Here is a 57341-nt window from a genome sequence, read left to right as displayed (position 1 = left end):
GATCTCGGCGGGTCCGGTGAGGTCGCCGGGCGGCCCGGTGTCCACCAGGTAGGTGGTGATGCCACTGCCGCGCAGCAGCCTGCGGTCCGCCTCCAGCACACCCAGTTCGCGACGCCGGGCGAGGTAGCGGGCCGGCGGGCAGTGCGGCTCCAGGCCGAGCAGGGGCGGACACCAGCGGCGTACCGCGAACCCGGTCTGGGTGTCGAACAGGGTGGTGCCCGGCGCGGGCGGCCCCTCGGTACGGCCGAGCTGGGCCTCGAAGGTGCCGAGACCCAGCTCGGTGCGGAGGACGCCGTGGCAGTACTGGTCCACCAGGGACGGCGTGTCGATCATCCGGGCTCCCCGTGTGGACGCCGTGCTGCTGCTCACGAGTCCTAACGGGTGAACCGGGTCCCAGGTGATGCCCCGGGCGGGTTCAGGTGTTGCGGGGCCCGCCGAGCTGGAGGCCGGCCATCCGGGACCACTCGTACGGTCCCGTGCGCACCTTGCCCGCGAACTCGCCGTCGAAGGACTCGTGGACGGTGATCCCGGCCTTCTCGACCGCCTTCTCCGCGATCTCGTACGAGGGCGCGACCACGTCGCCCCAGTCCCCGTCCGCCCCGACGAGCACGATCCGCGCCCCGCGCTGCCCGAGATAGGCCACCTGCCCCTCGGCCCCGCCGTGCGCCTTGGAGAAGGCACCGATCCGCCCGGCCAGCCTGGTCACGGTCCGCTCGGCCTTCGCGTCACCCTGCCGCGTGTCTTCCTGCTGCGTGTCTGCCATGGCCAGATGCTACCGACGGGTAGCGGAAACGGCGACGGGCGGGGCACGTGGTCCGGGCCACGTGCCCCGCCCGTCGAAGCCGGGTCAGCGCAGGAACGGGTCCACCGCCACGGCGAGGAACAGCACCGACACATAGGTGATCGACCAGTGGAACAGCCGCATCTCCTTCAGCTTCGTCCCCGTCGCCTCCGCCTTCGCCCGGTTCTGCAGCCCGTGCGCCTCCCACAGCCACATGCCGCCCGCGAGCAGCGCCACGGCCGTGTAGAACCAGCCGGTGTAGCCGAGCGGGGTCAGCAGCAGGGAGACGACGACCATCACCCAGCTGTAGATGACGATCTGCTTGGCGACGACCTTGTTGGAGGCGATGACCGGCAGCATCGGCACGCCGACGCGCGCGTAGTCGTCCTTGACCTTCATGGACAGCGGCCAGTAGTGCGGCGGCGTCCAGAAGAACATGACCAGGAAGAGGATGACCGGCGCCCAGGAGATCGAGTTCGTCACCGCGGACCAGCCGATCAGCACCGGCAGACAGCCGGCGATCCCGCCCCAGACGATGTTCTGGGAGGTGCGGCGCTTGAGGATCATCGTGTAGACGACGACGTAGAAGAGGAGCGCGCCGAGGGAGAGCCAGGCCGAGAACCAGTTGACGGTGAGGCCGAACAGCAGCGTGGAGACCACCGCGAGGGTGATGCCGAAGACCAGGCACTCGACCGGGCTGACCATGCCGGTGACCAGCGGACGCTGCGACGTGCGGTCCATCAGCGCGTCGATGTCCCGGTCGATGTACATGTTCAGCGCGTTGGCGCCGCCCGCGGAGAGGTAGCCGCCGACACAGGTCAGCAGCACCAGCTTCAGATCGGGCACGCCCTGCTCGGCGAGGAACATCACCGGAACGGTGGTGATCAGCAGAAGCTCGATGATCCGCGGCTTGGTCAGTGCCACGAACGCCTTGACACGGGCCCCGAACGGCCGGTGACTCGGGCTCTGGCTCGTCCCGATAACCCCCGCAGGACGGGATTCAACGGCCGTCACGCACACCCCTGACAGAGACATCCCAGCGAGCTTCCCGTGCATCCCCGTGTGAAGTGCGGGTAAAGGCTCGCGCGTACCACGCCACTTTAGACCGCGCCCGTACCCCGGCCTTCGCGGGGGTGGGGTCGTGTTGGCGGCCGTGCTCCGACGTGCGTACACGGAGTCGATCGAGCAGTCAGATGAGCGCCTCCGTATTCATGTGCCGAATGCCGTTTCACCCGGTCGACAGGCGGATCATCCGGACTCCCGGCAGTCTGGAATAGCGGGGAAAAGCGCACGTACTCACGGGGGTAGGCTCGACAGCGGCCGGCCGATGCCGAAAGAACGCCGGCAGCCGGTGAGCACCCTCGTGCGCACCGGCATCCGACTTGTGGAGAGGAGCCCTGACCCAGGGTGAGCACCAAGCCGACCACCACAGACCTTGAGTGGACCGAGCTGGACCAGCGGGCGGTCGACACCGCACGCGTCCTGGCCGCCGACGCCGTACAGAAGGTCGGTAACGGCCATCCGGGTACGGCGATGAGCCTGGCTCCCGCCGCCTACACCCTCTTCCAGAAGGTGATGCGGCACGACCCCGCCGACGCGAACTGGGTCGGACGGGACCGTTTCGTGCTGTCCGCGGGCCACTCGTCCCTGACCCTCTACACCCAGCTGTACCTGGCCGGCTTCGGCCTGGAGCTGGACGACCTGAAGTCCTTCCGGACGTGGGGTTCGAAGACCCCCGGTCACCCGGAGTACGGCCACACCACGGGCGTGGAGACCACGACCGGCCCGCTGGGCCAGGGTGTCGCCAACGCGGTGGGCATGGCGATGGCCGCCCGCTACGAGCGCGGCCTGTTCGACCCGGAGGCACCGGCCGGCGAGTCGCCGTTCGACCACTTCGTCTACTGCATCGCCGGTGACGGCTGCCTCCAGGAGGGCATCTCCGCCGAGGCGTCCTCCCTCGCGGGCCACCAGAAGCTCGGCAACCTGATCCTGCTGTGGGACGACAACCACATCTCGATCGAGGGCGACACCGAGACCGCCGTCTCCGAGGACACCGTCAAGCGGTACGAGGCGTACGGCTGGCACGTCCAGCGGGTCGCCCCGAAGCCGGACGGCGACCTGGACCCGAACGCCATCTACGACGCGATCGAGGCGGCGAAGAAGGTCACCGACCGCCCCTCCTTCATCGCGATGCGCTCGATCATCGCCTGGCCCGCCCCGAACGCGCAGAACACCGAGGCCGCGCACGGCTCGGCGCTCGGCGACGACGAGGTCGCGGCCACCAAGCGCGTCCTCGGCTTCGACCCGGAGCAGTCCTTCGAGGTCGCCCCCGAGGTGATCGAGCACACCCGCAAGGCCCTGGAGAAGGGCCAGGCGGCCCGCGCCGTCTGGGAGAAGTCGTACCAGCAGTGGCGGGACAACAACCCCGAGCGCGCCGCCGAGTACGACCGGATCGCGCGCGGTGAGCTGCCCGAGGGCTGGGAGGAGAAGATCCCGGTCTTCGAGACCGGCAAGGGTGTCGCCACCCGCGCCGCCTCCGGCAAGGTCCTCCAGGCGCTCGGCGGGGTCATCCCCGAGCTGTGGGGCGGCTCCGCCGACCTGGCCGGGTCGAACAACACCACGATCGACAAGACGTCGTCCTTCCTCCCCGAGGGCAACCCGCTGCCGGAGGCGAGCCCGTACGGCCGCACCATCCACTTCGGCATCCGCGAGCACTCCATGGGCGCGGAGATGAACGGCATCGCGCTGCACGGCAACACCCGCATCTACGGCGGCACCTTCCTGGTGTTCTCCGACTACATGCGCAACGCCGTCCGCCTCTCCGCGCTGATGCACCTGCCGGTGACGTACGTCTGGACGCACGACTCCATCGGCCTCGGCGAGGACGGCCCGACCCACCAGCCGGTCGAGCACCTGGCCTCGCTGCGCGCCATCCCGGGCCTGAACGTGGTCCGGCCGGCCGACGCCAACGAGACCGCCATCGCCTGGCGCGAGATCCTGCGCCGCTGGACGAAGGAGTACGGCAAGGGCCAGCCGCACGGTCTGGCGCTGACCCGCCAGGGCGTGCCGACGTACGAGCCCAACGAGGACGCGGCCAAGGGCGGCTACGTGCTGTTCGAGGCCGAGGGCGGCGAGCCCGAGGTGATCCTGATCGCCACCGGCTCCGAGGTGCACGTCGCCGTCGAGGCGCGCGAGCGGCTCCAGGCCGACGGGACGCCGACCCGGGTCGTCTCGATGCCGTCCGTCGAGTGGTTCGAGCAGCAGGACCAGGGGTACCGGGACAGCGTCCTGCCCCCGGCCGTCAGGGCCCGCGTCGCGGTCGAGGCCGGGATCGGTCTCACCTGGCACAAGTACGTGGGGGACGCCGGCCGCATCGTTTCCCTGGAGCACTTCGGTGCGTCCGCGGACGGCAAGCTGCTCTTCCAGGAGTTCGGTTTCACTGCGGAGAACGTCGTCGAAAAGGCGAGGGAATCCCTCACCGCGGCTCAGCGCTGACGCTCGTATAACGACACGTAGGAGATGCAATTTCCATGACAGACGCACTCAAGCGCCTCTCCGATGAAGGCGTCGCGATCTGGCTGGACGACCTGTCGCGGAAGCGGATCACGTCCGGCAACCTCGCCGAGCTGATCGACCAGCAGCACGTCGTCGGCGTCACCACCAACCCGTCGATCTTCCAGAAGGCGATCTCGCAGGGCGACGGTTACGACCAGCAGCTCTCCGACCTGGCCGCCCGCAAGGTGACCGTCGAAGAGGCCATTCGCATGATCACGACGGCGGACGTCCGCGACGCCGCCGACATCCTGCGCTCCACCTACGAGGCGACCGGCGGCCAGGACGGCCGGGTCTCCATCGAGGTCGACCCGCGCCTGGCGCACGACACCAAGGCGACGGTCGCCGAGGCCAAGCAGCTCGCCTGGCTGGTGGACCGCCCCAACACCCTCATCAAGATCCCGGCGACCGAGGCCGGCATCCCGGCGATCGCGGAGGTCATCGGCCTGGGCATCAGCGTCAACGTCACGCTGATCTTCTCGCTGGAGCGCTACCGCAAGGTCATGGACGCCTTCCTCACCGGCCTGGAGAAGGCCAAGGAGCGCGGCCTGGACCTGTCGGACATCCACTCCGTCGCGTCCTTCTTCGTGTCCCGCGTGGACACCGAGATCGACAAGCGGATCGACGCGCTCGGCACCGACGAGGCCAAGGCGCTGCGCGGCAAGGCCGCTCTCGCCAACGCCCGTCTCGCCTACCAGGCGTACGAGGAGATCTTCTCCGGCGAGCGCTGGGCGGCCCTGGAGAAGGCCGGCGCCCACAGGCAGCGTCCGCTGTGGGCCTCCACCGGCGTCAAGGACAAGGCGTACCAGGACACCATGTACGTCACCGAGCTGGTCGCGCCCAACACGGTGAACACCATGCCGGAGGCGACCCTGTTCGCCACCGAGGACCACGGCGAGATCAAGGGTGACGCCGTCTCCGGCACGTACGAGCAGGCCCGCGCCGACCTCGACGCGGTCGAGGCGCTCGGCATCTCCTACGACGAGGTCGTCCGGCTCCTGGAGGACGAGGGCGTGGCGAAGTTCGAGGACGCCTGGACCGACCTGCTGAAGTCGACCGAGGCCGAGCTCAAGCGCCTCGCCCCGTCGGAGGGCTGAGATCCTTGTCGAGCAGCAACCCGCTGCGTGACCCCGCAGACCGACGGCTCCCGCGTATCGCGGGGCCGTCGGGTCTGGTCATCTTCGGCGTCACCGGCGATCTGTCCCGCAAGAAGCTCATGCCCGCCGTCTACGACCTCGCCAACCGGGGTCTGCTGCCGCCGGGCTTCTCACTCGTCGGCTTCGCCCGCCGCGACTGGGAGCACGAGGACTTCGCCCAGGTCGTGCACGACGCCGTCAAGGAGCACGCCCGTACGCCGTTCCGCGAGGAGGTCTGGCAGCAGCTCATCCAGGGGATGCGCTTCGTCCAGGGCACCTTCGACGACGACGACGCGTTCGAACGGCTGCGCGACACCATCGGGGAACTGGACCAGGCCCAGGGCACCGGCGGCAACTTCGCCTTCTACCTGTCCGTCCCGCCGAAGTCCTTCCCCGTGGTCATCCAGCAGCTCAGGAAGCACGGGCTGGCCGACCAGTCGGGCGGTTCCTGGCGGCGCGCGGTCATCGAGAAGCCCTTCGGCCACGACCTGAGGTCGGCCGAGGAGCTCAACGCCATCGTCCACGAGGTCTTCGCCCCGGACCAGGTCTTCCGCATCGACCACTACCTGGGCAAGGAGACCGTCCAGAACATCCTGGCGCTGCGCTTCGCCAACACGATGTTCGAGCCGATCTGGAACCGGTCCTACGTCGACCACGTGCAGATCACCATGGCCGAGGACATCGGCATCGGCGGCCGGGCCGGCTACTACGACGGTATCGGCGCCGCCCGTGACGTCATCCAGAACCACCTCCTGCAGCTGCTCGCGCTGACCGCGATGGAGGAGCCCGCCTCCTTCGACGCCGACGCGCTGGCCGCGGAGAAGACCAAGGTCCTCGGCGCGGTCCGGCTCCCCGCCGACCTGGGCCGGGACACCGTCCGCGCCCAGTACGCGGCGGGCTGGCAGGGCGGCGCGGCGGCGGTCGGCTACCTCGAGGAGGACGGCATCGACCCGAAGTCGAAGACCGACACCTACGCCGCGATCAAGGTCGGGATCGACAACCGCCGCTGGGCGGGCGTCCCCTTCTACCTGCGCACCGGCAAGCGCCTGGGCCGGCGGGTCACCGAGATCGCGGTCGTCTTCCAGCGCGCCCCGCACTCCCCCTTCGACTCCACGGCCACCGAGGAACTCGGGTCGAACGCGATCGTCATCCGCGTCCAGCCCGACGAGGGCGTCACCGTCCGCTTCGGCTCCAAGGTGCCGGGCACCTCGATGGAGATCCGGGACGTGTCGATGGACTTCGCCTACGGCGAGTCCTTCACCGAGTCCAGCCCCGAGGCGTACGAGCGGCTGATCCTGGACGTCCTCCTCGGCGACGCCAACCTCTTCCCGCGCACGGAGGAGGTCGAGCTGTCCTGGAAGATCCTCGACCCGATCGAGGAGTACTGGGACACCCACGGCACCCCGGCCCAGTACCCGGCGGGTACCTGGGGCCCGGTCGAGGCGGACGAGATGCTGGAGCGAGACGGACGGAGCTGGCGCCGGCCATGAAGATCGACCTCACGGACACCACGGCCAGCAAGATCAACAAGGCGCTGGTGCAGGGCCGCCGCGCCATCGGCACCCCGGCCGTCGGCATGGTGCTCACCCTCGTCATCGTCACCGACGAGGAGAACGCCTACGACGCCCTGAAGGCCGCCGGCGACGCCGCGCACGAGCACCCCTCGCGCACGCTCCTGGTCATCAAGCGCGTCTCGCGCTCCCCCCGGGACCGCACCAGGTCCCGGCTGGACGCCGAGGTCCGCCTCGGCGCCGACGCCGGCACCGGCGAGACGGTCGTCCTGCGGCTGTACGGCGATGTCGTCGACCACGCCCAGTCGGTGGTGCTGCCGCTGCTGCTCCCCGACGCGCCCGTCGTGGCGTGGTGGCCGGTGAACGCCCCGCTGGAACCGGCCAAGGACCCGCTCGGTGCCCTGGCCCAGCGCCGGGTCACCGACACCTACGCCTCCGAGGAGCCGGTACGGGATCTGGCGGCCCGCGCCAAGGCGTACGCCCCCGGCGACACCGACCTCTCCTGGACCCGCATCACGCCGTGGCGCTCGATGCTGGCGGCGGCCCTTGACCAGGTCGACTGCGAGGTGCAGAGCGTCGAGGTGGAGGGCGAGGAGTTCAACCCGAGCTGCGAGCTGCTCGGGATGTGGCTCGCGGACCGCCTCGGCGTGCCGGTGCGGCGGTCCCGCTCCGCCGGGCCCGGCCTCACCGCGGTGCGGATGGAGACGGACTGCGGGCCGATCGCCCTGGACCGGGCGGACGGCACGCTGGCCCACCTCTCCATCGAGGGCCAGCCCAACCGCGCGGTGGCACTCAAGCGCCGGGACACCGCCGAGCTGATCGCCGAGGAACTGCGCCGGCTCGACCCGGACGACACCTACGCGTCGGCGCTGCGGTACGGCGTCGGGCGGCTGGCGGACTCGGGCGGCTCGGCCGGTGGGGGCGGCTCGGCCAAAGGGGAGGGGGCCGTCGCGGTCGCCACTCCCGTCGAGGACGCCGCCAAGGCACCTGCTCAAGCGGCGGCGAAGAAGGCGCCGGTGAAGAGGAGGGCGGCGAAGTGAGCGCGCACACCCCTCAGCTGGTCGTGCACCGCGACAAGGAGCTGATGGCCCAGGCCGCCGCGGCCCGGCTCATCACCAAGATCGTGGACGCGCAGGCCTCCCGGGGCCACGCCTCCGTGGTCCTGACCGGTGGCCGCAACGGCAACGGCCTGCTGGCCGCCCTCGCGGCCTCCCCCGCCCGGGACGCCATCGACTGGAGCCGCCTCGACCTGTGGTGGGGCGACGAGCGGTTCCTGCCCGAGGGCGACCCGGACCGCAATGTCACGCAGGCCCGCGAGGCCCTGCTGGACGCGGTCGGTCTCGACCCGAAGCGGGTGCACGCGATGCCCGCCTCGGACGGCCCGTACGGCTCCGACGTCGACGCCGCCGCGGCGGCCTACGCGGAGGAACTCGCACAGGCCGCCGAGCCCGAGGACCACGCCGCCGTGCCCGCCTTCGACGTCCTGCTCCTCGGCGTCGGCCCGGACACGCACGTCGCCTCGCTCTTCCCGGAGCTGCCGGCGGTGCGCGAGACCGAGCGCACGGTGGTCGGCGTCCACGGCGCCCCCAAGCCGCCGCCGACCCGGGTGACCCTCACCCTTCCGGCGATCCGGGCCGCCCGCGAGGTGTGGCTGCTGGCGGCCGGTGAGGACAAGGCGGAGGCCGCGGCGATCGCCCTGTCCGGCGCGGGCGAGATCCAGGCCCCGGCGGCGGGCGCGGTGGGCCGGGCCCGCACGCTGTGGCTGCTGGACTCGGCGGCGGCCTCCCAGCTGCCGCGCTCGATGTACCCGCCGGCCTCGGCGTGACCGGCTGACGTCGGCTGTTCCGGACGGACCCCCGTCGCCCCCCTGGGTGACGGGGGTCCGTCGTTTCCTCCTGGGGTGACGGGGTCCGTCGCTCACCCGCGCCTACTGCCGGCCGCGCAGCTCCCGGTAGGCGCCGACGAGGGCCTCGGTGGAGGCGTCCAGCCCCGGCACCTCCGCGCCCTCGGTGAGGGCGGGTTCGACGCGCTTGGCGAGGACCTTGCCGAGTTCGACGCCCCACTGGTCGAAGGAGTCGATGTTCCAGATGGCGCCCTGGACGAAGACCTTGTGTTCGTAGAGGGCGATGAGCTGGCCGAGGACGGAGGGGGTCAGCTCGCGCGCGAGGATGGTCGTCGTGGGGTGGTTGCCCTGGAACGTCTTGTGCGCGACCAGGTCCTCGGGGACGCCTTCGGCGCGGACCTCGTCGGGGGTCTTGCCGAAGGCGAGGGCCTGGGTCTGGGCGAAGAAGTTGGCCATCAGCAGGTCGTGCTGGGCGGCCAGGCGGTCGTCCAGCCCGGCGACGGGGCGGGCGAAGCCGATGAAGTCCGCCGGGATCAGCTTCGTGCCCTGGTGGATGAGCTGGTAGTAGGCGTGCTGGCCGTTGGTGCCGGGGGTGCCCCACACGACCGGTCCGGTCTGCCACCGCACGGGCTGTCCGTCGCGGGTGACGGACTTGCCGTTGGACTCCATGTCGAGCTGCTGGAGATAGGCGGTGAACTTCGACAGGTAGTGGCTGTAGGGCAGGACGGCGTGGGACTGGGCGTCGTGGAAGTTGCCGTACCAGACGCCGAGCAGGCCCAGGATCAGCGGGGCGTTGGCCTCGGCGGGGGCGGTGCGGAAGTGGTCGTCGACGATGCGGAACCCGTCGAGCAGTTCGCGGAAGCGGTCCGGGCCGATGGCGATCATCAGGGACAGGCCGATCGCGGAGTCGAAGGAGTACCGGCCGCCGACCCAGTCCCAGAACCCGAACATGTTGGCCGTGTCGATGCCGAAGTCCGCGACCTTCTCCGCGTTGGTCGACAGGGCCACGAAATGCCTGGCGACGGCCGCCTCGTCCTTCAGCGCGTCCAGCAGCCAGGCCCGCGCCGAGGTGGCGTTGGTGATCGTCTCGATCGTGGTGAACGTCTTGGAGGCGACGATGAACAGCGTCTCGGCCGGGTCCAGGTCCCGGACGGCCTCGTGCAGGTCGGCGCCGTCCACGTTCGACACGAAGCGGACGGTCAGCTCGCGGTCGGTGAACGCGCGCAGCGCCTCGTAGGCCATCGCGGGACCGAGGTCGGAACCGCCGATACCGATGTTGACGACGTTGCGGATGCGCCGGCCGGTGTGGCCGGTCCACTCCCCGGACCGCACCCGCCCGGCGAAGCCGGCCATCTTGTCCAGGACGGCGTGCACACCGGGCACGACGTTCTCACCGTCGACCTCGACGGCCGCGTCCGCCGGAGCGCGCAGCGCGGTGTGCAGCACCGCCCGGCCCTCGGTGACGTTGATCTTCTCCCCGCGGAACATCGCGTCCCGCAACTCGAAGACGTCCGTGGCGGCGGCCAACTCCCGCAGCAGCGCCAGCGTCTCGTCGGTGATCAGGTGCTTGGAGTAGTCGAGGTGGAGGTCGCCCACCCTGAGGGTGTAACCGGTGCCGCGGCCCGGGTCCGCGGCGAACAGCTCGCGCAGGTGTGTCGCGCCCAGCTCCTCGCGGTGCTTGGCCAGGGCGGTCCATTCGGGCGTCTGGTCGAGCCTGGTACGGCCGTCTGCGTTCATGTCGGACTTCCGCCTTCTTTCCTGCCGGTCCGTGCTGCGTGCTGTGCCCCGCTGCCGTCCCAACCTAATGGACGGGAGGTGGGCTGACCTGTCGTCGGACGGTCGTCTTCCGGTGGCGGGTGCGTCCGGCCGGAGCCCGGGTATCAGCGCGGCGACGGCCAGGACGAAGACGGCCGCGGCGAGCAGCGCCGGGGTGTGGGCGCCCCAGGCCGCCGCGGCGGCCCCGCCCAGCAAGGCGCCCAGCGGCGCGCCGGCCACTCCGAGCGTCCGGTAGGCGGAACTGATCCGGCCCAGCATCCCGGCCGGGGCGCGCCGCTGCGTCAGCGTGGCCGTACTGGCGTTCCACACCATGCCCAGGAAGCCGAACACGGCCAGGGCCGCGGCCAGGACGGGCAGGCTGCGCACCGCCCCCATCACGACGAGCGCCCCGGTCTGGACGGTCCCGGCGAGGAGCACCGCGCGCCCGTACCCGGTGCGGGCGACGAGACGGCGGTGCGCCACTCCCCCGGCCAGCGACCCGACGGTGTACGCGGTGATCACCGCCGCGTATCCGGCCGTGCCCGCGTCGAGCCGGTCGGTGACCAGGACCACCAGGGTGGCGATGAGGGCACCCATGCCGATGTTGCACAGGGCGGTCGCGGCGCACAGGCCGCGCAGCAGCCGGTCCCGGGCGAGGGCGCGCAGCCCCTCGGCGATCTCCCGGCGCAGGGTGCCGCCGGTGGCCTTGTGAGCCCGCTCGGGGCCGACGCCGCGCAGCGAGGCGACCAGCGCGGCGGCCAGCAGGAAGGTGACGGCGTCCACCGCGAAGGGGGCGGCGGCGCTCGCCGTGAGCAGCACCGCGACGACCGGCCCGCCCAGCAGCCCGCCGGCCAGCCGCTGCCCGGTCAGCAGCCGGGCGTTGGCACTGCCCAGCGCGTCGGCGGGGACCAGGGAGGGCAGCAGGGCCGTGGCCGCGTTGTCGAAGAGGGTCTGGAGGGTGGTGAGGGCGAAGGCCAGGGCGAGCAGCAGTGCGATGGAGCCGTGGCCGCTGCCGACGGCCACCGCGAAGCACGCGACCAGCAGCCCCCGTACCACGTCGACGGCCCACATCGCGCGCCGCTGGTCCACCCGGTCGGCGACCGCGCCGCCGAGCAGTCCGAAGACCAGCCAGGGCAGATAGCCGCAGGCGGTCACCGAGGCGATGAGCAGGGGGTCGTCGGTCAGCGACACGGCCAGCAGGGGCAGCGCGGCCGTGCGCAGCGCGTCTCCGAAGGACGAGAGCACGGCGGCGCTCCACAGCCGCCCGAATCCCCCGCGCCACGCGGGCGCGCACTCGCCCACCGTCGTCCCCGCCGTCGCCATGACCGTCCCCCACGATTCGTCCGATGCGCAAACCGTAGAGGGCACCACTGACAACGGGTCGGCCAGACGGCTCCGGCCGGGCACCTCGTGGGTCCCCGGCCGGTGTCAACTGCTAGATCTCGCCCCGCAGTTTGGCGAGCGCCTCGGCGAGGATCGCCTCGCCGTCGGCGTCACTGCGGCGTTCGCGCACATACGCCAGGTGGGTCTTGTAGGGCTCGGTGCGCGGTGGGTCCGGCGGATTGTCCCGGTCCTGCCCGGCGGGGAAGCCACAGCGAGGGCAGTCCCACGTGTCGGGCACCTGCGCGTCGCTGGCGAAGCTCGGCTGTGTCTCGTGCCCGTTGGAGCACCAGAAGGAGATGCGCAGACGCGGCGCTGACTCGCCGCGCTCGGCCTCGCCCATCGGCCCCGCTCCGACCCGGCTTCCCCGGATCGCGTTGCCACTTGCCACGGTCGTAACTCCCTGCGTGATGGTGCCGCAAAGCGAGTCGGCGTTTCGCTTCGCTGCGAGCGCCTCAGTCTACGTAAGGCCCAACGCGCGTCCAGTGACGGGAGTTACCGGCCCCCCACCGAGACACAGGCCCCTCAAGACGCACGCCCCATGATAGGCCGCGCTCATCAGCGCGTACCGAACATGGGGCGTTGTGTGGAGAACTGCGGCGGGCGAGCCGCGGGCGCGTCCGCGTCAGCTGTTCGTCTTCATCAGCAGAGCCAGCACGATGATGCACACGAACCACAGCAGACCGACCACCACGGTGATCCGGTCGAGGTTGCGCTCGGCGACCGAGGAGCCGCCGACGGACGACTGCATGCCGCCGCCGAACATGTCGGAGAGGCCGCCGCCCTTCCCCTTGTGCATCAGCACCAGCAGCATCAGCAGCAGGCTGAAGACGATCAGGGCGATCGAGAACCCCAAAACCACGGCTGGACCAACTTCCTCGGATTCGGATGGGCGACAGGGGCACAGCCACCGGGCTGTGCCCCCGCAAGGGTACGACGGATCGCGCCTACCAGGAACTCACTGGTCGCGGAAGCGGACGATCTTGACGAACTCGTCGGCGTCCAGGGACGCCCCGCCGACCAGCGCACCGTCGATGTCGGCCTGCGCCATGATCTCGGCGACGTTGCCCGACTTGACCGAGCCGCCGTACTGGATGCGGACCTTGTCGGCCAGCTCCTGGGTGTACAGCTCGGCGAGCTTGCCGCGGATCGCCGCGCAGACCTCCTGCGCGTCCTCGGCGCCGCAGACCTTGCCGGTGCCGATGGCCCAGACGGGCTCGTAGGCGATCACGACGGACTCGGCCTGCTCGGCCGGGAGGTCCTTCAGACCGCCCTCGACCTGGGCGAGGGTGTGGGAGACGTGGTTGCCCGCGTCGCGGACCTCCAGCTCCTCGCCGACGCACAGGATCGGGGTGAGGCCGTGCTTGTAGGCGGCCTTGACCTTGGCGTTGACCTGCTCGTCGGTCTCGTTGTGGTACTGCCGGCGCTCGGAGTGCCCGATCGCGACGTAGGTGCACTTCAGCTTGGCGAGCATCGGGCCGGAGATCTCGCCGGTGTAGGCGCCGCCGTCGTGCGCCGAGATGTCCTGGGCGCCGTACTTGATCTTCAGCTTGTCGCCGTCGACCAGGGTCTGCACCGAGCGCAGGTCGGTGAAGGGGGGCAGGACGGCGACCTCGACGGCCTCGTAGTCCTTGTCGGCCAGGGCGAAGGCGAGCTTCTGGACGTGGGCGATGGCCTCCAGGTGGTTGAGGTTCATCTTCCAGTTGCCCGCCATCAGCGGCGTGCGGCCCGTTTCGGGAGCGGTCATCGAGGGTCAGTCCTCCAGTGCGGCGAGGCCGGGGAGCGTCTTGCCCTCGAGGTATTCGAGGGAGGCGCCGCCACCGGTCGAGATGTGGCCGAATGCCTTTTCGTCGAAGCCCAGGGTGCGGACGGCCGCGGCGGAGTCGCCGCCGCCGACCACGGAGAAGCCCGAGGCGTCGACGAGGGCCTGGGCGACCGCCTTGGTGCCCTCGGCGTAATCGGGGTGCTCGAAGACGCCCATGGGGCCGTTCCAGAAGACGGTGGCCGCGTCGGCGAGCTTCGAGGCGTACAGCTTGCGGGTCTCCGGACCGATGTCCAGGCCCTCCTGGTCGGCGGGGATGGCGTCCGCGGCGACGGTGGTGGGGTGGGCCGGGGCCTTGGTCTTCAGGTCCGGGAACTCGGTCGAGACCAGCACGTCGACGGGGAGCACCAGCTCCACGCCGTTCTTCTCCGCGCGCTCGATGTACTCCTTGACGGCCGGGATCTGGTCCTCCTGGAGGAGGGAGATGCCGACCTCGTACCCCTTGGCCTTGAGGAAGGTGTACGCCATGCCGCCGCCGATGAGCAGCCGGTCGGCCTTGCCGAGGAGCTGGTCGATGACGGCGAGCTTGTCGGAGACCTTGGCGCCGCCGAGCGCGACCACGTACGGCCGCTGGACGTCGTCGGTGAGCTTCTTCAGGACGCCGACCTCGGTGGCGATGAGGTGGCCGGCGTAGTGCGGGAGCTTCTTCGGCAGGTCGAAGACGGAGGCGTGCTTGCGGTGCACGGCGCCGAAGCCGTCACCGACGTACACGTCGGCCAGGCCGGCGAGCTTGTCGGCGAAGGCGGCGCGCTCGGCGTCGTCCTTGCTGGTCTCCCCGGCGTTGAAGCGCAGGTTCTCGAGGACGGCGACCTGACCGTCGGCGAGGCCGGTGACGACCGACTCGGCGGCGGTGCCGACGGTGTCCTCGGCGAAGGCGACGTCGGCGCCGAGCAGCTCACCGAGCCGGGCGGCGGCCGGGGCGAGGGAGAAGGCGGGGTCCGGGGCGCCCTTGGGGCGGCCCAGGTGCGAGGCGACGATCACGCGCGCGCCCGCCTCGGCCAGGGCCTTGACGGTGGGCAGCACGGCGCGGATGCGGCCGTCGTCGGTGATGGTGGTGCCGTCCAGCGGGACGTTGAGGTCGGCGCGGACGAAGACGCGCTTGCCCGCGACGCCTTCGGAGAGCAGTTCGTCGATCGTCTTCATGCAGCAACTCCTGGGGCTGGTGATCGCTCGTGATCCTACGAGGGCCGGTCGTACCGGACGCGCGGCAGGGCTCGGACGGCGTGTGTGCCGTCCGAGCCCTGCCGGCGCATCGAGAGTGCCTGCTCGGTCGGTCAGAGCTGGCTGCCGACGAAGACCGTGAGGTCGACGAGGCGGTTGGAGTAGCCCCACTCGTTGTCGTACCAGCCGATGACCTTCACGTTCTTGCCGTCCTGGACCATGGTCAGGGACGAGTCGAAGGTGCAGGACGCCGGGGCGTTGACGATGTCGGAGGAGACGATCGGGTCCTCGGTGTAGTCGAGGATGCCTTCCAGCTCGCCCTCGGCGGCCTTCTGGAAGGCGGCGTTGATCTCGTCCTTGGTGACCTCGCGGGAGAGCTCCAGGACGAGGTCGGTGACCGAGCCGGTGGGGACCGGGACGCGCATCGCGATGCCGTCCAGCTTGCCCTTGAGCTGCGGGAGGACCAGGGCGGTGGCCTTGGCGGCGCCCGTCGTGGTCGGGATGATGTTCTCGGCGGCGGCGCGGGCGCGGCGGAGGTCCTTGTGCGGGAAGTCCAGGATGCGCTGGTCGTTGGTGTACGCGTGGACCGTCGTCATCAGGCCCTTGACGATGCCGAAGTTCTCGTCGAGCACCTTGGCCATCGGCGCCACGCAGTTGGTGGTGCAGGAGGCGTTGGAGATGACGTGGTGGTTCGCCGGGTCGTACGTGTCCTGGTTGACGCCCATCACGATGGTGACGTCCTCGTCCTTGGCCGGAGCCGAGATGAGGACCTTCTTGGCGCCGCCGGCGATGTGCTTCTCGGCGTCGGCCTTGTTGGTGAAGATGCCGGTCGACTCGATGACGATGTCGACGCCCAGCTCGCCCCACGGGATGTCGGCGGGGTTGCGCTCGGCGAGCACCTTGATGGTCCTGCCGCCGACGGTGATGGTGTCCTCGGTGTGGCTGACCTCCTGCTTGAGGCGCCCGAGGATGGTGTCGTACTTCAGCAGGTGAGCGGTGGTCGCGGTGTCACCCAGGTCGTTGACAGCCACGATCTCGATGTCTGCACCCTGCTCCAGCAACGCGCGGAAGTAGTTACGACCGATGCGGCCAAAGCCGTTGATGCCTACGCGGATCGTCACGAACCGATCTCCTCGTTGGTACGTCGGCGGCTCGACGCCGACAAGCTGTATGGGATGTCCCCGACCACCTACGACCCTACCTCTGCTGGGCCATAAGGGTGACATCGAGATCGGGCGTACGCGGCATGGCGTCCCGTACCCGGCGGTAGCGGTACGGAACGCCATGTGAGCGGGGGATCGATCACCTGATTTGGTTACAGATCGTCGACCCGCATTGACCCGTGCGTCACTCGTTCAGGGCACGCAGGGCCGCGCCCAGCAGCGCCGCCCGGTCGGCCGCCGCCGTCAGGTGCTCCAGGCCGAAGCCCAGCAGCACGGTGTCGTCCGTGGTGACCGCGCCGTAGGTCCGGAACAGGGTTCCGGTGCGGGTCCAGTCCCGCAGGACGGCGGGGCTGCCCGCGGGCGGCCCGGCGGCCTCCCAGGCCCCGAGCGAGGTCTCGAAGCCCTCGGTGCCGGTGGCCGTGCCGCCGACGACGAGGGAGGTCTCGTCGGCCAGGACTCCCCGGCCGCCGGTGCCGGGGTCGGTGACGTAGGCGATCGACACCTCGACGTTCTTCCCGGCGTACGCGCTCAGGTCGAAGGAGACCTGGCGCCAGCCGCCGGAGGAGCCGGTGAGGCTGTGCCAGGCCCCGGTGGTCCCGGTCGCGGCGCAGCCGTCGTCGCCGAGGGTCAGGTAGTGCTCCAGCCAGGGGTGCTCACCGAGGTAGTAACCGGCCCCGCACTCCGCCGGTACGGCGGCGCGGGTGGCGCCGCCCCGCTCGGGGAGGGTCGTCCAGTCGTCGGCGCCGGCGGTGCGGGCCTCGACGATCACATGGTCGTAGCCCTCCTCGGTGTCCCACAGCAGCCGCGCGCTCAGCGTGGGTGCCTGGGCGGCGGCGGTGCCGGTGAGGTCGACGGTGCGGGTGAGGCGCTTGTAGGCGTCGTCGGTGTGGACGGCGGCGGCCATCCACTCCCCCGCGTACGGCCCGTACGGGCTGACCGTGCCGGCGAACTGCCCCGCGCCCGCGCTCGCGAACTGCGGGTAGGTCTCCACGGGCAGCTGGTCCGAGGTCACGCTGTACGTCCCGGCCCGGTCCAGCGGGTTGCCGGGCGCGGCGCCGAGCGGGCCACCGGTGCCGTCGAGCGCGCCGGAGCCGGTGAAGGCGGTGGCGCCGGAGGTGGCGGTGCGGGTGTAGGCGCCCAGGTAGTACTGGCTGAAGTCGTCCGACAGGTTGCCGCCGCCGAGGTCGACGCTGCCGCCGGCCTGCTCGCCCGCCTCGACCAGCTTGCCGCCCTCGTTGAGGAAGGCGCGCAGCTGGAGCTGGGTGGCGTTGCCGGGGGCGGCGGCGCCGCTGTAGTGGACGACGGTGCGGAAGTGGGAGAGGACGCCGAGCGCGTCGGGCGCGCCCCGGTCGGCGACGTCCCATACGGCGGCCCGGTGCCCGTTGGCCGTCAGGGCGTCCGCGTACGTCCGTGCCTGGGTGGCCGGCGTGCCCTCCTCGGCGACGACGAGGACGTCCGCGCGGGGCCGTTCGGCGACCGTGTACGTGAAGCGCGTGCCGGAGACCGGCTTGCCCTGTCCGCTCCGCCCGGTGAACCAGACCTCGACCCGGTCGCCCGGCCGGCCGTCCTCCACCTCGGCGCGGTACTCGTCGAAGTACAGGTCGTCCTCGCCGCCGTAGGTCTCGCCGCCCTTCCAGGGGCGCAGCGGCTCGTCGTGGACGCGACCGCCGTTGACGCGGTACTTCAGCTCCTTGTCGCGCACCGACTTGCGGGCGACGACGGCCACTTCCTGGTCGGCGCCGCGGGAGTAGGAGGTGCCGAAGGTCTTGGGGGTGAAGTCGGCGGCTTCCAGGCCGACGGACGAGGACGGCCGGTCGGGGTGGGATGCGGTCTCGGCGACGGAGAGCGCGAAGGGGACGTTCTTCTCGAACTCCTGCCGGATCAGCCTCTCGTCGTCCGGGAAGTTGAAGACCGACTGGCAGTCGGACGCGTTCCACTCGTCGTCGGGGTCGACGGCCGAGGCGGTCTGGCAGGTCGACATCTCGGGGGTGAACATCGCCATGCCGTTGACGTTGGCGGCGTGGCCGTCCGCTTCGCCGTTGGTGGTGTACAGCTCCGAGGAGACCTGGGGGTGGTAGCCGGGGATCGCGGAGTTGTCCGGGGTGCCGGCCAGGGCCCGGTAGAGGACGTCGTCCGGGGTGTCGGTGGCGACCTGCCAGCCGACGCCGTAGAGGAGGAGTTCGGCGGCGGAGTGGTAGTTGATGCCGTACTCGAAGCCGATGCGCTTCTCGAAGGCGTCCAGCGCCTTGGTCTCGGGCTCCGAGCCCGGACCGGCGCCGCGGTAGGTCTGGCTGGTGGGGTTGGGGGACGAGCCCTCGTCGTCGTAGCCCCACTTGTAGGCGAAGTTGCGGTTGAGGTCGACGCCGTCGCCGGTGCCGATGGCGCCGTCGCCGTTGACGTCGCGCAGGTTCTTGCGCCACAGGCGGTTGTCGGCGGACTCGAAGGTGTGGTCGTAGCCGTCGCGGTTGGCGGACAGCAGGAACCACAGTTCGGTGGAGTCGACGATCTTCTTGACGCGCCGGTCGGTCCGGTAGTGGTCCAGGTAGTGGTGCATCAGCCGCCGCGTCATCTCGGGGGTGATCCACTCGCGGGCGTGCTGGTTGGAGGCGTACAGGACGGAGGGTCTGGAGCCGTCCTTCGACGTCTTCGCGCCCTTGGTGAGCTTCAGGGCGAGGATGTCCTGCCCATTGACGGTCCTGCCGATGGAGACGACCTTGGTGAGGCCGGGGTTCTCCTGGGCGGTGCGGAGGATCTCCTCCTTCAGTCCGCCCCTGCCGCTGTACGGGCGGTAGACCCCCTCGGCGGCGGCTTCGACGCGCTGTTCGGCGCGGGCGGAGAGGGTGTGCTCGGTGAGGTCGACGCCCTGCTTCTCCAGCTTCCGGGCCTGCCGGTCGGTGAGGTAGACCTCGACGGAGGCCGTGCCCTTGTCGGGCACCCGCTCGCCGAGTTCGTGGGCGTCCTGCCCGGCGGCGAGCAGCAGCGGCACCTGGCGCTGGGTGACGTCGGCGCGGAAGACCTTCACTTCCTGCGCGTCCGGGGCGGCGGCAGCGGGCCGCGCCTGGGCGGCGGGCGCGAAGCTCGCGCCACCGATCAGGAGGGCGCCGACGGCGAGGATCGCTCTCGCTCCGCGTCGTCCGTGTCGTCCTTGTCTCATGACCCCCCCTTGCGGTGGTTCGCCACAGTGGCGAACAGGTTGCCAGGCTCATGACACTCGAAGATCGAGTCAAGAGCGCGGCCACGACACGCGGAAGCCGGTGCCGGCCACCCGTGTGGGGGCGGCCGGCACCGGCTGCGCGCGGTGCGCGGGGCGGGTCAGCCCGCGAGGTTGTCCGCCAGGTCGTCGGAGAGATTGGCCTCCGTGCCCGGGATGCCGAGGTCGGCGGCGCGCTTGTCGGCCATCGCCAGCAGCCGGCGGATACGCCCGGCGACCGCGTCCTTGGTCAGCGGCGGGTCGGCGAGCGCGCCCAGCTCCTCCAGGGACGCCTGCTTGTGCTCCATGCGCAGCCGGCCCGCGGCGGCGAGGTGCTCGGGGACGTCGTCGGCGAGGATCTCCAGCGCGCGCTGCACACGGGCGCCGGCGGCGACCGCCGCGCGGGCGGAACGGCGCAGGTTGGCGTCGTCGAAGTTGGCCAGCCGGTTGGCGGTGGCGCGGACCTCGCGGCGCAGCCGGCGCTCCTCCCAGGCCAGTACCGAGTCGTGGGCGCCGAGCCGGGTGAGCAGCGCGCCGATCGCGTCGCCGTCGCGGACGACGACCCGGTCCACGCCGCGCACCTCGCGGGCCTTGGCTGCGATCGACAGCCGGCGGGCGGCGCCGACCAGGGCGAGCGCGGCCTCGGGACCCGGGCAGGTCACCTCCAGGGAGGAGGACCGGCCCGGCTCGGTGAGCGAACCGTGCGCCAGGAACGCCCCGCGCCAGGCGGCCTCCGCGTCGCAGGTGGCCCCCGAGACCACCTGCGGGGGAAGTCCGCGGATCGGGCGGCCCCGGCCGTCGACCAGGCCGGTCTGCCGGGCCAGCTGGTCACCGCCGGCGACGACCCGGACGACGTAACGGGAGCCGCGGCGCAGTCCGCCCGGGGCCATCACGATCAGCTCCGAGCTGTGGCCGAAGATCTCCAGGATGTCCCGCTTCAGCCGACGGGCCGCGTTCGAGGTGTCCAGCTCCGCCTCGATCACGATGCGCCCGCTCACCAGGTGGAGGCCGCCGGCGAACCGCAGGATGGCCGAGACCTCCGCCTTTCTGCAGCAGGTCCGGGTGACGGGAAGCCGGGAGACTTCATCCTTCACCGCTGCCGTCATCGCCATGGGCCGATCCTTCCATGCATCCGAAAAATACGGTCGTACGCGGCGGCCAGCAGCTCCGGGTCGTGCCTCGGGGTCCCGTCGGTCCGGGCGACCGGAGCCAGCTCGACCGCGGCGCCGAACCGTTTCGCGGCTTCGGTGAGCGAGTCACGGTCGGGCACGGCGGCCTCGTCGGCCAGCACCACGTCCAGGGCGAGTTTAGGGGCGTGTCGTCCCAAAACCTCCAAATGACGCTGCGGGGAGAAGCCCTCGGTTTCTCCGGGCTGCGGCGCGAGGTTCAGGGAGAGCACCCGGCGGGCCTTGGTCTCGGTGAGCGCGTCCAGCAGATCGGGCACCAGGAGGTGCGGGATGACCGAGGAGAACCAGGAGCCGGGGCCGAGCACCACCCAGTCGGCGTCGAGGACCGCGTCCACCGCCTCCGGGACGGCGGGCGGGTCGGCCGGCACCAGGTGCACCGACTGCACCTCGCCCGGGGTGAGCGCGACGGTCGCCTGGCCGCGGACGGTGTCCACGTCCTCGGGCCGGTCCGGGTCGTGTCCCTTGACCAGGGCCTGCAACTCCAGCGGAACGGCGGACATGGGCAGCACCCGGCCGTGCGCGCCGAGCAGCTTGCCGACCAGGTCCAGGGCCATGACGTGGTCGCCGAGCTGTTCCCACAGGGCGACGATCAGCAGATTGCCGACCGCGTGTTCGTGCAGGTCGCCCTTGGACTGGAAGCGGTGCTGGATGACACGGGCCCAGGTCTGGCCCCAGTCGTCGTCGCCGCACAGCGCGGCCAGCGCCTTGCGCAGGTCGCCGGGGGGCAGCACGCCCAGCTCGTCCCGGAGGCGTCCGCTGGAGCCGCCGTCGTCGGCGACCGTGACGACGGCGGTGAGGGCGCCGGTGATCCGGCGCAGCGCGGCGAGCGAGGCGGACAGGCCCATGCCGCCGCCGAGGGCGACGACCTTGGGCTGGGCGCCCCGGCGGCGCGGCTTGCCGCCCCGGGCCTCGGCGGGGCGCCGGGCCTCGGCGGGGCGGCCGGCCCGGCCCTCGGGCAGCGCGCGGCCCAGCCTGCCCAGCCTGCTCAGCCGCGGAGTACGTGCTGTCATTCGCGTCCCATGTCCCGGTGCACGACCACCGTCTCCACGCCCTCGGCGGCGAGCCGGGCGGCGAGCTTCTCCGACATGGCGACGGAACGGTGCTTGCCGCCGGTGCAGCCGACGGCGATCGTCACATAGCGCTTGCCCTCCCGACGGTAGCCCGCGGCGATCAGCTGGAGCAGCTCGGCGTAGCGGTCCAGGAACTCCTTGGCCCCCGGCTGGTTGAGGACGTACGACGCCACCTCCTCGTTCAGGCCGGTGAAGGGGCGCAGCTCCGGGACCCAGTGCGGGTTGGGCAGGAAGCGCATGTCCGCCACCAGGTCGGCGTCGACCGGCAGGCCGTACTTGAAGCCGAACGACATGACGGTGGCCCGCAGCTCGGGCTCCTCCTCGCCGGCGAACTGGGCGTCCATCTTGGCGCGCAGCTCGTGCACGTTGAGGCTGGAGGTGTCGATCACCAGGTCGGCGTCGCCGCGCAGCTCGCGCAGCAGCTCGCGTTCGGCGGCGATGCCGTCCACGATGCGGCCGTCGCCCTGGAGGGGGTGCGGGCGGCGCACCGACTCGAAGCGGCGCACCAGGGCCTCGTCGGAGGACTCCAGGAAGACGATGCGCCGGGTGACGCCGCGGGCGTCGAGGTCGGCCAGGGATTCGCGGAGGTTGTCGAAGAACCGGCGGCCGCGCACGTCGACGACGACCGCGATCCGGGCCACGTTGCCCTGGGAGCGGGCGCCCAGCTCGACCATGGTGGGGATCAGCGCGGGCGGCAGGTTGTCCACGACGAACCAGCCGAGGTCCTCCAGGCACTTGGCGGCCGTCGACCGGCCGGCTCCGGACATGCCGGAGATGATCACCAGCTCGGGGATGGCCGTGTCGGGTACCCCGGCCGGCTCGCTGCCCGTACTCACCTGTGCTCCGTTATCGTCGCCCGCGCCGCGCTCGTGGTCCGCGGCGGGTCCGTCGTGGCTGTCGTGGCCCTGGGGGTCGTGGGGTTCGTGCTCCAGGTGATCTTCGCGCGTCTTGTTGTGCGCCGCCTGGCCGTCCGCTGGGTCTTCCGCCTGGCGTGGATTGCGCTCGCTCATGTCTCCTGCCCCCGTCGTTCGTCCGGGAGGCCCGCGGTCACGGGCTCCCCCGGGGTGTCCGCGGTCGTCCCGGACGCCCCGGACGTCGTGTCCTCGTCATCCATGATCTCTCCGGTCGCCGTGTTCACGGCGGGCGCGGCCGGGGCCGCGGCGGCGAGTGCCGCCGCGACGGTCTCGGCCGTCTTGCGGCCTATGCCGGGTACTTCGCAGATCTGGTCGATGGTCGCGGACCGCAGTTTCTTCAGCGATCCGAAATGCTTGACCAACGCCTGCTTACGGGTCTCGCCCAGCCCCGGTACGTCGTCCAGGGGGCTCGCGCGGAAGCGCTTGGCGCGCTTGGCGCGCTGGTAGGTGATGGCGAAGCGGTGCGCCTCGTCCCGGACCCGCTGGAGCAGGTAGAGGCCCTCGCTGGTGCGGGGCAGGACCACCGGGTCGTCCTCGCCCGGCAGCCAGACCTCCTCCAGCCGCTTGGCCAGGCCGCACACGGCGATGTCGTCGATGCCCAGCTCGTCCAGGGCCCGCTGGGCCGCGGCGACCTGGGGCTGCCCGCCGTCGACGACGACGAGCTGCGGCGGGTAGGCGAAGCGCTTGGGGCGTCCGTCGTCGTCCTTCAGGCCCTGACCGGGCTGGACCGGCTGCCCGTCGGCAAGGATCTCGCCGTCCGGCACGGCCGAGGGCGCGGGCCGGGGCGCACCGTCCGGCGCGGCCTCCGGAGCCGGCCGGGAGACACCGTCCGCGGGCTCTCCGGCCGCGGACTCCTCGGACCACTCGCCGGTCCGCTCCTTCTCCGCGAGATAGCGCCGGAAACGCCGGGTGATCACCTCGTGCATGGAGCGGACGTCGTCCTGCCCCCGGAAACCCTTGATCTGGAACCGGCGGTACTCGCCCTTGCGGGCGAGCCCGTCCTCGAAGACGACCATGGACGCCACCACGTCGTCGCCCTGGAGGTGGGAGATGTCGTAGCACTCGATCCGCAGGGGGGCGCTGTCCAGGCCGAGGGCCTCGGCGATCTCCTCCAGGGCGCGCGACCGCGTGGTCAGGTCGGAGGCGCGCCTGGTCTTGTGCAGGACCAGGGACTGCTGGGCGTTGCGCTGCACCGTCTCCATCAGGGCCCGCTTGTCACCGCGCTGCGGGATGCGCAGGGAGACGGCGGAGCCGCGCCGCCCGGTGAGCCACTCCTGGACCGGCTCCAGCGGCTCGGGCAGGGCCGGGACCAGCACCTCCTTGGGGACCGCGTCGCCGGTCTCCTCGCCGTACAGCTGCTGCAGCGCGTGCTCGACGAGGGCGCCGGTGGTGATCTCCTCGACCTTGTCCGTCACCCAGCCGCGCTGGCCGCGCACGCGTCCGCCGCGCACGTGGAAGATCTGGACGGCCGCCTCCAGCTCGTCCTCGGCGACCGCGATCAGGTCGGCGTCGGTCGCGTCGGCGAGCACGACCGCGTTCTTCTCCATGGCCTTCTTCAGGGCTCCGATGTCGTCGCGCAGGCGGGCCGCCCGCTCGTACTCCATCTCCTCGGCCGCCTCGGCCATCCGCTTCTCCAGGCGGCGCAGATAGGTGCCGGTGCGCCCGGCCATGAAGTCGCAGAACTCCTCCGCCAGCTCCCGGTGGTCCTCGGCCGAGATCCGCTCGACGCAGGGCGCCGAGCACTTGCCGATGTAGCCGAGGAGGCAGGGACGGCCGGTGCGGGCGGCGTTCTTGAAGACACCGGCCGAGCAGGTGCGCACCGGGAAGACGCGCAGCAGGAGGTCGACCGTGTCACGGATCGCCCACGCGTGCGCGTACGGCCCGAAGTAGCGCACGCCCTTCTTCTTGTGGCCGCGCATCACCTGGACGCGGGGGAACTCCTCGTTCATGGTCACCGCGAGGTACGGGTAGCTCTTGTCGTCGCGGTACTTGACGTTGAACCGGGGGTCGTACTCCTTGATCCAGGAGTACTCCAGCTGAAGCGCCTCGACCTCCGTGGACACCACCGTCCACTCCACGGACGCCGCCGTGGTGACCATGGAGCGGGTGCGGGGGTGCAGGTTCGCCAGGTCCTGGAAGTAGTTGGCCAGGCGCTGGCGCAGGCTTTTCGCCTTTCCGACGTAGATCACCCTGCGGTGCTCGTCACGGAACCTGTACACCCCGGGCGAGTCCGGGATCTGCCCCGGGCTGGGGCGGTAGCTGGAGGGGTCGGCCATGACTCACACCCTACTGGCGAGCACCGACAGACCGACGGGCCTGTGGACGACGTGCCGGAGGCCCGCCCGCGGGTCGGCCCGCGGGTCCGTGAGGCCGCGTCGGCCGGGCGCCGTCCCCCCGCCCGCCCGCACCGGGCGGCGTTCGGTCGCCGTACGGGCACGGACGGGCGGCTTCCGGCCGCTGTTCGGTCCCGGGTGTTGTCGGGACTTGGCCAACGCGCTTCAATGCGGGGAACTCCGGGCCCTGCCGCACGCTCGGGCGGGCGCGCCGCCGCACCGGAGCGGCCCGTGCCGATGCCGCGCCGGACGGCCGACCAGTCGTGGGGAACCGTCACAGAGAGGCTTCTGCATGCCGCACGCCACCCAGCACGCGGACGCCACCGGGTACGCCTGTGCCGCCGAGGGCGTGGCCCCCTCCCGGCGCGCCGATGCCCGCGAGGCCGATGTCTCCGGGCGCGTGGATGTCTCCCGGCGCGCGGACGCCTCCCGGCGTGCGGACGCCTCCGAGAACGGGGACGCGGCCGGGCACGGCGACGACGCCTGCCCCGTGGAGCTGGACTCCGCGCTGCGCGGTGGCCCCTTCCATGTCGCGCTGCGGGCCGCGATCGCCGCCCGGGGGCTGCCGCTGCAACGGGTGCAGCACCATCTGACGCGCCACGGCGTCAAGGTCGGCGTCACCAGCCTGAGCTACTGGCAGCAGGGGGCGCGGCGCCCCCAGCGCCCGGAGTCGCTGCGGGCCGTGCGCGCCCTGGAGGAGATCCTCCGGCTGCCGGCCGAGTCGCTGCTCAGGCTCCTCGCCGAGAGCGCGGAGTCGGCGTCGGCGCGGTACGCGCGCGTGAAGGACTCCGGCGTACTGGGCCGGCTGCTGGCCGAGCTGGACCAGTCGCCGGACGGCGGACTGGAGGCCCTCGGGCACCAGGAGCGCGTGCGGATCGGGGCCCGCCGCGAACTGTCGGGCCGCGAGGAGCAGCACATCGTCCGCGCCCGCCGGGACGGCGTCGACCGCTTCGTGGCCGTCCACCACGGAGACCCCGGCTGCGTCCCGGAGCGGATGACCGTGCACGCGCTGGAGAATTGCCGCACCGGACGCGTCCGGCGGCACCACGACACGGGCGTCCTGGTGGCAGAGCTGCTCTTCGACACCCGGCTGCGGGCCGGTGACACCTGCCTCTTCCGGTACGCCGTCGAGGACGGCACGGCGGACCTCACGCGCGAGTACGCGCGGCTCTTCGACACTGTGGGCGGCCAGTACGCGCTCCAGGTCAGGTTCGACCCGTCCGCCCTCCCGGCGCGCTGCCACCGCTTCGCCCAGCCCTCACCGGCCGGCCCGCGCGCCGGACGCCGTGACCTGCCCCTCAGCCAGCGGCACCACGCGGTCCACCTGGTGGAGCCCCGGGTACGGCCCGGCGTCGTGGGCATCGGCTGGGACTGGCCGTGACGGGCACGGAGGGAGCAGCCGGACCGGGCCCCGGCCGGAGCACGTTCCCCCCGCCCTCGCGGAGCCTGCCGTGACCGGCCGGGCGGCCAGCTGAGCCGGACGGGCCGGGCGGTCGAGGCCGCGCGTCAGGCGCCCGGCCCCGCCACGATGCGGCCGTCGCGGGCCCCGACCGACAACTGCTCCAGGGGCTGAGTGGCCGGGGCGTGCAGCACCTCGCCGGTGCGGGCATCGAACGCGCTGCCGTGGCAGGGGCAGACCAGCCGGTTCTTCTCCTCCAGGCGGTCGATCGCGCATCCCGCGTGGGTGCAGACCGTGCTGAACGCCTTCAGGGAGCCGTCCTCGGCCCTCCCGACCACCACGTTGTGCTCCCGGTACAGCTTGATACTCCCCCGGGCCACGTCGCTCTCGGCTCCGAGGTCGACGGGCGCGGTCGGCGCCGCCGCGACGCCGCTCTCGCCGCCCGGCCCGCAGGCGGCCGCGCCCAGTGCGGTGACGGACACGGCGGCAGCCGAGCACAGGAGGGTACGACGGCTCGGAACGGGGCGGCCGGACATGATGTCTCCACTGGTCAGGTGCGGGGTACGGGCACGGGCATGGGCACGGGCACGGGCACGGGCACGGGCACGGGCACGGGCACGATACCGATCGCGCCGGGGAGGAAGACGGCCGGGCGGTGGCCCCGTCTCCGGGCTCACGTGCGTAATCGCTTGCGTAAACGCTTACGCAAGCGTTTACGCGTGCCCCGCGATGGGATACCCTCCCTCCCGCCGCCGAGCGCCGACGACTACCGACGACCGCCGGCGCCGGTCGGCAGGGCGAGGGTCCGGGAGGGAGTACGCCGATGGCGACGATGGCCGATGTCGCGCGGAGCGCCGGGGTCTCCGTCGCGACCGTCTCGCACGTCCTGAACGGCACCCGGCCGGTGCTGCCGCACACCCGGCAGGCGGTCCTGGACGCCGTCGAGGAACTGGCGTACGCCCCCAACGCCCTCGCGCGGTCGCTGGTGACCGCGCGGACCCGGTCCCTCGGGCTCGCGGTCTCCGCGATCAGCAACCCCTACTTCACCGAGATCCTCCAGGGCGTGGAGGCCGCCGCCGTCCGCCAGGGTTTCGGCGTGCTCATCGCCGACCCTCGTGACGACCCCGACCACGAACTCCAGGTGGTCCGGCTCCTGCACGAACGCCGCGTGGACGGGGTGATCGTCGCCCCCTCGGCCGATCCGCGCGCCCTCGTCGCCCATCTCCGCAGGCACCGGGTGCCGACCGTGTTCCTCGACCGGCTCGTCGACGTCCCGCACGACGCTTCGCCGCGCTTCGACCAGGTCAGCGCCGCGGGCACGGAACCCACCGCCCGGCTGGTCCGGCACCTCGCCGAGCTGGGCCACCGGCGGATCGGCCTGGTGGCGGGCCGCCCCGGTTTCAGCACCACCCTCGAACGGACCGCCGGGTACCGCGAGGGCCTGGGGGCGGCCGGACTGCCGTACGACGACGCCCTCCTGGCGCACGGCGACTCCGAGTCGGCCGGTGCCGAACGCGCCACGGCCGGCCTGCTCTCCCTCCCCGCACCGCCCACCGCGCTGGTCACCGCCAACAACGCGATGACCCTCGGCGCGCTGCGCGCCCTGCGCGACCGCGGCCTCACCGTGCCCGGTGACGTCGCGCTGTGCTGCTTCGACGACTTTCCCTGGGCGGACCTGTTCACGCCCCGGCTCACCGCCGTCGCCCAGCCCGGCCGGGAGCTGGGCGCCCAGGCCGTCCGGCTGCTCCTGGAACGTCTCGCCGACCCGGATCTGCCCGCCAGGACCGTACGGCTGACCTGCACCCTGATGCACCGCACCTCGTGCGGCTGCCCCGGCCCGTCCGGGGACCCCGACCCATCCGAGGCCATGGAAAGGACCGCCCCGTGATCGTCGTCGCCGGTGAGGCACTGATCGACCTGGTACCGCAGAGCAGGGGCGCGCTGGCGGCGCTCACGCCGGCGCTCGGCGGCGGCCCGTACAACACTGCCGTGGCCCTGGGCCGCCTCGGTTCTCCCGTCGCCTTCTGCTCCCGGGTGTCGTACGACGCCTTCGGTGAGGCGCTGCTGGAGCGGCTGCGCGCGACGGGTGTGGACGTCGCCCCGGTGCAGCGCGGGAGCGAGCCGACGACGCTCGCCGTCGCCACGGTCGGCGCGGACGGTTCGGCGGCGTACTCCTTCTACGTGGAGGGCACCGCGGACCGGTTGTTCCGCGCGCCCGCCGAACTGCCGGACGGCACCCGGGCGGTCTCGTTCGGCACGTGTTCGCTGGTGCTGGAGCCGGGGGCGAGCGCGTACGAGGAACTGCTGCGCCGGTCGGCGGCGCGGGGCCTGTTCACGGCCCTGGACCCGAACATCCGGGCGGGACTCATCGCCGATCCGGACGCGTACCGGGTCCGGTTCAAGAGCTGGCTGCCGTCGGTGTCGTTGCTGAAGCTGTCCGAGGAGGACGCCGAGTGGCTGGGCGGCACGCCCCGCGAGTGGCTCGCGGCGGGTCCGGGGGCGGTCGTGGTCACCCGGGGCGGCGACGGGCTGACCGTCTTCACACGCGACGGGGGCGAGTACGCGGTGCCGGGCGAGCCGGTCGAGGTCGTGGACACGATCGGCGCCGGCGACACGGTGAACGCGGCGCTGCTGCACGGCCTCGCCGCCCGCGACGCGCTGCGCCCGGAGGCACTGGCCGCGCTGGGCCCGGACGGCTGGGCGGACCTGCTGGGTCTCGCGGCCCGCGCCGCCGCCGTGACCTGCTCACGGGCCGGCGCGGAACCTCCGTACGCGCACGAGCTGGACTGACCGGGCGGGCGGCCGGGTTCAGCCGGCCGCCGGTACGGCTCGCAGGGCGCCCGGACGGCGGCCGACGAGACGGTCCAGGGCGGCGGCCGTGGCACCGTCCGCGGGCAGGTGGACGGTGATCCACTGGCCGTCCTCCGGGAGCGCCAGCGTCTCGTGCAGCAGGTGCAGCGCGCCGGCCCGCGGGTGCCGCACGCGCCGGTTGCCGATCCGGCGCGGCGTCAGGGTGAGGTCGGCGAACCGGTCCGCGAACTCCGCGCCCGCCGTCACCGTCAGCTCGTCGGCCAGTTCCGTGACGTACGGGTCCCGCAGCGGCACGTCGTGCCGGAGCCGGGCGACCAGGTCGTCGGCCTCGTCGGCCCAGTCCGGGTAGGCCGCGCGGGACCGTTCGTCGGTGAAGACGTAGCGCAGCAGGTTCGGCCGCTCGCCGTCGAGCATCCCGAGGGGGCCGGCCAGCCGCTCGAAGCCCTGGTTGCGGGCGAGGACGTCACCGATCCAGTTCAGCGCGACCGCGGGGGTGGGCTCCAGGCGGTCCAGCACGGCCCGCACGGTGGGCCGCACCGTCCGGCTCAGCGGCGGAGCGGCGGCGCAGACCAGCGGGTCTTCGGCGCAGGCGCCCCGCTCGGTCAGCCGGCGCAGCAGTACGCGCTCGGCGAGGGACAGGTGCAGCGCGTCGGCGAGGGCGCCGAGGACCTGCGCGGACGGGTTGCGGTCCCGTCCCTGTTCGAGCCGGGTGAGGTACTCGACGCTGACGCCGGCGAGTGTGGCCAGCTCGGACCGGCGCAGGCCGGGGGTGCGGCGGCGGGGGCCGGCCGGCAGCCCGGCCTCGGCCGGGGTGACGGCTTCGCGCCGGCCGCGCAGGAATGTGCCCAGGTCGTTGTCGCTCACGGCCCGAACGTACCAACGCCCGGCCCGCGGAGGGTGGCCCTGCGACTACCACGCTCGGGCCGGTCTCCCTCGGGGGCCGTCGGCGGGCGCAGGGTGGTGGACATGACGAATGACACCTCGCTTGCCACGGTCTCCACCGCGCTGCCGATCGCCCCCGGACGGTGGGAGCTGGACCCGCTGCACTCCGCCGTCAACTTCTCCGTCCGGCACATGGGCATCGCCAAGGTGCGGGGACGTTTCAGCACGGTCCGGGCCGAGCTGTACGTCGGCCCCACGGCCGATGACGTCCGGGTGTCCGCGACCATCGACCTGGCCTCCATCGACACCGGCAACGCCGACCGGGACGCCCACGTCCGCGCCTCCGACCTGCTCGACGTGGCCGAGCGGCCGACCATGACGTACCGCTCGACCCGGGTGACCGGGGAGGGCGAGGACTGGACCATGGAGGGCGAGCTGACCATCGGGGACGTGACCCGTCCGGTGACACTCGCCGTGGAGTTCGGCGGGCTGGTGGAGATGCCGGTGGAGGGGGCCGGCCGGCACGCCGGGTTCGAGGCGAGGGGCGAGATCCGGCGGAGCGACTTCGGTCTCGGCTTCGCCCCGGGAGTGCTCGGGGACGTGGTGAAGATCCAGCTCGACATGCAGTTCGTGGAACCGCGGGACGCGTGAGGCGCGGATTCACGGGAGGGACCGGGTACGGCGACGCGCCGTGTCCCACGCGGTGTCGTGGGGCACGGCGCGTCGCCGTGACGGTGCCGGTGCGGGCGGGTCAGGACGTGCTGGTCCCGCTCGCCTTCCTGGCGGGGGCCTTCGCGGGAGCCTTCGCGGGGGTCTTGGCCACCGTCTTCTTGGCGGCCGTCTTCTTCGCCGCCGCCTTCCGGGGGGCCGCCTTCTTCGCCGCCGTACCGCGCGTGGCCTTCACCGGGGCCGCGTCGCTGATCCGGTCGGCGCCGAGGATGTCCCGCAGGAACTTGCCGGTGTGGCTGGCCGGAACGCTCGCGACCTGCTCCGGGGTGCCCTCGGCGACCACCAGGCCGCCGCCGGCGCCGCCCTCGGGACCCATGTCGACGACCCAGTCGGCGGTCTTGATCACGTCGAGGTTGTGCTCGATGACGATGACCGTGTTGCCCTTGTCGACCAGGCCGGACAGGACGGTCAGCAGCTTGCTGATGTCCTCGAAGTGCAGGCCGGTGGTCGGCTCGTCCAGGACGTAGACCGTACGGCCGGTGGAGCGTCGCTGCAGCTCGCTGGCGAGCTTGACGCGCTGGGCCTCGCCGCCGGAGAGCGTGGTCGCGGACTGGCCGAGCCGGACGTAGCCGAGGCCGACGTCCTTCAGCGTCTTCATGTGCCGGGCGATCGCGGGGACCGCCTCGAAGAAGTCGGTGGCCTCCTCGATCGGCATGTTCAGCACGTCGGCGATGGACTTGCCCTTGTAGTGGACCTCCAGGGTCTCCCGGTTGTACCGGGCGCCGTGGCAGACCTCGCAGGGGACGTAGACGTCCGGGAGGAAGTTCATCTCGATCTTGATGGTGCCGTCGCCGGCGCAGTTCTCGCAGCGGCCGCCCTTGACGTTGAAGGAGAACCGGCCGGGCAGATAGCCGCGGACCTTCGCCTCCGTCGTCTCGGCGAACAGCTTGCGGATGTGGTCGAAGACACCGGTGTACGTCGCCGGGTTGGACCGCGGGGTGCGGCCGATGGGCGACTGGTCGACGTGGACCACCTTGTCGACGAGGTCGTCGCCGTCCACACGCGTGTGCCGACCGGGCACGTTGCGGGCGCCGTTCAGCTCGCGGGCGAGGTGGGTGTACAGGATGTCGTTGACCAGCGTCGACTTGCCGGAGCCGGAGACTCCGGTGACGGCCGTGAAGACGCCGAGGGGGAAGGACACGTCGATGTCCCGCAGGTTGTTCTCGCGGGCGCCGTGCACGGTGAGCTTCCGGGACGGGTCGAGAGGACGCCGTACGTCGGGCAGCGGGATGGCCTTCTTGCCGGACAGGTAGAGACCGGTCTGCGACTCGGCGTTGTCGAGCAGTTCCTTGACGGAACCGCTGTGCACCACCTTGCCGCCGTGCTCACCGGCGCCGGGGCCGATGTCGACGATCCAGTCGGCGACCTTGATGGTGTCCTCGTCGTGCTCGACCACGATGAGCGTGTTGCCCATGTCGCGCAGGCGGACCAGGGTCTCGATCAGCCGGTGGTTGTCCCGCTGGTGCAGGCCGATGGACGGCTCGTCGAGGACGTAGAGCACGCCGACCAGGCCGGAGCCGATCTGGGTGGCCAGGCGGATGCGCTGGGCCTCGCCGCCGGAGAGGGTGCCGGCCGCGCGGTTGAGCGAGAGGTAGTCGAGGCCTACGTCGACCAGGAACCGGAGCCGCTCGTTGACCTCCTTGAGGACGCGCTCGGCGATCTTCTTGTCGCGGTCGCTGAGGGTCAGCTCGCCGAGGAAGTCCGCGCAGTCGCTGATGGACATCGCGGAGACCTCGGCGATGGACTTGCCCATGACCGTGACCGCGAGGATCAGCGGCTTGAGGCGGGTGCCCTCGCAGGTGGGGCAGGGCACCTCGCGCATATAACCCTCGAAGCGCTCCCGGCTGGAGTCGCTCTCGGCCTCGCTGTGCCGGCGCTTGACGAACGGGACGGCACCCTCGAACGCCGTGGTGTACCGGCGCTCGCGGCCGTACCGGTTGCGGTAGCGGACCTCGACCTGGGTCTTGTGGCCGTACAGCAGGGCCTTCTTGGCGCGCTGGGGCAGGCCGGCGAAGGGGATGTCCGTGCGGAAGCCCAGGGCGTCGGCGAGGGCGCCGATCAGGCGGGCGAAGTAGTCCTTGGTGTGCCCGTGCGACCAGGGGTGGATGGCACCCTCGTCCAGGGACTTGTCCGGGTCCGGGACGATCAGCTCGGCGTCGACCTCCATGCGCGTGCCGATGCCGGTGCAGTCGGGGCAGGCGCCGAAGGGCGAGTTGAACGAGAAGGAGCGGGGCTCCAGCTCCTCGAAGGACAGGTCGTCGTACGGGCAGTACAGGTGCTCCGAGAACATGCGCTCGCGCTCGGGGTCGTCCTCGGGGAGGTCGACGAAGTCGAGCACGACCATGCCGCCGGACAGACCGAGCGCGGTCTCGACCGAGTCGGTGAGGCGGCGCTTGGCGGAGTCCTTGACGGTGAGGCGGTCGATGACCACCTCGATGGTGTGCTTCTCCTGCTTCTTCAGCGTGGGCGGGGTGGCGAGCTGGATGGTCTCGCCGTCCACCCGCGCGCGGGAGTAGCCCTTGGTCTGGAGGTCGGCGAAGAGGTCGACGAACTCGCCCTTGCGCTCGCGCACCAGCGGCGACAGCACCTGGAAGCGACTGCCCTCCGGCAGCTCCAGCACGCGGTCGACGATGGCCTGAGGCGACTGGCGGGAGATCGGCCGGCCGCACTCGGGGCAGTGGGGCTTGCCGATGCGCGCGAAGAGCAGGCGCAGGTAGTCGTAGACCTCGGTGATGGTGCCGACCGTGGAGCGCGGGTTGCGCGAGGTCGACTTCTGGTCGATGGAGACCGCCGGGGAGAGGCCCTCGATGAAGTCGACGTCCGGCTTGTCCATCTGGCCGAGGAACTGCCGGGCGTACGAGGAGAGGGACTCCACGTAGCGCCGCTGGCCCTCGGCGAAGATCGTGTCGAAGGCCAGGGAGGACTTGCCCGACCCGGACAAACCCGTGAAGACGATGAGCGAGTCACGCGGCAGGTCGAGCGAGACGTTCTTCAGGTTGTGCTCGCGCGCGCCACGGACGATGAGACGGTCGGCCACGCCGGTCCGCACCTTTCTTGAGAGAAGTGACAGGGGCGGGGCCCCCGTCCTTCTCAGACTAGGGGGAGCCACTGACAACGCCGGTCGGATTCACGGGTTGTCAACAAACCCCGGCTCTCCAGCATGCCCGACGCCGCTCCCGACCATATAGCACGTGCATTCGATTTACGGACGCGGTCCGTCGCCTTCACCCGAAGGGGTGACGCGGTCTAGGGTCGGCGGCATGATGGATCACGCGCATGACCTGGCGTCTGTACGTGACGCTACCGACCGGCTGCTCAGCGCGGTCGGTGAACTGGACAACGCGTCCGTGACGAAGCAGTCACGCCTGCCCGGCTGGACCGTGGGCCATGTCCTGGCCCACCTGGCCCGCAACGCGGACGCGCTCGTCAACGTCCTCGAAGGGCGGCCCATGTACGCAGGCGCCGAGGCCCGGGACGCCGACATCGAGCGGGACGCCCCGCGCCCCCTCGCGGCGCACCTCGACGACGTCCGCGAGAGCGCGGCCCGGTTCCAGCGGGCGGCGGCCGTACCGGCGGACTGGTCGCGCACCGTGGTGCTGCGCAACGGGGTCACCGACTCGGCCTCGGCGCTGCCGTTCCGCCGGTGGGCCGAGGTCGCGCTGCACCACGTGGACCTCGGCATCGGCCACGAGCTGGAGGACCTGCCCGCGGACTTCACCGAGCGGGAGACCGGCTTCCTCGCCGACCGGTTCGCCGGGCACCCGGAGGTGGCGCCGACGCGCCTCACGGACGGCACGCGCGCGTGGCGCACGGGACGGGAGGCCCAGGAACCCGAGATCACGGTCACGGGTGCCCCGGCCGACCTGCTCGGCTGGCTCTCCGGCCGCCGCGGCGGCTCGGGCCTCACCGTGACCGGCGGCCCGCTCCCGGCGCTCCCGCCGCTGTAGCCCCGCTCGCGGGTCCCCGGCCGCACCTGGCCGCCAGTAGGCTGACCGCCATGACGTACAGCGGAGAGGTGAGGGTCGGCGGACCCGCCGACGTGCACGAACTCAAGGACCTGATGATCACCAAGGTCGCGGTCGGCCCCATGGACAACAACGCCTATCTGCTGCGCTGCCGGGCCACCGACGAGCAGTTGCTGATCGACGCCGCGAACGACGCGGAGACGCTGCTCGGCACCATCGGCGCCGACGGCATCGCCTCCGTCGTCACCACCCACCGGCACGCCGACCACTGGCAGGCACTGGCCGAGGTGGTCGCCGCCACGGGCGCCCGCACGTACGCCGGGCGGCACGACGCCGGGGGCATCCCCGTCCCCACCCACGTGCCGCTGGACGACGGCGACACCGTCCGGGTGGGGCGCGTACGGCTCACCGCGCGCCACCTCGTCGGGCACACGCCGGGCTCGGTCGTCCTGGTCTACGACGACCCGCACGGGCACCCGCACGTGTTCACCGGGGACTGCCTCTTCCCGGGCGGGGTGGGCAACACCCGCAAGGACCCGGAGGCGTTCGCGAGCCTGATCCACGACGTGGAGACGAAGATCTTCGAGCCGCTGCCGGACGAGACCTGGGTCTATCCCGGCCACGGCAACGACACCACGCTCGGCGCGGAACGCCCGCACCTGCCGGAGTGGCGCGCCCGCGGGTGGTGAGCACCGCGAGGGCCGGCGCCGGCTGCCTGAGCGGGCGCCCGGGAGCGCCCCGGGGTGGCGGGCGGGGCGCCGGGCAGGAGGTGTCCGGCACCGGAGCGTCGGGCTTCGGGGGCGGCTCGACCGGCACGTGCACCTGTCCCTGTGAGGCGTGCCGCGCCGGGCGTGGGCGCCGCGCGCGCCCCGTGTGAATCCTCCGCACGCAGCGGCCTCGTACGCGCGCTCCCGGCGTGCGCCACCGCGCGGTGAACTGGTGCCGCCCCACGCGGGAGGACCGTCTCCCGTGTGATCCGGGCCGTCGGCCTCTTCCCCGTTCCCTTCCCGCCCCGGGCCGGCGGCCCGGCGGGCTCAGGCCCGGGTCCGGCCCGTCCCGGCCAGCGCGACGATCCGCTCGACACCGAACACGTACCCCTGCACACCGCATCCCGCGATGACGGCGTCGGCGCGCTGCGACACGTAGGAGTGGTGCCGGAACGGCTCGCGCTGATGGATGTTGGAGATGTGCACCTCCACCACCGGCAGGCCGTCGCAGGTGTTGAGCGCGTCCAGGATCGCGACGGAGGTGTGCGAGTAGGCGGCCGGGTTGATCACGATCCCGCAGTGGTTCTGCCGGGCCTCGTGGATCCAGTCGACCAGTTCGCCCTCGTGGTTGGACTGCCGGAAGTCCACCGCGCCGCCGTGCGCGTCCGCCGTCCTGACGCACAGCGCCTCGATGTCCGCCAGCGTGTCGGACCCGTAGATCTCCGGCTGCCGCTGACCGAGGAGGTTCAGGTTGGGGCCGTTGAGGATCATGATCGGGGCGTTGGCCAGGGTGCGGGGCACGGTTCCTCCGGTCCGTCGGGTGGTGCGGTCGTGGGACCGCCGTCGGCCCCGGTCTATCACGGCGTCCGCCCGGCGCGTCATCGTCGTCCACCGCCCCGCATGCCCCCTGAGCGCCCCGTAACCACTGGTCACCGAGGGTGGTTGGCGCAGCATGCACGACGTACGCGCCGTGAAGGCGCCCTCCATGCCGCGACTGGCCACCGCCGCGCTCGCCGGCACCGCGATCGAGTTCTACGACTTCTTCGTCTACGGCACCGCGGCGGCCCTGGTCCTCGGCCCGCTGTTCTTCCCGACCGTCTCCCCGCTGGCGGGCACCCTGGCCGCCTTCGGCACGTTCGGGGTCGGGTTCGTGGCCCGGCCGCTGGGGTCGGTGCTGTTCGGGCACATCGGGGACCGGCACGGGCGACGGCCGGTCCTCGTCCTGTCACTGCTGCTGACCGGGGCGGCCACGGTCGCGGTCGGCTGTGTGCCGACGTACGGCTCCATCGGGGTGGCGGCTCCCCTGCTCCTCATCGCGCTGCGCTTCCTGCAAGGGCTGGGGCTGGGCGGGGAGTGGGGCGGCGCCGTGCTGCTGACGGCGGAGCACGCCCCGGCCGAACGGCGCGCGCTGTGGTCGAGCTTTCCGCAGGTCGGGCCCGCGCTGGGGTTCCTGCTCGCCAACGGTGTGGTGCTGGCGCTCTCCGCGTCGCTGTCCGAGGCGCAGTTCGCGCAGTGGGGGTGGCGGGTGCCGTTCTGGGCGGCGGGTGTGCTGGCCCTGGTCGGGCTGTGGCTGCGGGCGTCGCTCGCGGAGAGCCCCCGCTTCCTGGAGATGGAGGACCGCGCCCGGGTCCCGATCGCCGAGGTGCTGCGCGACCACTGGCGGCTGGTCCTGCTGACCGGTGGCGCGCTGGCGGTCGGGTACGCCCTCTTCTACGCCGTCTCGACCTGGTCCCTCTCGTACGGGACGGAGCGGCTCGGCGTGGACCGGAGCGTGATGCTGGTCTGCGTCATGGCGGCGGTCGTGGTGAAAGGCGCGCTCACGCCGGTGTTCGCGCTGCTCAGCGACCGCTACGGGCGGCGCCCGCTGTGTCTGGGCGGGTGTGCGGCGGCGGCCGTGTGGATGTTCCCGATGGTGGCGCTCCTGGCGACCGGCGCGCCGCTGCTGATGTTCCTGGGCTTCCTGGGGGCGATGCTGGCGTTCATCACGATGTTCTCGGTGGTCGCCGCGTATCTGCCGGAACTGTACGAGCCCCGGGTGCGGTGCACGGGGGCCGCGGTCGGCTACAACCTCGGGGGCGTCATCGGGGGCGCTCTCACCCCTGTCGTGGCGACGGCTCTGGCGGAGCAGGGGGGTCGCGTGCCCTGGGCCGTGGGCGCGTATCTGACGCTGATCGCCCTGCTCAGCCTCGGATGCTTCGCGCTGTTGCCGGAGACGCGTCCGGTACCGGCGGCGGTCGCGGAGCCTGTCTCGGGCTGACCGAGTGCGCCGGGGGGCTGACTGCCCGGGGACAGCCGGGGTCGATCAGGAAAGCGGGCGGGGTCGGCTGGGGTCGGTCGGGGGGCGGCTGAGGGATGGTCCCGGTGGACCGGTGCCGGTCGGGGGTGGACTCGCCGGGCGGACGGTGCCGGGAGCGGCGCACGGCGATGTGCCGTGCGCCGCTCCCGGCCCTGTCCGAGGTGCCCGTGCCGGTCGTACCGGTCTCGGGGGTCAGACGTCGATGCTCTTCTTCGGAGCCTCTTCGTCCTTCGCTCCGGCCGCTTCGGCCGCGGCCTGCTTCCGGGTGGCCCGGAGGCTGGTGATCGTGGTGACGATCAGGACCGAGCAGATGACGCCGAGCGAGACCGGGATGCTGATCTCCGGGACATGGACACCGGACTCGTGCAGCGCGTGCAGGACGAGCTTGACTCCGATGAAGCCCAGGATGATCGACAGACCGTAGGAGAGGTGGACCAGCTTCTTCAGCAGGCCGCCTATGAGGAAGTACAGCTGACGCAGGCCCATGAGGGCGAACGCGTTGGCCGTGAACACGATGTACGGGTCCTGGGTGAGACCGAAGATCGCGGGGATCGAGTCCAGGGCGAAGAGGACGTCGGTGGTGCCGATCGCGAGCATCACGACCAGCATCGGGGTCATGACCCGCTTGCCGTTCTGCTGGATCCACAGCTTGGTGCCGTGGTAGCGGTCGGCCACGCCGAAGCGGCGCTCGGCCGCCTTCAGCAGCTTGTTCTCCTCGTACTCCTCGTCCTCCTCATCGGCCCTGGCCTCCTGGATCAGCTTCCAGGCGGTGTAGATCAGGAACGCTCCGAAGATGTAGAAGACCCAGGCGAAGCTGGCGATGATCGCGGCGCCGGCGGCGATGAAGACGGCCCTGAGCACCAGGGCTATGAGTACGCCGACGAGGAGCACTCGCTGCTGGTACTGCGAGGGCACCGCGAACTTCGCCATGATCAGAACGAAGACGAAGAGATTGTCCACGCTCAGGGACTTCTCGGTGATGAAGCCCGCGAAGAACTCGCCGGCGGGCTGGCCACCGCCGAACAGCAGCAGGCCGAGCCCGAACAGCGCGGCCAGGGCGATCCAGACGCCCGTCCAGATTCCCGCTTCCTTGATCGACACATCGTGCGGCTTGCGCCCGATGAAGAAATCGACCGCGATGAGGGCGGCAAGGCCCAGAACGGTCAGGACCCACAAGGTCGTCGTAACTTCCACTGCGCCTCCGGCAGTACGTAACGGCAGATGTCAGCGTCGTCGCTGCCGGAGGTCTCTTCCACCCCGGGCATCCGGTGCGCTCGAAGCACACGGAGCCCACGGGCCGACGCCCCGGGATCTGGCCTGATCCGTATTGACGGGCACGCCGCAGCAGATAGGGAGTACTCCCCTCCGTAGGAAAAACAGTACCTCAATCACCAAGGATTGGTAAAGGGTTCTGCAAATTACGCTCAAAACCCCTGATGGGCGGCCTTTACCAGCGCTTGGCTCCGCGATCGTCCACAGCCGGGCGGGTCACCTGCCGACGGACCGGCGGGCGGCGGCGACCCGGTCGAGCACCCGGGCGAGCACCTGACTGCCGGGGGTCACGAGCGCGGGTTCGTAGGTCCAGGCGTGGCCGACCCAGGGGTCGGCGAGGTGATCGTCGGCCACCGGGGTCAGCCGCAGCAGCCCGCGCCACAGCGGGTCGAGCAGCGGGCCGTACCCGGCGCAGTCCTCGCGGTCGGCGACCATCATGAGATGCACGCCGTAGGACGGGCCTTCGTCCGCCAGGTACCGCAACTGGTTCACGGCGCGATCGTCGAAGCCGCGCGGGAAGTCGTGGACGATCAGCAGTTGCCGGGAGGTGTCGAAGCCGGGCGGCAGGGAGTCGGCGGCGCCGCCGCGCACGGCCATCTGTACGAGGTCGACGCGCTGGGTGAGCCGGGTGAGCACGTCCGCGACGCCCCGGGCGCCCACGGCCGGCGGCGCCGCCAGTACCCCGGCCCGTACCAGGCGCGCCAGTGTCCGCGCTCCCGACCCGGCCGCGTCGACGGCGTGCACGGTGAACCCGCCCGCCGGATGAGCGGCGAGCAGCCGGGCCGTGTGGGCCACGGCCGTCTCCAGCGCCAGGCTCCGCGGCCCATGGGCGTCGGCGGAGGGATCGCCGGGCGACTCGGTGTGCCCGCTGTCGATCCACAGTCCCCGTTCCAGGGGGAGCCGGACCAGCATCGGGATGGGCACGTGTCCGGCCTCCGGCAGCCGGAGGTCACCCAGCCGCAGGGCCATGGGCATCTCCACCGGCACGCGGTAGCCGTGCCAGACGGGGCTGTCCCAGCGGGCGTACGCCGGTGGCAGGGCCGCCTCGACCGCCTCGGCCTCCGTGGCGAGCTGGGCGAGGTCACGGTCGAGGACCTCTTGGGCCCGTGCGACGAGTCGTTCGTGCCGGGCACGGGCCGACTCGCGGGCGGTGTCGCCCTGCCCGCCGACGCGGGCACGCGGGTCGGACAGCACCTGGTCGAGTTCCTTCTCCAGCCGGGAGTCCGCGAAGGCGACGCCGCTGCGGTAGGCGGCCACGCTGCGGGCCAAGTCCTCGAACATGCCCCAGACCTGGTTGTAGAGCCGCTCGTCCATGGACCAGCCGTTGGCATCACCGGCGACCGGCCGCGCGGGGCGGCCCGGGGGCGTGGGTGAGGCGGCGGGCGGGGGCGGCTGTGACGGCGCTGGGGTTGTGGTCCGCCGACGCGGATGGCGGTAGTCGACCGGCCCGCCTTCGGGGGGCCGGGACGGGGACCGGGCAGGCGGCGGGGGCGGTGACGGAAGCGGCTGGGCGGGCGCGGGCTGCCCCGGGTCGGCGCCCTGGAGCGTCGGCTTCGCTCCGGGGTCCCCGTACTCCGCCTCGTACTCCGGTCCCGGACCGGCACCCTGAGGGGGCGCCCCCGCAGGGTCGGGGCCGAGTACCGGCGTGACCGCCTGCCGGGTGCGGTCGCCCTCGCTGCCGGACGGACGCGGCGGGGTGGGCGCCTGGCGGGCCGGGCTCCGGGCCGCCGCCTCGTGGATCACACGGGCGAGGGAAGGTGCCTCGGGCAGTCCCCGGTCGGTGAGCAGCTCGGCGAGGCCGCCGGCGTAGCCCTGGCCGATGGCACGTACTTTCCAGGCGCCCTGTCTGCGGTACAGCTCCAGGGCGATGACCGCGGTCTCGGCGTCCAGCCCGGTGAGGGTGTAGTGGGCGATCTCGGCACCGCTGAGGTCGGTGACGGTGACGAAGGGAGCGGCGGCGGCCCCGAAACGCGCCGGTCCACGCCGTCCGGCTCGCGTCGCGTCGGCGGTCGGCAGGGCGAGCAGCACGTCCACGCGGTGCGCCGCGTCCGGCAGGGCGTCCAGGTCGACGGCGAGGCGGTGGTCCGCGGTCGCCTGCCGGGAGACCTCCAGGCCGGACAGAGCGGGCGTGCCGGGATGTGCCACCCACTCGGCTCCCAGGACTTTGCCTTCGGCGTCACCGAGGGTGGCGGCGGCCACGACCGGGGTGCCGGCGGAGACACGGATCTCCAGCCGGGTCCCGGGCAGCGGGTGGTTCTGTCCCCGCACCAGCTCGGCCGTCATCGCCTTCTCCCCCGCGTCACCCGTCCGCTCCGCACCGCCTCGGCCGGCGCGCCGCCCGTCCCCGGCCGGTGGCCCGCACGTCGTGCCCGGCCGACGGCCCACCTCCGTCTCCTGGAGGCGTCCGCCTGTCCAGGTCGGCGGCCCGGCCGTCGGGTGGCCCCGGCGCCTCCCGCGCTACAGCACCGGAAGGATGGTCGGCATCAGGTCCTGGAAGGTCCGGCCGTTGGCCGGGGAGCCGAGGGCCGTCATCGTCCAGCCGTTGGCGGACCGGTGGACCTTCGCCATGATCTGCGCCGTGTACGCGCCACCGCCGGCGAGCGTGTAGCGGGCGAGTTCCTGACCGTTGGTCTCGTCCACCAGGCGGCAGAAGGCGTTCTGCACCTCCTGGAACGACTGGCCCGTGAAGGAGTTCACGGTGAAGACGATCTGGTCGATGTGGACCGGGACCCGCTCCAGGTCGACGAGGATCGCCTCGTCGTCGCCCTGGCCGACACCGCCCACGAGGTTGTCCCCGGTGTGACGCACCGAGCCGTCGTCGCTCACCAGGTGCTGGAAGAAGACGACGTCGACCGGCTGCTTGTCCGCGAACAGCACGGCGGAGGCGTCCAGGTCGATCTCCCGCGTCCGCGACCCGAACAGGCCGCGCCGGGGAGCCGCCTGCCAGCCGAGACCCATGCGCACCGACGTCAGGCTGCCGCCGTCGGCCTTCTCCAGACTGATCGCCTGGCCCTTGGTCATGTTGACGGTCACGCGCTGCTTCCCCTCGTTCGAGCGGTCCCCTGTCGCCGCGACGCCCGCGGTTGCCCCGACCCTACGCAGGGGCACCGACACCGTCGTAGCCCGCTTCGCGCTTTGTGTCGGTCCTGCAACACAGCGCGTGTCCGCGCACGCCGTCAGGCCAGTCCGGCCTCCTTCATCTGGCGCAGTTCCTTCTTCATCTCGGAGACTTCGTCGCGCAGTCGTGCCGCGATCTCGAACTGGAGGTCCGCGGCGGCGGCCCGCATGCGTGCGGTCATCTCCTCGATCTGCTCCGCCAGCTCGGCCGCGGGCCGGTCGGTCGGTACCGTCTCCTTGGCCTTGCCCTTGGCGCGCTTGCCGCCGTTGGCCGCCTTGCCGCCGAGGGCGGGGACGGGGGCCTTCGCGCCCTTGCCGTCCTTGGACTGGCCGCGGTACCCCGAGCCCAGCAGTTGCTCGGTGTCGACGTCCTCGCGGGCGATCTGCGCGACGATGTCGTTGATCTTCTTGCGCAGCGGCTGGGGGTCGATGCCCCGCTCCTTGTTGTAGGCGACCTGCTTCTCCCGGCGGCGGTTGGTCTCGTCGATGGCCTTCTCCATCGCCGGGGTGATCTTGTCGGCGTACATGTGGACCTGACCGGAGACGTTGCGCGCCGCGCGGCCGATGGTCTGGATCAGGGACGTACCGGAGCGCAGGAAGCCCTCCTTGTCCGCGTCGAGGATCGCCACCAGGGAGACCTCGGGCAGGTCGAGGCCCTCGCGCAGGAGGTTGATGCCGACCAGGACGTCGTACTCACCGGCGCGCAGCTCCCGCAGCAGTTCGACGCGGCGCAGTGTGTCGACGTCGCTGTGCAGGTAGCGCACCTGGATGCCGAGCTCCAGGAAGTAGTCGGTGAGGTCCTCGGCCATCTTCTTGGTGAGGGTGGTGACCAGGACGCGCTCGTCCTTCTCGGTGCGCGTACGGATCTCGTGGACCAGGTCGTCGATCTGGCCCTCGGTGGGCTTGACGACGACCTCGGGGTCGACGAGGCCCGTCGGGCGGATGATCTGCTCCACGACACCGTCCGACCGGGACAGCTCGTACTGCCCGGGGGTGGCCGACAGGTACACGGCCTGCCCGATGCGCTCCTGGAACTCCTCCCACTTCAGCGGGCGGTTGTCGAGGGCGGAGGGCAGCCGGAAGCCGTGGTCGACGAGGGTGCGCTTGCGGGAGGCGTCGCCCTCGTACATGGCGCCGATCTGCGGGACGGTGACGTGGGATTCGTCGATGACGAGCAGGAAGTCGTCCGGGAAGTAGTCCAGCAGGGTATTCGGCGGGGAGCCGGGCAGGCGGCCGTCGAAGTGCATCGAGTAGTTCTCGACGCCGGAGCAGGTGCCGATCTGGCGGAGCATCTCCAGGTCGTACGTCGTCCGCATGCGCAGGCGCTGCGCCTCCAGGAGCTTGCCCTGCCCCTCCAGCTCGGCCAGGCGCTCCCCCAGTTCCTTCTCGATGTCGTTGACGGCCCGCTCCATGCGCTCGGGGCCGGCGACGTAGTGGGAGGCCGGGAAGACGTAGAGCTGCTGGTCGTCGCTGATGATCTCGCCGGTGACGGGGTGGAGCGTGGACAGCGCCTCGATCTCGTCGCCGAACATCTCGATACGGACGGCCAGCTCCTCGTAGACCGGGAAGATCTCGATGGTGTCGCCGCGGACCCGGAAGGTGCCGCGGGTGAAGGCCATGTCGTTGCGGGTGTACTGGATGTCGACGAAGCGGCGGAGCAGCTCGTCGCGGTCGTGTTCGTCGCCGACGCGGAGCGGGACCATGCGGTCCACGTACTCCTGGGGCGTACCGAGGCCGTAGATGCAGGAGACCGAGGCGACCACGACGACGTCACGGCGGGTGAGCAGCGAGTTGGTCGCGGAGTGGCGGAGCCGCTCGACCTCCTCGTTGATCGAGGAGTCCTTCTCGATGTAGGTGTCCGACTGGGGGACGTAGGCCTCGGGCTGGTAGTAGTCGTAGTACGAGACGAAGTACTCGACCGCGTTGTTCGGCAGCAGCTCGCGGAACTCGTTGGCCAGCTGGGCGGCCAGGGTCTTGTTCGGGGCCATCACGAGGGTCGGCCGCTGGAGCTTCTCGATCATCCACGCGGTGGTGGCGGACTTGCCGGTGCCGGTGGCGCCGAGCAGGACGACGTCCTTCTCACCTGCCTGGATGCGCCGGGCGAGATCGGCGATGGCCGCCGGCTGGTCGCCGCTCGGCTGGTAGGGGCTGACGACCTCGAAGGGCGCCACCGTGCGTTCGATGTGGGAAACGGGCCGCATGCCATCCACCGTACGACCCCCCACTGACAATGGGCCCCGATCAGCGGTTCTGCGGGGTCCGCGAGCGACCGGGGGACGGTGGGCGGCGGTACCGGAGGGTGGGGCGGCGGGTCCCCGGGCTCCGGGCCGGCCCGGAGCGTGTGACGGTGTGGGCGGGGATGCCCGGCTTGTGCTCGACCGGGCGCGGGGCGGGTTTTCCCATCACCATGAGCGGGTCGAAGATCACGACGACGGCGGCGAGGAGCAGGAAGGCGAGCGGGCCGACCAGCATGGGGGCGAGGAGCGTGGTGGGCGAATCCCCCGCGGCGGGGACCGCCGAGCCGTGCACATGGACGTCGAGCGCGGCCATGCCCGTGTAGTGCATGCCGGCGACGGCGAGGCCCATGACCAGGCTCGCGCCCACGGTCCACAGGAAGCCGCGGATCTGGCCGGCCGCCCACAGGGCCGCCGTGGCGGCGGCCATCGCTATGACGACGGACAGGGCCACGGTGACCGTGTTGTACTCGAAGGTTCCGTCCAGGCTCATGCCGGCCATACCCAGGTAGTGCATCGAGGCGATGCCCAGTCCGGTGATCGTGCCGCCGGTGAACAGCGCCGTGCCGCCCGCGCCGCGGTAGCCGACGATGAAGATGCCGATGCCCACCATCACGATGGCGACGGCCAGCGACGCGAACGTCATGGCTCTGTCGTAGCGGATCGGCGTGTCCTCGATCCTGAACCCCATCATCGCGATGAAGTGCATGGTCCAGATGCCGGAGCCGATCGCCGCCGAGCCCAGGGCCAGCCAGCCGGGCCGCCAGGAGTGGGTGACCAGCATGGATCTGGTGGTGCAGCGCAGGCCGAGGGCACCGCCGAGACAGGCCATGAGGTAGGCCACCAGCGGTGTGACGAGTCCGTAGCTGAATCCGTCGACCGTGCCTTGCATGCGCGGTTACCCTTCCGCCCTCTTGGATGTGGCTTCCCCGATGTGCGTCCCCCTCCCAGGACCGCACGAGCGGTCAGGGTCCAGAGAAGTATGACCCCCACCGGAATGGTCGAACGATTCTCCGGCAAAGAATCACGGCCTTGCCTCAGTTGTGCCGTCCCCGTGAGCGCAGTTGAGCAACTCCGTTGAGCATGTGATCATTCTGCGCCCCTCCCTTCTTGACGCTGTGCTGTCACAGTGGTGCTGTTCGTGTTCCCCTGACGCGAGGAGTACGCATGCACGCGCGCGCTGTTGCCGTCACGACCACCGCACTCCTGGGGGCGGCGCTGTTGGCGCCCGCCTCTTCGGCCCAGGCGTCCCACGGCGGTCCGGGGCCGGTGGTCATCGCCCATCGGGGCGCCTCCGCCTACGCCCCGGAGAACACCCTGGCCGCCGTCGACAAGGCGGCCGAGCTGGGCATCGACTGGGTGGAGAACGACGTCCAGCGCACGAAGGACGGCGAGCTGGTCGTCATCCATGACGACAGCCTGCGGCGCACGACCGACGTCGAGGAGGTCTTCCCCGGCCGGGCCCCCTGGAAGGTGAAGGACTTCACCGCCGCCGAGATCGCCCGCCTGGACGCCGGGAGCTGGTTCGGCGCCGCCTACGCGGGCGCGCGCGTGCCGACGCTGGAGCAGTACGTCGCCCGGGTCGAGCGGCATCGGCAGAAGCTGCTGCTGGAGATCAAGAGCCCCGAGCTGTACCCCGGCATCGAGCGGGAGACGCTCAAGGTCCTGGGCAACGAGGGCTGGCTGGACCGGCGGCACGTCGCCGGGCGGCTGATCGTGCAGAGCTTCAGCGCGGACAGCGTGCGGACCGTCCATGAGCTGAAGCCGGCCGTGAAGACCGGGCTCCTGGGCACGCCGGCCGTGGCGGATCTGCCCGCGTACGCCGGGTTCGCCGACCAGATCAACCCCTCGCACGACTCCCTCTCGCTGGGTTACGTGTCCGCCGTGCAGGCGTTCACCGGGCCGCACGGCAGGCCGATGGAGGTCTTCGCCTGGACGGTCGACGACGCGGCCGGCGCCCGGCTCACGGCCGGGTACGGCGTCGACGGGATCATCACGAACAGGCCCGACGTGGTCCTGGCCGCGACACGCGGGCAGCTACCGGACACCGGCTGAGCGCGCCCGCACCGCGGGTGGCCGCCGGTTCCGGGCGGCGTTGTCAGTGGCGGATCGTACGGTGGTGTGCATGGACAGCCATGGGCAGTACGAGCAGCGGGTGGTGTGGACCGTCGTCGGTACCGGCATCGGTCCGCTGCTGCTGGCCGCGACCGGCGAGGGGCTGGTCAACGTCGTCTTCCACGCCACCGGGCCGGTCCGCGACCGGGCACTGGACCGGCTCGCGTCCCGGCTGGGCACCGAGCCGGTGGAGGCACCCGGAGCCCCGCTGCTGATCCGGGCGGCGGAGCAGCTGGCGGCGTACTTCTCCGGTGAGCGGCACGTCTTCGGCCTGCCGTTGGACTGGTCGCTGATATCGGGGTTCAACCGCGAGGTGCTGCGGGAGCTGGCGAGGGGTGTCCCTTACGGGTCGGTCATCGGGTACGGCCGGCTCGCCGGACGCGTGGGCCAGCCAGGGGCGGCGCAGGCCGTGGGGACGGCGATGGGCGCCAACCCGCTGCCGGTGGTCGTGCCCTGTCACCGGGTCGTGGAGAGCGACGGCGGCATCGGCGGTTTCGGGGGCGGTCTGGAGACCAAGCGGAAGCTGCTCGCCCTGGAGGGGGTCCTCCCCGAGCCGCTGTTCTGACGGTGCCGGGGCGGTCGGGGGCCGCCGGCGCGTCGGCACGGGGCTGTCGGCTGCCGCGCGCTGGGCGGTCCCCCAGGGTCACGTCACGCGTAGTGCCGGGCCTCGAAGATGTTCCCGTCGGGGTCGGTGAAGTAGAAGCTGCGCCTGGCCATGCCGCGGGCTCCGTAGGAGTCGTACGAGTACTCCGAGACGGGGACTTCCTGCGCCTCCAGGCGGTCGCGCAGTGCCTCGAAACCGTCTTCGGGCAGGGACAGGCAGACGTGGTTGACCGGGTGCCCCGCGCCTGCGGCTGAGTGGGGCAGCATCGTCATTCGCGAGGCCATGGCGAGCGGCATGAGGTCGAAGATCGTCTCCTCGTTGAGGCGCACGGAGGGGAACGGCACCGTTCCCGCCGTGAACTCGGTGACCCGCAGCGGATCCATCTCCAGCGCCTTCTCGTAGAAGCCGACCGCGGCCAGCGGGTCGCGCACCCAGAGAACGACGTGGTCGAGGCGTGCCGTGTTGTCCGTCATGGTCACCAGCCTGGTGCCGTGTCAGGGGCACCGCAAGGGTTTCGTCCGGTGCCACGCCCGCCAGAGATGAGGAAGAGCCGACGGACAGGAGGCGTACCTGTGGTGCTGGTGGTGTCGGAAGAGGTACGGGAGGCGCTCGACTCACGGCGGCCCGTGGTGGCCCTGGAGTCCACGATCATCGCGCACGGGCTGCCGCGCCCGCGGAATCTCCGGGTGGCACGGGAACTGGAGGAGGCGGTACGGCGGGAGGGTGCGGTACCGGCGACGATCGCTGTGCTGGACGGGCGGCCGCACGTGGGACTGGGCAAGGAGCAGCTCGAACGGGTCGCCGGTGAGGACGGTATACGCAAGCTGGGCCACCGCGACCTGCCCCTGGCGGTGGCCGGCGGGGCGAGCGGGGCGACCACGGTCTCGGCGACCGCGGCCCTGGCGGCCGGAGCCGGCATCCGGGTCTTCGCCACCGGCGGGCTGGGCGGCGTGCACCGGGAGTGGACGGTCACCCAGGACGAGTCGGCGGACCTGGGCCTGCTGGCACGTACCCGGATCACCGTGGTCTGCGCCGGGGTGAAGTCGATCCTGGACGTACCGGCGACGTTGCAGCGGCTGGAGACGCTCGGGGTCGCCGTGGCCGGGTACGGCACGGACCGCTTCCCCGGCTTCTACCTGTCCGACTCGGGGCAACCGGTGGACTGGACGCTGCGCACACCGGAGCAGGTGGCGGCGGTGATGCGGGCGCAGGACGCCCTCGGGGTGTCCGAGTCGGCACTGATCGTCGCGAACCCCGTCCCGGTGGAGGAGCAGCTCGATCCCGAGGTGCACGCGCGGGTGCTCGCCGACGCGCTGCGGGCGTGCGCGGAGAGCGGGGTCACCGGGCAGGCGGTCACGCCGTTCCTCCTCGATCACCTGGTACGGCACACGGATGGGGCCTCGCTGAGCGCCAACCTGGCGGCGGTGCGCGGCAACGTTTGGCTGGCGGCGCGGGTGGCGGCAGCCTGGACCCAGGTGTGACGGGGGGGGAGCCTGGTGCGACGGCGGAGCCTGGTGTGACGGCGGAGCCTGGTGTGACGGCGGAGCCTGGTGTGACGGAGGAGCCTGGTGCGACGGAGGAGCCGGGTCCGGCATCGGGGCCGGGTCCGGCTGCGGGGCCGGGCGGCGCGCTGCTGGTCGTCGGGGACGTGATCACGGACATCGTGGTCCGGCCCGCCGGTCCGTTGGCCGTCGGCACGGACACGGCCGCCTCCATCCGGCGGCTGCCGGGCGGGGCGGGCGCCAACGTGGCCTGCTGGGCGGCTCAGCGGGGATGCGCGGACGTGCGGCTGTTGGGGCGGGTCGGCGCGGACACCGCGGACCGGCACGAGCGGGAGCTGCTGGCCGCCGGGGTGCGTCCCCGTCTGGTCGCGGACGAGGAGGTCCCGACCGGGACGGTCGTGTGCCTGGTCGACGCGGGCGCCTCGGCCGAACGGACGTTCCTGACGGACAGCGGGGCCTCGCTGCGGCTGGCGGCCGGCGACTGGTCGGACACGCTGCTCGACGGGGTCGGGTGGCTGCATCTGTCGGGCTACCTCCTGTTCTCCGCGCCGAGCCGTGCTCTGGTGACGGTCGCTTCGGGGGCGGCACGCGCGCGTGCGGTGCCGGTGAGTCTCGATCCGGCGTCGGCCGGTTTCCTCGCGGAGCTGGGCGCGGACCGCTTCCTCTCCCTGGTCGACGGGGTGGACGTGCTGCTGCCGAACCGGGACGAGGCGCTGCTGCTCACGGGCCTGCCTCGGGCGGCCGACGCGGCGGCGGAGCTGAGCCGCCGGGTGCCGTTGGTCGTCGTCAAGCTGGGGGCGGACGGCGCCCTGGTGGCGCGTGACGGTGCGGTACGCGCCCACGTTCCCGCCGTGCCGACGGCGCCCCTGGACACCACGGGTGCCGGCGACGCCTTCACGGGGGCGTTTCTCGCGGCCCTGCTGTCGGGGGCGGACCCGGAGGAGGCGGCGGCACGGGGGTGCCGGGCGGGCGCGGCAGCGGTCGGGCAGGTGGGCGGGCGGCCCTCGGCGACAGCCGAGGTACCGAGGCAGTCGTAGCGCCCCACCGTGGTCCTCGTGCTGGGCGCCGCGCCGTCGCGGCGAAGGGACACCATCGCCTCGGAGCGCGAAGTCGGGCACGGGCAGCCCCCGGACGCGGGCCGACCGGCGGACGGTCTGGCCCGTGTGCCGCTCCGCTACGCCTTGCGCCCCCATGCCGAGATCATCGGGGCCGTGGCCAGGTCCATGGCGCCGGTGGCGACGTTCGCGAGGTGGCGTTCGATGTCCTCGTCGGTGGCGAGGCTGGCGGTGACGAGCTGATCCCGGATCTGCCGGATCGTCGCGGACTCCAGGGCCGCACAGGCGGGTGAGGTCACCGGGAAGTAGGCGTCCGCCTCGACCCGGCGCAGCCCGGCCTCCCGCAGCAGTCGCGGCAGTTGCCGCCCGTAGGAGAGGTCGGCGCCGCGCCGGGCCAGCAACTGGCGGAAGCCGTGCCGCAGCCGGTTGGCCAACTGCTGCTCCGGGCCGTGTTCGTCGGGGCACAGCAGCGGCTGGAGTGCGGGGTCGGCGTCCTCGACGAGGAGGTGTCCGCCGGGGCGCAGCGCCGCGACCATGGAGCGCAATGCCCGTTCCCGCTCCGGTACGTGGACGAGTACGAGTCTGGCGTGCACCAGGTCGAAACCTTCGCCCGGCGGCTCCTGGGCGCCGACGTCGTGCACGCGCACCTCGACCGGCGGCCGGGCGGCCGGGGTGAGACGCGAGGTGTCGATGTCGGTCGCGACGATCCGGCCCGTGGGCCCCACCTTCTTGGCCAGCCAGGAGACGACGGAGGTGCCGCCCGCTCCCACCTCCCAGCAACGCCAGCCGGGCCCGATACCCATCGTGGTGAAGTGCCGGAACGTCGTGGGGTCGAAGAGGGTGGCGAAGGCGTCGAAACGCTCCCCCGCCTCGGTCCGCCGGTTGTCGAGGAGGTATCCGTCGGTTCGCGTCATGCGACGATCATCCCAGTTGCCCGGCTTGTCGGAAGCGGGCGACGCTCCGAGGACGACCGGTGTGGCCGAGCCCCGCCGGGAAGGCCTGCGTTCCCGGCCCGGACAGGCGGGTCCGCGGGCCGGCCGGCGGTCACCCGCTGCCCGTCACGGGTTTTCCACAGCCCGGAACCAAGCGGAATCCGCCCTTTCCACAGGCTCGCACGCGCTCTGCGGCGGCCTGGCAGACTGGCGCGGCAGGCGCGGGAAGCCCGGCGCAAGAGGAGCCACGGTAGGAGATCCATATGTCCATGGCAGGGAATCTGCGGAGGGTGACCAGCCTCGGCAAGGGCGGGCGTCTCCGTCGCGCGGCGAGGCTGGCCCGGCGGCGTCCGCGTGTCGATCTGAGCCATCCCGCGCGTTCTCCCCTGGGCTCATCGGTGGTCAACTGCGTGACGTACCGGGACGGGGTCCGCATCCCGGAGAGCGTGGGCCTGGTCGACGCGGTGGAGCGGGTCCGCAGTCGCCGGGACGGCTTCGTCTGGCTCGGCCTGCACGAGCCGACGGACGAGGAGTTCGCGGGCATCGCGGAGCTGTTCGACCTCCATCCGCTGGCGGTCGAGGACGCCGTGGAGGCCCATCAGCGTCCGAAGCTGGAGCGGTACGGGGAGACGCTCTTCGCCGTCTTCAAGACCATCTGCTACGTCGAGCACGAGGAGCTGACGGCCACCAGCGAGGTGGTGACCACCGGCGAGATCATGGTCTTCACCGGCCGGGACTTCGTGGTCACGGTCCGGCACGGGCGGCACGGCTCGCTGGGGCCGTTGCGTGAGGAGCTGGAATCCGATCCCCGGCAGCTCGCCAAAGGACCCTCGGCGGTGCTGCACGCGGTCGCGGACCATGTCGTCGACGACTTCCTCACCGCCATCGACGCGGTGCAGGCGGACGTCGACAGCGTCGAGACGGCCGTGTTCGCGGAGGACGGCGCGCGGCTCGACCCCGGCCGGATCTACCAGCTCAAGCGTGAGCTGCTGGAGCTGAAGCGGGCGGTGGTACCGCTCGGCCGGCCGTTGGAGGAGCTGGCCACCCGGCCGATCCGGGTGGTCGACCCGGAGATACAGGCCTATTTCCGTGACGTGTCCGACCACTTGGCGCGGGCCACGGAACAGATAGCCGCCTTCGACGAACTGCTCAACTCCATCCTCCAGGCCCACCTCGCGCAGGTCACGGTCGCGCAGAACGAGGACATGCGGAAGATCACGGCCTGGGCGGCGATCGTCGCCGTGCCGACCATGGTCTGCGGGGTGTACGGCATGAACTTCGACCACATGCCGGAGCTGGGGTGGCGGTACGGCTACGGCTTGGTCCTGGGCGTGATAGCCGCCGCCTGCGTGACGTTGTACCGGGGCTTCCGGCGGAACGGCTGGCTCTGACGCCGCGTCCCGACCGTCACGGCGACGCTCTCGCCATGGGGGCCGGTCAGCCGTTCCAGGCGGGATGCCGTGGGTCGTCGGCACGGACGAGGAGGTCCGCGGTGCCGGCCGGGTCGGCCTCCTGTTCGTAGCGTGCGAAGGCCGGCAGCGTCCATCGCTCGGACTCGGGGGTACGGCGGCGCAGGGCGCCGGAAGTGAGGAGGAGGTGCACGCTCAGGTCGAGGGGGAACCAGTGGCGCAGGAGAAAGGGTCCGTGCAGCAGCAGGATGCCGCCGGGCGGGAGGGAGACATAGGCGCTGCGGGTGGCACGGTCGGTGACGGGGTCCCAGAGGTCGGGCAGGACACGTCCGTCGCCGCCCTGTTCGAGGGGGCCGAAGACCTCGCGCCACAGGGCGCCGGTGTCGTACCAGCCGTCGTAGTAGGAGTCGGCGTCCTGCCGGCCGTGTTCGAGGCGGACCGATGCGGGGCGCAGGAAGCCGGCCGCGCCGACGACCAGCGAGGGCCGCCCGAGCGGACGGAGCGCCTCGGCGACGCGCTCGGCGAGGTCGTCGGGGCGGGCCGCCGGGGCTCCGTCGAAGGCGACGCGGCACCAGGGGCTGCCGTCGGCCGGTTTCAGGTCGAGCAGACGCTCGGCGATCCGGTCGCCGAGCCGGTCCAAGGTGATCGCTTCCCATCCCACGGACCCATGATGCGCCAGGTCCCTGGTCCGGAAGGCGCGGGCGTCCGCCGAAGACTCGGGCGCCGGCGCAGGCGCAGGCATGGACACGGGCGGGGATTCGGCGCACACAGGCACGCAGGCACATCACCGGGGGCAGATGACGTACACCGGACGACGGGGAGCGAGTGGACGACGTGGAACCACGTCCGTACGGCGGCGGCATCGGCCGCGGCGACGGTGCCGGGCATATCGGCGCTCACCTGACCGGACGCGTCCCCCGGGCCCCGCCCCGGTGCCGGGCACGGCGGTCGGGCGGAGGGCCCCGCCGCTGCTCTGCGGGGGTCGCCGGCCGGACGTATCGTGACAGGGAGAGTGCGGCCGCACCGCACGGCCTGACCCCGCGCACGCAAGGAAGACGGCCATGGCCGACCCCAAGGGATTCATCACCACGCCCCGCCAGGAGTGGCCCCGCAGGCCGGTGGAGGAACGGGTCCGTGACTGGGACGAGGTGTATGTCCCGGGGGCCTTGCTGCCGATCGTCGCCAAGCAGGCCGACCGGTGCATGGACTGCGGCATCCCCTTCTGTCACCAGGCGTGTCCGTTGGGCAACCTGATCCCCGAGTGGAACGGCCTCGTCTCCCGGGAGGACTGGCGGGCGGCGAGCGAGCGGCTGCACGCCACCAACAACTTCCCGGAGTTCACGGGCCGGTTGTGCCCGGCGCCGTGTGAGGCGGGGTGTGTGCTGGCGATCAACCAGCCAGCCGTCACCATCAAGAACGTGGAGTGCGCCATCGGCGACCGCGCGTGGGAGGAGGGCTTCACGCCGCCGCGTCCGCCGGAACGGCTGTCGGGCCGGACGGTGGCGGTGATCGGGTCGGGGCCCACGGGTCTCGCCGCGGCCCAGCAGCTGACGCGGGCGGGGCACACGGTCGCCGTGTACGAGAGGGACGACCGGATCGGGGGGCTGATGCGGTACGGCATTCCCGAGTTCAAGATGGAGAAGCGTCACCTGGAGCGGCGGATCGACCAGATGCGGGCGGAGGGGACGCGGTTCCGGACGTCCACCGCGGTCGGGCGGGATGTCGACGCCGAGGAGCTGCGGTGCCGGTACGACGCGGTGGTACTCGCCACGGGCGCGACGGCATGGCGGGAACTGGCGCTACCGGGGCGGGAGTTGACCGGGGTCCACCAGGCGATGGAGTACCTGCCGCTGGCCAATCGGGTGTGCGAGGGGGACCTGGACGCTTCCCCGCTGTCGGCCGCCGGGAAGCATGTCGTCATCGTCGGCGGCGGTGACACGGGGGCGGACTGTCTGGGTACGGCGATCCGGGAGGGGGCCGCGTCCGTGACCCAGCTGGACATCTACGCGCAGCCGGGCGCGGAACGGGACGAGGAGGCGGAGCCCTGGCCGACGTACCCGCGGCTGTACCGGTTGTCGGCGGCGCACGAGGAGGCGCGGGACGTGGGTGCGGCGCCCGCGGCGGACGCGGACGCGCGGCTGTTCGCGGCGTCCACCCTCCGGCTCACCGGGGACGCGGACGGCCGGGTCCGGGAGCTGCACCTGACCGGTGTGGACGCCGGGCGGCGCCCGGTGCCCGGCGCCGAGCGGACGCTGCCGGCCGATCTGGTGCTGCTCGCGCTCGGTTTCTCCGGGCCGGACCGGGAGGACGGGCTGGTCGGCGGGCTGGGGCTGGAACTGGAGCCTCGCGGCACGATCGCGCGGAGCGCCGGGTTCGAGACCAATGTGCCCGGGGTGTTCGCGGCGGGGGACGCGGCGCGCGGGCAGTCGCTCATCGTGTGGGCGATCGCGGAAGGGAGGGCGGTCGCGGCGGCCGTCGACCAGCACCTGACCGGCCGCCCCTCACACCTGCCGGCGCCGATCGGCCCGTACGACCGCCCGATGACGGTTTGAACGCGGCGCACCGCTCCGCCGGGCACGGCCCGCCATCACCGGGCCCCGCCCCCGTCACGCCCTCACGGCACCCCAGCCGTACCGGCTCACGGCTTGACCGCGTCCCAGCCGCACGACCTCACCGCGCACCGCATCACCGGGCCCCGCCCCCCTCACGCCCTCACGGCACCCCCGCGCCACAGCCCCACGGGCCACGGGCCACGGGCCACGGCACCACCGGGCCACCGGACCCGCGCCTCCGACGTCCCCGCCGCCCGGCGTCCCCGCGCCCGCGTCACCGCTTGAGCGCCACCGCCCCGTACCCCGGGATGACGCCTTCCTCCTGGCCGGGGACCGGCTCGCCGAGTTCCGGGTGCCAGAGGTGGGGCACCTCGACGCCGGGGTCGACGAGGTCGAGGCCGTCGAAGAAACGGGTGAACTCCGCCCGGGAGCGCAGCGCCAGGGTGACCCCCGCGGCCCTGAGCTTCTCGGTGGCCGCCCGTGACTCCTCGGGGGTGAAGTCGGAGGTCGCGTGGGTCACCACGAGGTGGCTGCCGGAAGGCAGCGCGGCCAGCAGGCGGCGGACCAGCTCGTGCGCGCCGTCCTCGTCGGAGACGAAGTGCAGCAGCGCGATGAGCGACAGCGCGACGGGCCGGTCGAGGTCGAGCACCTTGCGGGCACCGTCCAGGATGGCGTCCGGGTCGCGGACGTCGGCCTGGAGGTACTCGGTCACCCCCTCGGGGGTGCCGCGCAGCAGCGCCGCCGCGTGGGCCAGCACGATGGGATCGTTGTCGCAGTAGACGACGCGGGCGTCCGGCGCGCCCTCCTGGGCGACCTGGTGGAGGTTGGGCTCGGTCGGTATGCCCGTGCCGATGTCCAGGAACTGCCGCACGCCCCGGCCCACGAGCCAGCGGGTGGCCCGGTGCATGAACGCGCGGTTGACGCGTGCCATCACCGGGACCCGGGGGTCGAGGGTGAGCATCTGCCGGCCCATCTCCTCGTCGACCGGGTAGTTGTCCTTGCCGCCGAGGTACCAGTCGTACATACGGGCGGGGTGCGGTCTGCTCGTGTCGATCTCGACGGGCTGCTGTCCGGTCATGACGGACTCCAGGGAGATGAGCCGGTACGGGGGTGAGTGGCGGTCAAGTCGAAGCCGGGGTCAAGGAGGAGGTGCCAAGGGGAGCGAGCGGGCAAGCAGTGCTTAGACAAGGGGGCGCGCGGGTCAGGAGAGCAGGAAGTCCGCCTCTCCCGCCTTCGCGCCCTGGATGAAGGCCGTCATCTCGTCGGACGTGTAGATCAGCGCGGGCCCGTCCGGGTCGGTGGACTGGCGGACCGCGATGCGGCCGTCGGCGAGTTTCATCGCCTCCAGGCAGTTCCCGCCGTTGCCGCCGCTCCACGGCTTGTGCCAGCCCTCGCTGCCCAGCTCGCGCGCGGGCATGCCGTTGTAGATCCGCTGGCCGCGGACCCGTGGCCTGGGCTGGGACGTGATGCGATCCATTACAGCTCCTTGCGGAGATCCCGGAGGATCTCTTTTGTGCGATGTGCCGTAGCGGCCTGCGCCGCCATGCGGTCCATGACCTCCAGGTGGGTCGCCACCTCGGTACGCGCGTCCAGGTAGACGGCGCCGGTCAGGTACTCGCTGTAGACCATGTCCGGAAGTTCCGGCACGGCGAATCGGAAGAGCACGAACGGCCCGTACGTCCCCGGGTGCGGTCCGTTCTCGAACGGGACGACCTGAAGGGTGACCTGGGGCAGTTCCGCGGCCTCGAGCAGCCGGTCGACCTGCTCCCGCATGACGTCCGGGCCGCCGACCGGGCGGCGCAGAACGGTTTCGTCCATCACCACCCACAGCCGGGGCGCGTCCTTGCGGGTGAGCAGTTCCTGGCGTCGCATGCGCAGGTCGACGTGGCGTTCGATGTCGTCGGGGCGGGTCTGGCCGATGGCGCCCGACTTCAGCACGCCGCGCGCGTAGCCCTCGGTCTGCAGCAGCCCGGGGACGAAGTGCGGCTCGTAGGACCGGATGAGGGCCGCGGCGCCCTCCAGGCTGACGTACATCGAGAACCAGCCCGGCAGGATGTCGTGGAAGCGCTGCCACCACCCCGGCTTGTTGGCGTCCTCGGCCAGCAGGACGAATGCCTCGGCCTCCTCGTCGGAGACGCCGTACGCCTTCAGGAGCATCTGGAGGTACGGGATCTTCAGCGCGACCTCGGCCATCTCCATGCGGCGGACCGTGGCGGGGGCGACGCGGAGGATGCGGGCGGCCTCCTCGCGCTTCATCCCGGCGCTTTCCCGCAGGTCCAGCAGGCGCCGGCCGAGTACGACCTGGCCGACCGTCGGCGCGGACCGCGGTTCGCTCACCGCTCCACCTCCACGAAGAGTCCCGTATCGCGTTCTGGCTCGTATCCGTGCGTACCAGCCCGTGACTGTCGGTACCGGTTCACACCTGCCGGCACTTGTCCGTCACCTGCCGGCACCGATCCGTACCTGTTCGCACTCGCCCGTACTCGTTCCCGAGCGCTGTCGGGCCGGCCACGAGCGCGCGCGGACAGCCCGGCGGCGCCCTCCGCGGGTCCGGTCCGGGGTCTGGTCAGACCTCGGGCCCGATCCGAAGTGGCGCCGCTCGACGTGCTGTTGCGAGCAGTGTGCCACGCCCGTCCAGAACGTCACACAGCACTCTGCAATTTTCAGAGTGACTCTTGCCAAGTGTTCTCGGCGGGGCGATAGTGGCAAGCGTGATTCCGTCCGCGCCTTTAGGAACAGAGGCCGCCGCGGGCCCCCACGGCCCGGGTGCCGCCACGGTGGCCGCCGCCTCCGGGCCGGCCGCCGAGCGCCGGTTCCGGTTCGAGCTGGCCGCCCACCCGGGCTCGCCCGCCCAGGCCAGACGTCTGACGCGCGCCCGGCTGACCGGCTGGTCGGTGTGTGAGGACACCTGCGACACGGCGGCGCTGGTCGTCTCCGAGCTGGTCACCAACGCGATCGTGCA

General features: G+C 72.0%; 48 protein-coding genes and 1 pseudogene (1 of these 49 running past the window's edge). 19 read left to right on the top strand and 30 right to left on the bottom strand.

From position 1 onward, the window contains the following. The 3 genes from Sdagh_RS00355 to Sdagh_RS00345 form a co-directional block, all read right to left on the bottom strand. Positions 1–333 carry the beginning of an amidohydrolase family protein gene (locus Sdagh_RS00355; RefSeq protein WP_190078006.1) on the bottom strand. It extends 774 nt beyond the left edge of the window, so only the first 333 of its 1107 coding nucleotides appear in the window; it begins with the start codon at positions 331–333; its stop codon lies off the left edge, out of view. An 82-nt stretch (positions 334–415) separates the two neighbouring features. Then, positions 416–763: a hypothetical protein gene (locus tag Sdagh_RS00350; RefSeq protein ID WP_189421653.1), complete on the bottom strand. Its 348-nt coding sequence runs from the start codon at positions 761–763 to the stop codon at positions 416–418. An 84-nt stretch (positions 764–847) separates the two neighbouring features. Beyond that, positions 848–1816, bottom strand: coding sequence for a heme o synthase (locus Sdagh_RS00345; protein WP_370594878.1), 969 nt, complete (start codon positions 1814–1816; stop codon positions 848–850). Positions 1817–2188: 372 nt separating this feature from the next. On the opposite strand from Sdagh_RS00345, the gene tkt reads away from it, so the two are divergent. The 5 genes from tkt to pgl are packed head-to-tail and all read left to right on the top strand — an operon-like array spanning position 2189 to position 8805. Further along, positions 2189–4276: a transketolase gene (tkt, locus tag Sdagh_RS00340; protein ID WP_189421652.1), complete on the top strand. Its 2088-nt coding sequence runs from the start codon at positions 2189–2191 to the stop codon at positions 4274–4276. A gap of 35 nt (positions 4277–4311) precedes the next feature. Further along, complete coding sequence (tal, locus tag Sdagh_RS00335; protein WP_190011554.1) at positions 4312–5430, top strand: transaldolase; 1119 nt, start codon at positions 4312–4314, stop codon at positions 5428–5430. Next, the gene (zwf, locus tag Sdagh_RS00330; protein WP_308288734.1) at positions 5427–6959 is read left to right on the top strand and encodes a glucose-6-phosphate dehydrogenase; all 1533 of its coding nucleotides are present in this window, start codon (positions 5427–5429) and stop codon (positions 6957–6959) included. The genes tal and zwf overlap by 4 nt, the downstream gene beginning before the upstream one ends. Next, positions 6956–8020, top strand: a complete 1065-nt coding sequence (gene opcA / locus Sdagh_RS00325) for a glucose-6-phosphate dehydrogenase assembly protein OpcA (RefSeq protein WP_189425253.1) — start codon at positions 6956–6958, stop codon at positions 8018–8020. Before zwf ends, opcA begins: the two co-directional genes overlap by 4 nt. Then, complete coding sequence (pgl, locus tag Sdagh_RS00320; RefSeq protein ID WP_226534398.1) at positions 8017–8805, top strand: 6-phosphogluconolactonase; 789 nt, start codon at positions 8017–8019, stop codon at positions 8803–8805. Before opcA ends, pgl begins: the two co-directional genes overlap by 4 nt. 102 nt (positions 8806–8907) lie before the next feature. On the opposite strand, the gene pgi is transcribed toward pgl, so the two are convergent. The 12 genes and pseudogenes from pgi to uvrC all read right to left on the bottom strand — a co-directional run bounded on the left by pgi (position 8908) and on the right by uvrC (position 24741). Beyond that, positions 8908–10560 (bottom strand): glucose-6-phosphate isomerase, encoded by a 1653-nt coding sequence (gene pgi / locus Sdagh_RS00315; RefSeq protein ID WP_226534661.1) that lies wholly within the window; start codon positions 10558–10560, stop codon positions 8908–8910. 129 nt (positions 10561–10689) lie between these two features. After that, positions 10690–11901: pseudogene (locus tag Sdagh_RS00310) on the bottom strand (MFS transporter); the annotation flags it as partial. A 112-nt stretch (positions 11902–12013) separates the two neighbouring features. Beyond that, complete coding sequence (locus Sdagh_RS00305; RefSeq protein ID WP_003957010.1) at positions 12014–12349, bottom strand: RNA polymerase-binding protein RbpA; 336 nt, start codon at positions 12347–12349, stop codon at positions 12014–12016. A 234-nt stretch (positions 12350–12583) separates the two neighbouring features. After that, positions 12584–12820 (bottom strand): preprotein translocase subunit SecG, encoded by a 237-nt coding sequence (gene secG / locus Sdagh_RS00300; RefSeq protein WP_189423576.1) that lies wholly within the window; start codon positions 12818–12820, stop codon positions 12584–12586. Between the two features lie 96 nt (positions 12821–12916). Then, complete coding sequence (gene tpiA / locus Sdagh_RS00295) at positions 12917–13705, bottom strand: triose-phosphate isomerase (protein WP_189423578.1); 789 nt, start codon at positions 13703–13705, stop codon at positions 12917–12919. 6 nt (positions 13706–13711) lie between these two features. Continuing rightward, complete coding sequence (locus Sdagh_RS00290; protein WP_189423581.1) at positions 13712–14923, bottom strand: phosphoglycerate kinase; 1212 nt, start codon at positions 14921–14923, stop codon at positions 13712–13714. 131 nt (positions 14924–15054) lie between these two features. After that, positions 15055–16062, bottom strand: a complete 1008-nt coding sequence (gene gap / locus Sdagh_RS00285) for a type I glyceraldehyde-3-phosphate dehydrogenase (RefSeq protein WP_189423583.1) — start codon at positions 16060–16062, stop codon at positions 15055–15057. A gap of 226 nt (positions 16063–16288) precedes the next feature. Further along, positions 16289–19258 (bottom strand): M14 family metallopeptidase, encoded by a 2970-nt coding sequence (locus Sdagh_RS00280; protein ID WP_190078264.1) that lies wholly within the window; start codon positions 19256–19258, stop codon positions 16289–16291. A 158-nt stretch (positions 19259–19416) separates the two neighbouring features. Then, positions 19417–20406 (bottom strand): DNA-binding protein WhiA, encoded by a 990-nt coding sequence (gene whiA, locus Sdagh_RS00275; protein ID WP_189423611.1) that lies wholly within the window; start codon positions 20404–20406, stop codon positions 19417–19419. Continuing rightward, positions 20397–21491 (bottom strand): gluconeogenesis factor YvcK family protein, encoded by a 1095-nt coding sequence (locus Sdagh_RS00270; protein WP_189423613.1) that lies wholly within the window; start codon positions 21489–21491, stop codon positions 20397–20399. Before Sdagh_RS00270 ends, whiA begins: the two co-directional genes overlap by 10 nt. Further along, positions 21488–22561, bottom strand: coding sequence for an RNase adapter RapZ (rapZ, locus tag Sdagh_RS00265; RefSeq protein WP_190078263.1), 1074 nt, complete (start codon positions 22559–22561; stop codon positions 21488–21490). Before rapZ ends, Sdagh_RS00270 begins: the two co-directional genes overlap by 4 nt. Beyond that, complete coding sequence (uvrC, locus tag Sdagh_RS00260) at positions 22558–24741, bottom strand: excinuclease ABC subunit UvrC (protein ID WP_189423618.1); 2184 nt, start codon at positions 24739–24741, stop codon at positions 22558–22560. Before uvrC ends, rapZ begins: the two co-directional genes overlap by 4 nt. 349 nt (positions 24742–25090) lie before the next feature. Between uvrC and Sdagh_RS00255 the strand changes: the two genes are divergently transcribed. Continuing rightward, positions 25091–26179: a hypothetical protein gene (locus Sdagh_RS00255; protein WP_226534397.1), complete on the top strand. Its 1089-nt coding sequence runs from the start codon at positions 25091–25093 to the stop codon at positions 26177–26179. Positions 26180–26304: 125 nt separating this feature from the next. On the opposite strand, the gene Sdagh_RS00250 is transcribed toward Sdagh_RS00255, so the two are convergent. Beyond that, the gene (locus Sdagh_RS00250) at positions 26305–26733 is read right to left on the bottom strand and encodes a QcrA and Rieske domain-containing protein (RefSeq protein WP_189423627.1); all 429 of its coding nucleotides are present in this window, start codon (positions 26731–26733) and stop codon (positions 26305–26307) included. A 287-nt stretch (positions 26734–27020) separates the two neighbouring features. On the opposite strand from Sdagh_RS00250, the gene Sdagh_RS00245 reads away from it, so the two are divergent. Both Sdagh_RS00245 and Sdagh_RS00240 read left to right on the top strand, forming a co-directional pair. After that, positions 27021–28085 carry a LacI family DNA-binding transcriptional regulator gene (locus Sdagh_RS00245; protein WP_189423629.1) on the top strand — a complete coding sequence of 355 codons (1065 nt, stop codon included), beginning with the start codon at positions 27021–27023 and terminating at the stop codon, positions 28083–28085. Continuing rightward, positions 28082–28987, top strand: coding sequence for a carbohydrate kinase family protein (locus tag Sdagh_RS00240; RefSeq protein WP_190078262.1), 906 nt, complete (start codon positions 28082–28084; stop codon positions 28985–28987). Before Sdagh_RS00245 ends, Sdagh_RS00240 begins: the two co-directional genes overlap by 4 nt. A gap of 18 nt (positions 28988–29005) precedes the next feature. Here the strand turns inward: Sdagh_RS00240 and Sdagh_RS00235 are convergent, their stop codons facing one another. Further along, positions 29006–29872, bottom strand: a complete 867-nt coding sequence (locus tag Sdagh_RS00235) for a helix-turn-helix domain-containing protein (RefSeq protein WP_190012058.1) — start codon at positions 29870–29872, stop codon at positions 29006–29008. Positions 29873–29974: 102 nt separating this feature from the next. Between Sdagh_RS00235 and Sdagh_RS00230 the strand changes: the two genes are divergently transcribed. Beyond that, the gene (locus Sdagh_RS00230; RefSeq protein ID WP_190078261.1) at positions 29975–30541 is read left to right on the top strand and encodes a YceI family protein; all 567 of its coding nucleotides are present in this window, start codon (positions 29975–29977) and stop codon (positions 30539–30541) included. Positions 30542–30641: 100 nt separating this feature from the next. On the opposite strand, the gene uvrA is transcribed toward Sdagh_RS00230, so the two are convergent. After that, positions 30642–33656 (bottom strand): excinuclease ABC subunit UvrA, encoded by a 3015-nt coding sequence (gene uvrA, locus Sdagh_RS00225; RefSeq protein WP_189423638.1) that lies wholly within the window; start codon positions 33654–33656, stop codon positions 30642–30644. Positions 33657–33879: 223 nt separating this feature from the next. Between uvrA and Sdagh_RS00220 the strand changes: the two genes are divergently transcribed. After that, on the top strand, positions 33880–34566 hold the full coding sequence (locus tag Sdagh_RS00220) for a maleylpyruvate isomerase family mycothiol-dependent enzyme (RefSeq protein ID WP_189423640.1): 687 nt from the start codon (positions 33880–33882) through the stop codon (positions 34564–34566). Between the two features lie 50 nt (positions 34567–34616). Further along, the gene (locus Sdagh_RS00215; protein WP_189423642.1) at positions 34617–35273 is read left to right on the top strand and encodes an MBL fold metallo-hydrolase; all 657 of its coding nucleotides are present in this window, start codon (positions 34617–34619) and stop codon (positions 35271–35273) included. A 345-nt stretch (positions 35274–35618) separates the two neighbouring features. On the opposite strand, the gene aroQ is transcribed toward Sdagh_RS00215, so the two are convergent. Then, entirely contained in the window at positions 35619–36092 is a 474-nt protein-coding gene (aroQ, locus tag Sdagh_RS00210) for a type II 3-dehydroquinate dehydratase (protein WP_189423644.1), read from the bottom strand. 184 nt (positions 36093–36276) lie between these two features. Between aroQ and Sdagh_RS00205 the strand changes: the two genes are divergently transcribed. Next, on the top strand, positions 36277–37548 hold the full coding sequence (locus tag Sdagh_RS00205; protein WP_190078269.1) for an MFS transporter: 1272 nt from the start codon (positions 36277–36279) through the stop codon (positions 37546–37548). Positions 37549–37779: 231 nt separating this feature from the next. Here Sdagh_RS00205 and Sdagh_RS00200 read toward each other — a convergent pair whose 3' ends face one another. The 5 genes from Sdagh_RS00200 to Sdagh_RS00180 all read right to left on the bottom strand — a co-directional run bounded on the left by Sdagh_RS00200 (position 37780) and on the right by Sdagh_RS00180 (position 45102). Beyond that, the gene (locus tag Sdagh_RS00200; protein WP_190012052.1) at positions 37780–38781 is read right to left on the bottom strand and encodes a TerC/Alx family metal homeostasis membrane protein; all 1002 of its coding nucleotides are present in this window, start codon (positions 38779–38781) and stop codon (positions 37780–37782) included. Between the two features lie 294 nt (positions 38782–39075). Next, a complete protein-coding gene (locus Sdagh_RS00195; protein ID WP_190078260.1) occupies positions 39076–41142 on the bottom strand; it encodes a TerD family protein in 2067 nt (688 codons plus the stop codon). A 174-nt stretch (positions 41143–41316) separates the two neighbouring features. Then, positions 41317–41892 (bottom strand): TerD family protein, encoded by a 576-nt coding sequence (locus tag Sdagh_RS00190; RefSeq protein WP_189423656.1) that lies wholly within the window; start codon positions 41890–41892, stop codon positions 41317–41319. A 143-nt stretch (positions 41893–42035) separates the two neighbouring features. Beyond that, positions 42036–44177, bottom strand: a complete 2142-nt coding sequence (uvrB, locus tag Sdagh_RS00185; RefSeq protein WP_189423658.1) for an excinuclease ABC subunit UvrB — start codon at positions 44175–44177, stop codon at positions 42036–42038. 40 nt (positions 44178–44217) lie between these two features. Beyond that, positions 44218–45102 carry an MHYT domain-containing protein gene (locus tag Sdagh_RS00180; RefSeq protein WP_189423660.1) on the bottom strand — a complete coding sequence of 295 codons (885 nt, stop codon included), beginning with the start codon at positions 45100–45102 and terminating at the stop codon, positions 44218–44220. Between the two features lie 275 nt (positions 45103–45377). Here Sdagh_RS00180 and Sdagh_RS00175 point away from each other — a divergent pair, with 275 nt between their 5' ends. Continuing rightward, a complete protein-coding gene (locus Sdagh_RS00175) occupies positions 45378–46265 on the top strand; it encodes a glycerophosphodiester phosphodiesterase (protein WP_189423662.1) in 888 nt (295 codons plus the stop codon). A 70-nt stretch (positions 46266–46335) separates the two neighbouring features. After that, complete coding sequence (locus tag Sdagh_RS00170; RefSeq protein ID WP_190078259.1) at positions 46336–46890, top strand: methylated-DNA--[protein]-cysteine S-methyltransferase; 555 nt, start codon at positions 46336–46338, stop codon at positions 46888–46890. Between the two features lie 83 nt (positions 46891–46973). Here the strand turns inward: Sdagh_RS00170 and Sdagh_RS00165 are convergent, their stop codons facing one another. After that, complete coding sequence (locus Sdagh_RS00165) at positions 46974–47402, bottom strand: VOC family protein (protein ID WP_190078258.1); 429 nt, start codon at positions 47400–47402, stop codon at positions 46974–46976. 99 nt (positions 47403–47501) lie between these two features. Here Sdagh_RS00165 and Sdagh_RS00160 point away from each other — a divergent pair, with 99 nt between their 5' ends. After that, on the top strand, positions 47502–48410 hold the full coding sequence (locus tag Sdagh_RS00160; protein ID WP_190078257.1) for a pseudouridine-5'-phosphate glycosidase: 909 nt from the start codon (positions 47502–47504) through the stop codon (positions 48408–48410). A gap of 71 nt (positions 48411–48481) precedes the next feature. Then, on the top strand, positions 48482–49468 hold the full coding sequence (locus Sdagh_RS00155) for a carbohydrate kinase family protein (protein WP_372478405.1): 987 nt from the start codon (positions 48482–48484) through the stop codon (positions 49466–49468). A gap of 137 nt (positions 49469–49605) precedes the next feature. Here the strand turns inward: Sdagh_RS00155 and Sdagh_RS00150 are convergent, their stop codons facing one another. Beyond that, on the bottom strand, positions 49606–50400 hold the full coding sequence (locus Sdagh_RS00150; RefSeq protein WP_190078255.1) for a methyltransferase: 795 nt from the start codon (positions 50398–50400) through the stop codon (positions 49606–49608). 281 nt (positions 50401–50681) lie between these two features. Here Sdagh_RS00150 and Sdagh_RS00145 point away from each other — a divergent pair, with 281 nt between their 5' ends. Beyond that, positions 50682–51809 carry a magnesium and cobalt transport protein CorA gene (locus tag Sdagh_RS00145; protein WP_189423674.1) on the top strand — a complete coding sequence of 376 codons (1128 nt, stop codon included), beginning with the start codon at positions 50682–50684 and terminating at the stop codon, positions 51807–51809. A 46-nt stretch (positions 51810–51855) separates the two neighbouring features. Here Sdagh_RS00145 and Sdagh_RS00140 read toward each other — a convergent pair whose 3' ends face one another. Beyond that, entirely contained in the window at positions 51856–52488 is a 633-nt protein-coding gene (locus tag Sdagh_RS00140; RefSeq protein ID WP_189423676.1) for a nucleoside/nucleotide kinase family protein, read from the bottom strand. A 400-nt stretch (positions 52489–52888) separates the two neighbouring features. Here Sdagh_RS00140 and Sdagh_RS00135 point away from each other — a divergent pair, with 400 nt between their 5' ends. Continuing rightward, complete coding sequence (locus Sdagh_RS00135; RefSeq protein ID WP_189423678.1) at positions 52889–54379, top strand: glutamate synthase subunit beta; 1491 nt, start codon at positions 52889–52891, stop codon at positions 54377–54379. 274 nt (positions 54380–54653) lie between these two features. On the opposite strand, the gene Sdagh_RS00130 is transcribed toward Sdagh_RS00135, so the two are convergent. From Sdagh_RS00130 to Sdagh_RS00120, 3 genes are all read right to left on the bottom strand, one after another. Then, on the bottom strand, positions 54654–55457 hold the full coding sequence (locus tag Sdagh_RS00130) for an SAM-dependent methyltransferase (protein WP_190078254.1): 804 nt from the start codon (positions 55455–55457) through the stop codon (positions 54654–54656). 123 nt (positions 55458–55580) lie between these two features. Then, complete coding sequence (locus Sdagh_RS00125) at positions 55581–55856, bottom strand: DUF397 domain-containing protein (RefSeq protein WP_189423680.1); 276 nt, start codon at positions 55854–55856, stop codon at positions 55581–55583. Then, a complete protein-coding gene (locus Sdagh_RS00120) occupies positions 55856–56716 on the bottom strand; it encodes a Sco1979 family transcriptional regulator (protein WP_189423682.1) in 861 nt (286 codons plus the stop codon). The genes Sdagh_RS00125 and Sdagh_RS00120 overlap by 1 nt, the downstream gene beginning before the upstream one ends. Before the next feature lie 338 nt (positions 56717–57054). Between Sdagh_RS00120 and Sdagh_RS00115 the strand changes: the two genes are divergently transcribed. Next, on the top strand, positions 57055–57341 hold a 287-nt coding region (locus Sdagh_RS00115), incomplete at its 3' end, for an ATP-binding protein (RefSeq protein WP_372478404.1).

The organism is Streptomyces daghestanicus (genome assembly GCF_020521275.1).
GTDB classification, from domain to species: Bacteria; Actinomycetota; Actinomycetes; order Streptomycetales; family Streptomycetaceae; genus Streptomyces; species Streptomyces griseoviridis.
The sequence above is the reverse complement of the archived record's forward strand: the minus strand, read 5'-3'. Positions and strand labels throughout refer to the sequence as shown.

Excerpts from the sequence above, each read along its gene's own strand:
- Sdagh_RS00350 (WP_189421653.1), bottom strand. The coding sequence starts at position 763 with ATGGCAGACACGCAGCAGGAAGACACGCGGCAGGGTGACGCGAAGGCC.
- Sdagh_RS00345 (WP_370594878.1), bottom strand. The coding sequence starts at position 1,816 with ATGTCTCTGTCAGGGGTGTGCGTGACGGCCGTTGAATCCCGTCCTGCG.
- tal (WP_190011554.1), top strand. The coding sequence starts at position 4,312 with ATGACAGACGCACTCAAGCGCCTCTCCGATGAAGGCGTCGCGATCTGG.
- opcA (WP_189425253.1), top strand. The coding sequence starts at position 6,956 with ATGAAGATCGACCTCACGGACACCACGGCCAGCAAGATCAACAAGGCG.
- pgi (WP_226534661.1), bottom strand. The coding sequence starts at position 10,560 with ATGAACGCAGACGGCCGTACCAGGCTCGACCAGACGCCCGAATGGACC.
- tpiA (WP_189423578.1), bottom strand. The coding sequence starts at position 13,705 with ATGACCGCTCCCGAAACGGGCCGCACGCCGCTGATGGCGGGCAACTGG.
- Sdagh_RS00290 (WP_189423581.1), bottom strand. The coding sequence starts at position 14,923 with ATGAAGACGATCGACGAACTGCTCTCCGAAGGCGTCGCGGGCAAGCGC.
- Sdagh_RS00280 (WP_190078264.1), bottom strand. The coding sequence starts at position 19,258 with ATGAGACAAGGACGACACGGACGACGCGGAGCGAGAGCGATCCTCGCC.
- whiA (WP_189423611.1), bottom strand. The coding sequence starts at position 20,406 with ATGGCGATGACGGCAGCGGTGAAGGATGAAGTCTCCCGGCTTCCCGTC.
- Sdagh_RS00270 (WP_189423613.1), bottom strand. The coding sequence starts at position 21,491 with ATGACAGCACGTACTCCGCGGCTGAGCAGGCTGGGCAGGCTGGGCCGC.
- rapZ (WP_190078263.1), bottom strand. The coding sequence starts at position 22,561 with ATGAGCGAGCGCAATCCACGCCAGGCGGAAGACCCAGCGGACGGCCAG.
- uvrC (WP_189423618.1), bottom strand. The coding sequence starts at position 24,741 with ATGGCCGACCCCTCCAGCTACCGCCCCAGCCCGGGGCAGATCCCGGAC.
- Sdagh_RS00255 (WP_226534397.1), top strand. The coding sequence starts at position 25,091 with ATGCCGCACGCCACCCAGCACGCGGACGCCACCGGGTACGCCTGTGCC.
- Sdagh_RS00250 (WP_189423627.1), bottom strand. The coding sequence starts at position 26,733 with ATGTCCGGCCGCCCCGTTCCGAGCCGTCGTACCCTCCTGTGCTCGGCT.
- Sdagh_RS00245 (WP_189423629.1), top strand. The coding sequence starts at position 27,021 with ATGGCGACGATGGCCGATGTCGCGCGGAGCGCCGGGGTCTCCGTCGCG.
- Sdagh_RS00230 (WP_190078261.1), top strand. The coding sequence starts at position 29,975 with ATGACGAATGACACCTCGCTTGCCACGGTCTCCACCGCGCTGCCGATC.
- Sdagh_RS00220 (WP_189423640.1), top strand. The coding sequence starts at position 33,880 with ATGATGGATCACGCGCATGACCTGGCGTCTGTACGTGACGCTACCGAC.
- Sdagh_RS00215 (WP_189423642.1), top strand. The coding sequence starts at position 34,617 with ATGACGTACAGCGGAGAGGTGAGGGTCGGCGGACCCGCCGACGTGCAC.
- Sdagh_RS00205 (WP_190078269.1), top strand. The coding sequence starts at position 36,277 with ATGCCGCGACTGGCCACCGCCGCGCTCGCCGGCACCGCGATCGAGTTC.
- Sdagh_RS00195 (WP_190078260.1), bottom strand. The coding sequence starts at position 41,142 with ATGACGGCCGAGCTGGTGCGGGGACAGAACCACCCGCTGCCCGGGACC.
- uvrB (WP_189423658.1), bottom strand. The coding sequence starts at position 44,177 with ATGCGGCCCGTTTCCCACATCGAACGCACGGTGGCGCCCTTCGAGGTC.
- Sdagh_RS00180 (WP_189423660.1), bottom strand. The coding sequence starts at position 45,102 with ATGCAAGGCACGGTCGACGGATTCAGCTACGGACTCGTCACACCGCTG.
- Sdagh_RS00175 (WP_189423662.1), top strand. The coding sequence starts at position 45,378 with ATGCACGCGCGCGCTGTTGCCGTCACGACCACCGCACTCCTGGGGGCG.
- Sdagh_RS00170 (WP_190078259.1), top strand. The coding sequence starts at position 46,336 with ATGGACAGCCATGGGCAGTACGAGCAGCGGGTGGTGTGGACCGTCGTC.
- Sdagh_RS00165 (WP_190078258.1), bottom strand. The coding sequence starts at position 47,402 with ATGACGGACAACACGGCACGCCTCGACCACGTCGTTCTCTGGGTGCGC.
- Sdagh_RS00150 (WP_190078255.1), bottom strand. The coding sequence starts at position 50,400 with ATGACGCGAACCGACGGATACCTCCTCGACAACCGGCGGACCGAGGCG.
- Sdagh_RS00145 (WP_189423674.1), top strand. The coding sequence starts at position 50,682 with ATGTCCATGGCAGGGAATCTGCGGAGGGTGACCAGCCTCGGCAAGGGC.
- Sdagh_RS00135 (WP_189423678.1), top strand. The coding sequence starts at position 52,889 with ATGGCCGACCCCAAGGGATTCATCACCACGCCCCGCCAGGAGTGGCCC.
- Sdagh_RS00130 (WP_190078254.1), bottom strand. The coding sequence starts at position 55,457 with ATGACCGGACAGCAGCCCGTCGAGATCGACACGAGCAGACCGCACCCC.
- Sdagh_RS00125 (WP_189423680.1), bottom strand. The coding sequence starts at position 55,856 with ATGGATCGCATCACGTCCCAGCCCAGGCCACGGGTCCGCGGCCAGCGG.